The organism is Pedobacter gandavensis (assembly GCF_014172405.1).
GTDB lineage: Bacteria > Bacteroidota > Bacteroidia > Sphingobacteriales > Sphingobacteriaceae > Pedobacter > Pedobacter gandavensis.
This window is the reverse complement of the sequence record NZ_WNXC01000004.1, coordinates 173,015-230,685: the sequence shown is the minus strand read 5'-3', so window position 1 is coordinate 230,685 and position 57,671 is coordinate 173,015. Positions and strand designations below refer to the sequence as shown.

Annotated in this window: 52 protein-coding genes (3 of these 52 only partly in view); 29 read left to right on the top strand and 23 right to left on the bottom strand. The window is 41.2% G+C overall.

Translation table 11 applies throughout. The annotated features are described in order from the left end of the window. Positions 1–2,618 carry the 3' portion of a PAS domain S-box protein gene (locus GM920_RS13245; protein ID WP_182958050.1) on the top strand. The gene continues 145 nt to the left of window position 1, outside the view, so only the last 2,618 of its 2,763 coding nucleotides appear in the window; the start codon falls outside the window, past its left edge; the stop codon is at positions 2,616–2,618. A 364-nt stretch (positions 2,619–2,982) separates the two neighbouring features. On the opposite strand, the gene GM920_RS13240 is transcribed toward GM920_RS13245, so the two are convergent. The 5 genes from GM920_RS13240 to GM920_RS13220 all read right to left on the bottom strand — a co-directional run bounded on the left by GM920_RS13240 (position 2,983) and on the right by GM920_RS13220 (position 7,264). Further along, on the bottom strand, positions 2,983–3,681 hold the full coding sequence (locus GM920_RS13240; RefSeq protein ID WP_182958047.1) for a ComF family protein: 699 nt from the start codon (positions 3,679–3,681) through the stop codon (positions 2,983–2,985). Between the two features lie 46 nt (positions 3,682–3,727). After that, positions 3,728–4,777: a 23S rRNA (adenine(2503)-C(2))-methyltransferase RlmN gene (rlmN, locus tag GM920_RS13235; RefSeq protein WP_182958045.1), complete on the bottom strand. Its 1,050-nt coding sequence runs from the start codon at positions 4,775–4,777 to the stop codon at positions 3,728–3,730. A 100-nt stretch (positions 4,778–4,877) separates the two neighbouring features. Next, positions 4,878–5,942, bottom strand: coding sequence for a 23S rRNA pseudouridine(2604) synthase RluF (gene rluF, locus GM920_RS13230; RefSeq protein WP_182958042.1), 1,065 nt, complete (start codon positions 5,940–5,942; stop codon positions 4,878–4,880). An 83-nt stretch (positions 5,943–6,025) separates the two neighbouring features. After that, positions 6,026–6,523 (bottom strand): DinB family protein, encoded by a 498-nt coding sequence (locus tag GM920_RS13225; RefSeq protein WP_182958040.1) that lies wholly within the window; start codon positions 6,521–6,523, stop codon positions 6,026–6,028. Between the two features lie 66 nt (positions 6,524–6,589). Further along, the gene (locus tag GM920_RS13220) at positions 6,590–7,264 is read right to left on the bottom strand and encodes a DUF6266 family protein (protein ID WP_182958038.1); all 675 of its coding nucleotides are present in this window, start codon (positions 7,262–7,264) and stop codon (positions 6,590–6,592) included. 351 nt (positions 7,265–7,615) lie between these two features. Between GM920_RS13220 and GM920_RS13215 the strand changes: the two genes are divergently transcribed. From GM920_RS13215 to GM920_RS13120, 20 genes are all read left to right on the top strand, one after another. After that, a complete protein-coding gene (locus GM920_RS13215; RefSeq protein ID WP_182958036.1) occupies positions 7,616–8,794 on the top strand; it encodes an amidohydrolase family protein in 1,179 nt (392 codons plus the stop codon). Further along, positions 8,794–9,756: an NAD(P)H-dependent flavin oxidoreductase gene (locus GM920_RS13210; RefSeq protein WP_182958034.1), complete on the top strand. Its 963-nt coding sequence runs from the start codon at positions 8,794–8,796 to the stop codon at positions 9,754–9,756. Before GM920_RS13215 ends, GM920_RS13210 begins: the two co-directional genes overlap by 1 nt. 42 nt (positions 9,757–9,798) lie before the next feature. Further along, entirely contained in the window at positions 9,799–10,071 is a 273-nt protein-coding gene (locus GM920_RS13205; protein WP_182958032.1) for an acylphosphatase, read from the top strand. Positions 10,072–10,074: 3 nt separating this feature from the next. Next, positions 10,075–11,559, top strand: a complete 1,485-nt coding sequence (locus GM920_RS13200) for an oligosaccharide flippase family protein (protein ID WP_182958029.1) — start codon at positions 10,075–10,077, stop codon at positions 11,557–11,559. A gap of 123 nt (positions 11,560–11,682) precedes the next feature. Further along, positions 11,683–12,114, top strand: coding sequence for a dUTP diphosphatase (dut, locus tag GM920_RS13195; protein WP_182958026.1), 432 nt, complete (start codon positions 11,683–11,685; stop codon positions 12,112–12,114). 69 nt (positions 12,115–12,183) lie between these two features. Next, positions 12,184–13,878, top strand: a complete 1,695-nt coding sequence (locus tag GM920_RS13190) for a tetratricopeptide repeat protein (protein WP_182958023.1) — start codon at positions 12,184–12,186, stop codon at positions 13,876–13,878. Further along, positions 13,856–14,644 (top strand): DUF4292 domain-containing protein, encoded by a 789-nt coding sequence (locus GM920_RS13185; RefSeq protein WP_182958020.1) that lies wholly within the window; start codon positions 13,856–13,858, stop codon positions 14,642–14,644. Before GM920_RS13190 ends, GM920_RS13185 begins: the two co-directional genes overlap by 23 nt. Before the next feature lie 22 nt (positions 14,645–14,666). Next, positions 14,667–16,025 carry a murein hydrolase activator EnvC family protein gene (locus tag GM920_RS13180; protein ID WP_182958017.1) on the top strand — a complete coding sequence of 453 codons (1,359 nt, stop codon included), beginning with the start codon at positions 14,667–14,669 and terminating at the stop codon, positions 16,023–16,025. 57 nt (positions 16,026–16,082) lie between these two features. Beyond that, complete coding sequence (gene tatA, locus GM920_RS13175; protein ID WP_182958014.1) at positions 16,083–16,478, top strand: twin-arginine translocase TatA/TatE family subunit; 396 nt, start codon at positions 16,083–16,085, stop codon at positions 16,476–16,478. An 11-nt stretch (positions 16,479–16,489) separates the two neighbouring features. After that, entirely contained in the window at positions 16,490–16,696 is a 207-nt protein-coding gene (locus GM920_RS13170; RefSeq protein ID WP_182958011.1) for a Sec-independent protein translocase subunit TatA/TatB, read from the top strand. 40 nt (positions 16,697–16,736) lie between these two features. Then, complete coding sequence (gatA, locus tag GM920_RS13165; protein WP_182958008.1) at positions 16,737–18,155, top strand: Asp-tRNA(Asn)/Glu-tRNA(Gln) amidotransferase subunit GatA; 1,419 nt, start codon at positions 16,737–16,739, stop codon at positions 18,153–18,155. Between the two features lie 23 nt (positions 18,156–18,178). After that, on the top strand, positions 18,179–19,411 hold the full coding sequence (locus GM920_RS13160) for a lytic transglycosylase domain-containing protein (protein WP_182958005.1): 1,233 nt from the start codon (positions 18,179–18,181) through the stop codon (positions 19,409–19,411). Between the two features lie 84 nt (positions 19,412–19,495). Then, a complete protein-coding gene (locus tag GM920_RS13155; RefSeq protein WP_182958002.1) occupies positions 19,496–21,811 on the top strand; it encodes an NADP-dependent malic enzyme in 2,316 nt (771 codons plus the stop codon). A 3-nt stretch (positions 21,812–21,814) separates the two neighbouring features. After that, the gene (gene ruvA / locus GM920_RS13150; protein WP_182957999.1) at positions 21,815–22,399 is read left to right on the top strand and encodes a Holliday junction branch migration protein RuvA; all 585 of its coding nucleotides are present in this window, start codon (positions 21,815–21,817) and stop codon (positions 22,397–22,399) included. An 8-nt stretch (positions 22,400–22,407) separates the two neighbouring features. Continuing rightward, a complete protein-coding gene (sov, locus tag GM920_RS13145) occupies positions 22,408–29,577 on the top strand; it encodes a T9SS outer membrane translocon Sov/SprA (protein WP_182957996.1) in 7,170 nt (2,389 codons plus the stop codon). A gap of 97 nt (positions 29,578–29,674) precedes the next feature. Further along, positions 29,675–30,055, top strand: a complete 381-nt coding sequence (gcvH, locus tag GM920_RS13140) for a glycine cleavage system protein GcvH (protein ID WP_182957993.1) — start codon at positions 29,675–29,677, stop codon at positions 30,053–30,055. A 3-nt stretch (positions 30,056–30,058) separates the two neighbouring features. Then, the gene (locus GM920_RS13135) at positions 30,059–30,490 is read left to right on the top strand and encodes a VanZ family protein (protein WP_182957990.1); all 432 of its coding nucleotides are present in this window, start codon (positions 30,059–30,061) and stop codon (positions 30,488–30,490) included. A 305-nt stretch (positions 30,491–30,795) separates the two neighbouring features. Then, on the top strand, positions 30,796–31,011 hold the full coding sequence (locus GM920_RS13130; RefSeq protein WP_182957987.1) for a FeoA family protein: 216 nt from the start codon (positions 30,796–30,798) through the stop codon (positions 31,009–31,011). A gap of 17 nt (positions 31,012–31,028) precedes the next feature. Continuing rightward, complete coding sequence (gene feoB / locus GM920_RS13125; protein WP_235964521.1) at positions 31,029–33,134, top strand: ferrous iron transport protein B; 2,106 nt, start codon at positions 31,029–31,031, stop codon at positions 33,132–33,134. An 18-nt stretch (positions 33,135–33,152) separates the two neighbouring features. After that, the gene (locus GM920_RS13120; RefSeq protein WP_317171545.1) at positions 33,153–33,767 is read left to right on the top strand and encodes a SprT-like domain-containing protein; all 615 of its coding nucleotides are present in this window, start codon (positions 33,153–33,155) and stop codon (positions 33,765–33,767) included. Here GM920_RS13120 and GM920_RS13115 read toward each other — a convergent pair. From GM920_RS13115 to GM920_RS23845, 4 genes are all read right to left on the bottom strand, one after another. Further along, entirely contained in the window at positions 33,716–34,540 is an 825-nt protein-coding gene (locus tag GM920_RS13115) for a hypothetical protein (RefSeq protein WP_182957981.1), read from the bottom strand. The two genes, GM920_RS13120 and GM920_RS13115, sit on opposite strands and share 52 nt — an antisense overlap. A gap of 65 nt (positions 34,541–34,605) precedes the next feature. Continuing rightward, positions 34,606–36,588 (bottom strand): alpha-ketoacid dehydrogenase subunit alpha/beta, encoded by a 1,983-nt coding sequence (locus GM920_RS13110; RefSeq protein WP_182957978.1) that lies wholly within the window; start codon positions 36,586–36,588, stop codon positions 34,606–34,608. A 2-nt stretch (positions 36,589–36,590) separates the two neighbouring features. Then, on the bottom strand, positions 36,591–37,985 hold the full coding sequence (locus GM920_RS13105) for a LutB/LldF family L-lactate oxidation iron-sulfur protein (protein ID WP_182957975.1): 1,395 nt from the start codon (positions 37,983–37,985) through the stop codon (positions 36,591–36,593). A 102-nt stretch (positions 37,986–38,087) separates the two neighbouring features. Beyond that, positions 38,088–38,222, bottom strand: coding sequence for a hypothetical protein (locus GM920_RS23845; protein ID WP_262891074.1), 135 nt, complete (start codon positions 38,220–38,222; stop codon positions 38,088–38,090). A 52-nt stretch (positions 38,223–38,274) separates the two neighbouring features. Between GM920_RS23845 and GM920_RS13100 the strand changes: the two genes are divergently transcribed. Next, on the top strand, positions 38,275–38,811 hold the full coding sequence (locus GM920_RS13100; protein ID WP_182957973.1) for a GIN domain-containing protein: 537 nt from the start codon (positions 38,275–38,277) through the stop codon (positions 38,809–38,811). Positions 38,812–38,971: 160 nt separating this feature from the next. On the opposite strand, the gene GM920_RS13095 is transcribed toward GM920_RS13100, so the two are convergent. The 10 genes from GM920_RS13095 to pdxA form a co-directional block, all read right to left on the bottom strand. Continuing rightward, positions 38,972–40,564, bottom strand: a complete 1,593-nt coding sequence (locus tag GM920_RS13095; RefSeq protein WP_182957971.1) for a M28 family peptidase — start codon at positions 40,562–40,564, stop codon at positions 38,972–38,974. A gap of 21 nt (positions 40,565–40,585) precedes the next feature. Further along, positions 40,586–41,008: a ribose 5-phosphate isomerase B gene (rpiB, locus tag GM920_RS13090; protein WP_235964520.1), complete on the bottom strand. Its 423-nt coding sequence runs from the start codon at positions 41,006–41,008 to the stop codon at positions 40,586–40,588. Positions 41,009–41,042: 34 nt separating this feature from the next. After that, positions 41,043–41,933 carry a twin-arginine translocase subunit TatC gene (gene tatC / locus GM920_RS13085; protein ID WP_182957967.1) on the bottom strand — a complete coding sequence of 297 codons (891 nt, stop codon included), beginning with the start codon at positions 41,931–41,933 and terminating at the stop codon, positions 41,043–41,045. Positions 41,934–42,070: 137 nt separating this feature from the next. After that, positions 42,071–43,411: an acetyl-CoA carboxylase biotin carboxylase subunit gene (gene accC / locus GM920_RS13080; protein ID WP_182957965.1), complete on the bottom strand. Its 1,341-nt coding sequence runs from the start codon at positions 43,409–43,411 to the stop codon at positions 42,071–42,073. Positions 43,412–43,472: 61 nt separating this feature from the next. Further along, complete coding sequence (gene accB / locus GM920_RS13075) at positions 43,473–43,949, bottom strand: acetyl-CoA carboxylase biotin carboxyl carrier protein (RefSeq protein WP_182957964.1); 477 nt, start codon at positions 43,947–43,949, stop codon at positions 43,473–43,475. A gap of 72 nt (positions 43,950–44,021) precedes the next feature. After that, on the bottom strand, positions 44,022–45,011 hold the full coding sequence (locus GM920_RS13070) for a beta-ketoacyl-ACP synthase III (protein WP_182957962.1): 990 nt from the start codon (positions 45,009–45,011) through the stop codon (positions 44,022–44,024). 11 nt (positions 45,012–45,022) lie between these two features. Further along, positions 45,023–45,961 (bottom strand): phosphate acyltransferase PlsX, encoded by a 939-nt coding sequence (gene plsX, locus GM920_RS13065; RefSeq protein WP_182957959.1) that lies wholly within the window; start codon positions 45,959–45,961, stop codon positions 45,023–45,025. Positions 45,962–46,062: 101 nt separating this feature from the next. Then, on the bottom strand, positions 46,063–46,254 hold the full coding sequence (rpmF, locus tag GM920_RS13060; protein ID WP_073238280.1) for a 50S ribosomal protein L32: 192 nt from the start codon (positions 46,252–46,254) through the stop codon (positions 46,063–46,065). Positions 46,255–46,272: 18 nt separating this feature from the next. Next, positions 46,273–46,812 carry a YceD family protein gene (locus GM920_RS13055; protein ID WP_182957956.1) on the bottom strand — a complete coding sequence of 180 codons (540 nt, stop codon included), beginning with the start codon at positions 46,810–46,812 and terminating at the stop codon, positions 46,273–46,275. Positions 46,813–46,876: 64 nt separating this feature from the next. Beyond that, positions 46,877–47,956 (bottom strand): 4-hydroxythreonine-4-phosphate dehydrogenase PdxA, encoded by a 1,080-nt coding sequence (pdxA, locus tag GM920_RS13050; protein ID WP_182957953.1) that lies wholly within the window; start codon positions 47,954–47,956, stop codon positions 46,877–46,879. 181 nt (positions 47,957–48,137) lie between these two features. On the opposite strand from pdxA, the gene rsmA reads away from it, so the two are divergent. From rsmA to GM920_RS13030, 4 genes are all read left to right on the top strand, one after another. Then, the gene (gene rsmA / locus GM920_RS13045) at positions 48,138–48,920 is read left to right on the top strand and encodes a 16S rRNA (adenine(1518)-N(6)/adenine(1519)-N(6))-dimethyltransferase RsmA (protein ID WP_182958508.1); all 783 of its coding nucleotides are present in this window, start codon (positions 48,138–48,140) and stop codon (positions 48,918–48,920) included. 34 nt (positions 48,921–48,954) lie between these two features. Beyond that, a complete protein-coding gene (locus tag GM920_RS13040; RefSeq protein ID WP_182957950.1) occupies positions 48,955–49,884 on the top strand; it encodes a 2-hydroxyacid dehydrogenase in 930 nt (309 codons plus the stop codon). Positions 49,885–50,041: 157 nt separating this feature from the next. After that, complete coding sequence (gene greA, locus GM920_RS13035) at positions 50,042–50,515, top strand: transcription elongation factor GreA (RefSeq protein ID WP_182957947.1); 474 nt, start codon at positions 50,042–50,044, stop codon at positions 50,513–50,515. A 20-nt stretch (positions 50,516–50,535) separates the two neighbouring features. Further along, positions 50,536–50,943 (top strand): HIT family protein, encoded by a 408-nt coding sequence (locus GM920_RS13030; protein WP_182957944.1) that lies wholly within the window; start codon positions 50,536–50,538, stop codon positions 50,941–50,943. Between the two features lie 331 nt (positions 50,944–51,274). Here GM920_RS13030 and GM920_RS13025 read toward each other — a convergent pair whose 3' ends face one another. Beyond that, positions 51,275–52,447 carry a histidine decarboxylase gene (locus GM920_RS13025; protein WP_182957941.1) on the bottom strand — a complete coding sequence of 391 codons (1,173 nt, stop codon included), beginning with the start codon at positions 52,445–52,447 and terminating at the stop codon, positions 51,275–51,277. A 157-nt stretch (positions 52,448–52,604) separates the two neighbouring features. Between GM920_RS13025 and GM920_RS13020 the strand changes: the two genes are divergently transcribed. Beyond that, positions 52,605–53,072, top strand: coding sequence for an Lrp/AsnC family transcriptional regulator (locus tag GM920_RS13020; RefSeq protein WP_182957938.1), 468 nt, complete (start codon positions 52,605–52,607; stop codon positions 53,070–53,072). A 3-nt stretch (positions 53,073–53,075) separates the two neighbouring features. Here the strand turns inward: GM920_RS13020 and GM920_RS13015 are convergent, their stop codons facing one another. From GM920_RS13015 to rsgA, 3 genes are read right to left on the bottom strand one after another with little or no spacing between them, the layout of a single operon-like run. Further along, complete coding sequence (locus tag GM920_RS13015; RefSeq protein ID WP_182957934.1) at positions 53,076–53,402, bottom strand: nucleotide pyrophosphohydrolase; 327 nt, start codon at positions 53,400–53,402, stop codon at positions 53,076–53,078. A gap of 1 nt (position 53,403) precedes the next feature. Next, positions 53,404–53,856 (bottom strand): D-aminoacyl-tRNA deacylase, encoded by a 453-nt coding sequence (gene dtd, locus GM920_RS13010; protein ID WP_182957932.1) that lies wholly within the window; start codon positions 53,854–53,856, stop codon positions 53,404–53,406. An 18-nt stretch (positions 53,857–53,874) separates the two neighbouring features. Beyond that, positions 53,875–54,795: a ribosome small subunit-dependent GTPase A gene (gene rsgA / locus GM920_RS13005; protein ID WP_182957929.1), complete on the bottom strand. Its 921-nt coding sequence runs from the start codon at positions 54,793–54,795 to the stop codon at positions 53,875–53,877. A gap of 431 nt (positions 54,796–55,226) precedes the next feature. Between rsgA and thrA the strand changes: the two genes are divergently transcribed. Next, a protein-coding gene (gene thrA / locus GM920_RS13000; RefSeq protein ID WP_182957927.1) for a bifunctional aspartate kinase/homoserine dehydrogenase I crosses the window boundary here: on the top strand, positions 55,227–57,671 show its 5' portion. 3 nt of this gene lie beyond the right edge of the window; only the first 2,445 of its 2,448 coding nucleotides appear in the window; its start codon is at positions 55,227–55,229; its stop codon lies beyond the right edge, outside the window. Continuing rightward, position 57,671 carries a 1-nt sliver of a homoserine kinase gene (locus GM920_RS12995; protein WP_182957924.1) on the top strand. Its footprint extends 935 nt past the window's final position, so just 1 of its 936 coding nucleotides falls inside the window; only part of the start codon is in view: it crosses the right edge, with 1 base visible at position 57,671; the stop codon falls past the right edge of the window. The genes thrA and GM920_RS12995 overlap by 4 nt, the downstream gene beginning before the upstream one ends.

Here is a 57,671-nt window from a genome sequence, read left to right as displayed (position 1 = left end):
CAGTCATTGCATTGGTTGATGAAGATCGGTTATGGTTTAAGTCAGTATTGGGCCTCGATTTTAAGGAGTTGCCCAGAGAGATATCTTTTGCCGAACATGTGATCCAGTCGGACAATGTATTCGAAGTTTGTGATGCTTTGGAGGATGAGCGCTTTAGTAAACATCCCTCCGTTATAGGCCACATCCATTTAAGATACTACGCCGGCGCTCCATTAATTGATGAAAATGGCTATCGCTTAGGCACCATTTGCGTGTTCGATCAGCAGCCTAAGCAAATGAGTGAAGCGCAGAAAGAAGGATTGCAAATCCTTGCCAAAGAAATTATTACCCACATCTCCCTCCGTAAAAAAGCCAAAGAGCTACAAGTTAAAACGCAGCGCTTTGAAGAACTCCTGAACATCTCTACTGTATCCCCTGAAATTCATTGCATCCTGGACGATAAAGGAGAATTGTTGTTTGTCAACAGTGCCGTTACAAGCGTGCTGGAATATGAAGTGGAGGAAGCAGTTGGTTTAACTGCCTGGACATTCTGTTATCGGGATGATATAGACAGGGTAGTCAATACCATAGAAGCAGGTTTAGCTCTGGGTACCAAACAGTTCAATATCGATTTCAGAATTGTCACCAAAAGCGGATTAATCCGTTGGTTGAGCTGGAATATGGTCTGTAAAAATAGACGTTGGTATGCGTATGGAAGGGACATTACGGAGAATAAAAGAGTAGAAAATGAACTGATGAAGCTCTCCTTCGTGGCGAGTAAAGTGAATAATGCAGTCGTGATCAATGATTCCGATAACCATGTGACCTGGGTAAATGCGGCCTTTGAGAAAATTACCGGCTTTACGCTGGAAGATATTAAAGGGCAGCGTCTGGGTGATTTAATTCAGGGACCAGGAACAGATCTGGAACTGATCGAACAGGCTCGTGAACTCACCAACAGACACCAGTCTTTTACGGTAGACCTTTTGGCTTATCGTAAAGACAAGCAGCCCATCTGGCTGTCCATCTATAATACTGTCGTTTTTAACGACGAAGGAAAGGTGGAAATTGAAGTAGAGATCATCCTGGATATTACAGAAAAGAAAAAAGCAGAAGAAGAACTACAACTGCTGTCTTTAGTCGCCAGTAAAACAGATACCGGTGTAAATATTGCCGATGGCGAAGGGTATACCACCTGGATTAACCATTCTATGGAAAAGCTGACGGGTTATACTTTGAATGAGTTACAAGGACTTAGACTGGGCGATATTCTCTCTAAAGATGAAGCCCAAAGAGAACTGATTGTAGCTTCCAGACAGAAGGCCAACAACAGAGAATCTTCTATAATAGAAGTACAGGCGAAAAAGAAATCAGGAGAACCCATCTGGTTTTCCGTTTCTAATACGCCCATCGTAAACGAGAAAGGAAAAGTAGAACGTCAGATAGACCTGATCACGGATATTTCGCAACGGAAGCAGGTAGAAAAGGAAATGGTAGAAGCCAAGGAGCAGGCTTTACAGTTGAGTGCGGCAAAGGAAATGTTCTTGTCGGTGATGAGTCATGAAATCAGAACACCGCTAAATGCAGTGATCGGAATGGCACACCTTTTACTCGATAACGATCCTAAAGAGTCACAGATACCAGATTTAAACTTATTGCGCTTTTCTGCAGAGAACTTGCTGAATATCATTAATGATATTTTGGACCTGACCAAAATGGAAACCGGAAACGTGCAGCTGGAAACCATTCCTTTTAGCATGAAAGCCCTGGCTTCTGATGTGATCAATTCTTTACAAATGAGTGTGGTGGCCAGGAATAATACACTGGAGCTGATCTGCGATGAAAGAATTCCTGAATATGTTAAAGGGGACAAAACACGCCTGTATCAGGTGATGATGAATCTTCTGGGTAATGCGATCAAATTTACTCAGGATGGCACGATTATTTTGGAAATCAACATGCTTTCCGAAGATCAGGACCGTGTATTGCTTCACTTTGCAGTAAAAGATACCGGGATTGGTATTGCGGAAGAAAAGCTGGCCTATATTTTTCAACCTTTTATTCAGGCAAGAACGGATATTTCCAGGAAATATGGAGGTACCGGGCTTGGTTTAACAATCACCAAGAAGATGCTGGAACTTTACGGGGCCGATATTCAGGTGGATAGTGAAGAAGGAGAAGGAACTGTTTTCCATTTCAACATCTCTTTTGAAAAAGCAAACGATTATGTGCCTCAAGTGAAGGTGTTCACTGAACCGAATATGTTTATGGACAAACGCATTCTTCTGGTAGATGATAATGAAATTAATGCGCTCATTGCCAAACGTATTTTTGGTAAATGGGGACTTAGCCTGGACTTTGCCATAAGTGGAGAAGAGGCTTTGGAGAAAGTGCGCGATCATATCTATGACCTGATCTTTATGGACATAAAAATGCCAGGGATAGATGGTTTTGAAGCGACTACGCTAATTAGAGCCATGGATGGCGATTATTATAAGCAAGTGCCTATCCTTGCGTTAACCGCTTCTACCTTACACGATGAACACAATAAGTTTGCGGAGTCTGGAATGAACGGACACATCTTAAAGCCTTTCAAGCCGGAAGACATGAGAAATGTACTCTCCGAATACCTGAGCTAAACCAGCAACTATCTAATTTTTTTAGGAAATAATTAAGGAGTAAAAGCGGAATTATTAGAAATGATAAAGGGCCGATATTCCACAGACGTGAAGGTATCGACCCTTAAATTAACGCTCTCAAGGTCAAAGTAAAGGAATATGTTTTACTTATCAAAATATTTTTTAATTTATTTATGAATTTAGGTGAGTTGAGCTGAAAATAAGCTTTAGTGTGTTATTGCTTGGAGAAAAAACCAGCTTAGATGGTTAAGAAAGTAAGAGGCCGGCAATCCAAAAGAGGATGTCCGGCCTTTACCATCTTAAATTAACGCTCTCATTTATATAAACGAGTGAAAGCGCGGATTTGTTACACCATGTTTTATTTTTATTTTACAAAAGCCAGCGCAGCAATGCTGAGTTTTTCTGGCATCGACTGGAGTAGTGTAATGCCACAGGCTTCCATGGTTGCGCCAGTAGTGAGCACATCGTCTATCAGTAATAAATGCGTATTTTCCAGTTCCTTTAGATGTTGAAGTTCAAAGGCAGTAGACATGTTGTCAAAACGTAAAAGTCTGCCTTTGTTTGTTTGGGTATCTGTAACGGTTTTGCGAAAAAGATGCCGGGTGCTAATGGGGACTTTTAAGACCTGCGCAATGCCGCGTGCAATACATTCACTTTGGTTATAGCCGCGTTCTGCTGATCTTTTTGGATGCAGGGGTACTGGAACCAGGAAATCTATGTTTTGATATAGAGGGGCGGTCAGGAGACGTTCTCCAAGTAAGGTGCCGAGCTTCAATCCTAGTGATGGTTGATTGCTATATTTTAAATGATGGATGAGTTGCCGGGTCACATTTCCTTTTTTAAAGAAAAGCATTGCCATGGCTGCTGAACAGGGGAGTCGTCCCCAAAACTGTCGGGCCACCAGGTTTTCCGGATGAAGGTGATGGTCAGTATAGGGTAAAGCCTGTAGACAAGTATTACAAATGTCCGATTCTTCCGGAATTAGGGGTTGGGCACAACCAAAACATTCTGCTGGAAATAGTAAATGTAAAAGCTGCTTAAAATTATTTTTGAAGAATGGCATGGGCTAATCTATGTGAATTAGCCATTGCCTGGTTGAAATTCGGGATTTAGTTTTGCTCTTTTACGGCAAGCTGTCCGCAGGCAGCATCAATATCCTTACCTCTACTTCTTCTGATGTTCGTGTTTACGCCCTGATTTTTCAAATAAGCAGAGAAAGCATCAATCTTATCGCCTTCTGCATTGATGAAATCGGCAAACTGAATTGGGTTGTATTCAATTAAGTTTACTTTACAAGGAACGTGTTTACAGAATTTAGCCAGCTCCATCGCATCTTCAATCTCATCATTGAAATTGTTAAATACAATGTATTCGTAGGTCACCGGATTCTTTGTCTTAGAGAAATAATATTTTAAAGCTTCTTCTAATGCTTTCAACGAGTTTTGCTCATTGATCGGCATGATTTCATTTCTTTTCTTATCATTTGCCGCATGTAGCGAGATGGCCAGGTTAAATTTAACCCCGTCATCACCCAATTTCTTGATCATCTTGGCAATACCAGCAGTAGATACGGTAATGCGTTTATACGACATATTCAGTCCATCTGGAGCTGTAATACGGTCGATAGATTTCAATACATTGGCATAGTTTAGTAAAGGTTCTCCCATACCCATATAAACGATATTCGTTAATGGGGCATTGTAGTTTTTCTTCGCCTGCTGATCAATCAAAACCACTTGGTCATAGATTTCATCTGCATTCAGGTTACGTTTACGATCCATATATCCTGTTGCACAGAATTTACAGGTTAAACTGCAACCCACTTGTGAACTCACACAGGCAGTCATACGTTCTTCCATAGGAATCAGTACGCCTTCTACAATATTACCATCATACAGTCGGAATGAACTTTTGATGGTTTGGTCATTACTAAATTGTGAGTTGTTTACTTCGACTACATTGATCGCATAGTTTTCATCCAGTTTCTTTCTAAGGTCTTTAGAAAGGTTACTCATTTCCTCAAAGGAACGTGCAGATTTCTCCCATAGCCATTGGTATACCTGTTTGGCACGGTAAGAAGGTTCCTGCATGTTTATAAAATGTTGTTGCAGCTGAGGAAGGTCCAGTGAACGTATGTCTGTTTTTTTTGTAGTAAGCATTGCTGCAAAGTTACCTAAAAAAAGAATAAGCCAGCAAAAATTGATTTTGCTGGCTTAAAATGTATGGGATTACTGTCGGATTATGACAGTTAAATTATGTTTAACGCTTTGGTCCTCTGCTTTTTCCAGGAGCGCCAGAGTTTCCTCTTGAAGGTCTAACTGGTCTTTTGCTTGGTCCATTGGTCTTGTTCCAATCTGTAGTACTGGAAGCTCCACGGTATGGAGTGCCAGATTTTTTATCCGCTCTTGGTTTGCCAGAAGCCGATCTTGGTCCCTCAGATTCTGATCTTGGTCCAGCCGATCTTGCGCCGCCAGCTCTAGGTGAACCCGGTCTTGGTGGGCCACCAGGTCTGCCAGAAGAATTTTTTCTCGGAGCAACTAATTCTTCGAAATCTGGATTTACTGGTTTTTTACTTGCTTTCTTCGCTGCTGATGCCGCTTCTAAAGAACTTGATTTCGCAACAAGATTGAAGATCTCCGTTTGCTCTGCTGGAGTAAGTTCTCTCCATTCGCCAACAGGAATACCTTTTAAAGTAATATTCATGATTCTGGTACGCTCCAGTTTGGTAACTTCAAACCCGAAATGCTCACACATTCTTCTGATCTGACGGTTTAAACCTTGAACAAGTACAATCTTGAAGGTAAAAGTACTTTCTTTAATTACCTTACATTTTTTGGTCATCATGCCCAATACAGGAACACCTTTGCCCATACCAGCGATGAATTGCTCTGTAATCGGTTTGTTAACGGTTACTACATATTCTTTTTCATGGTTATTTCCAGCACGAAGAATCTTGTTGACGATGTCTCCGTTATTGGTTAGGAAAATTAGTCCTTGAGAATCTTTGTCCAGACGACCAATTGGGAAAACCCGCTCGCTGTGGTTTACATGATCCACCATATTACTTTTTACGCCCGCTTCAGTCGTACTGGTAATGCCGACAGGTTTATTATAAGCGATTAAGATGGAGTTTTCAACTTCTTTTGGCTCTATGGTCTGGCCATTCACCGTAACGATATCCCCGAAAAATACTTGATCGCCTACCTTGGCTTTCCGGCCATTGATAAATACATTTCCTTGTTCTATGTATCTGTCTGCAGCTCTTCTGGAGCACAGACCGCTCTCACTAATGTATTTATTTAATCGGGTGGTAGAATCAGACATGGGTATGGGTATAAATTGTTTCAGTTTACAAAGAAATCAAAATATACCCATATATCTATCAAAATATTGTAAAGCTGTGTATTCTAAAAACTAGTATCATCAGCACTAGGCCCATAACTCCCCGGAATTGGGATGTCTAATAAGCGCAGAAATACGCCTAGCTGTGCCCTGTGGTGGATAATTTGAGATAAGACATGTCGGATTAGACTCGCCTTTGTGAAGGTAGAATAAATTTGTTCCCCATTTCGTAAAATCCAGGGTTCCGACAAGATTTCTTCTTTTGCTGCGGATAAGTGTGAAGTACCATCTTGTAAGGACTCTTCAAATAGTTTCATCAAATCAGCATTGGTTTTAAGTTCTTTTGGGCTATAGGGAGCCGAAGCAAAGTCAAGTTCATCGGTAGTTACAGCGAGGGTGATCCAGGTAGGTAACTCAGCAATATGACTGGCGAGTACTTTTACAGTCATGCTTTTTGGATGTGGCTGCCAATCGAATTTTTCAGAAGGCACGATCGCTAACATTTTACGTGTAGTTTGAGCTTCTTGTGCGAGCTCTTCTAAGAACATTTTAATCATTTCCATTTCGTTGTATTTTAAATTGTAAGACAAAGAAAAGTAGGAGGGATGACAACCCTATGTCAGTTGCTTTTATTCTTCTAAACTTATTTCATGAAGGGGCTGAGCCACTTTTGCGAAAGAACCAGCATACACACTGTCTGATATTTGCTGGCCATTGTAGGAAACGAAAATAAGGTAAGCCTCCAGGTGTTTTTCGGATAGATCTGGACTGATCTGGAAAAATTCTTTCCCCTCTTCCCTTCTGGAACCACTATAAATACAGCTGATTATTTTTTCTTCGGGGAATAAAAGCACAGTCATGGCCCGATCATGGTGGTAATTGGAGGGCATGTCGGCAGGTACTTCCCACTGAAATTGAATGCCACCATCAACCTTCAAAATACTTGGATTCAGCGCAAAAGGAAGCGGACCTTTACTCAGCATGGCTTTAGGATAATCCAGACTGATTTCTGGATATTCGCCTTTTAAAGCATGTTTTTTATGGTAAGAAAGCGCCTCATTATAAGTGTTTCTATCCGTTCCGATCACTTCATTTCGGTAGCCGACTTTGATGACCTCCTGTAGTGGTCGCAGGAAATTATTGACGACTGTCATCCTTTGGAAATTGGCTAGCTTTGGTAAAGTCGGGGGCTTATTGCTTTTTCCTATAGTTCTGATCACGTTTTTTCCATTGAGGGTGTATCCTACCAGGTTGCCTACACGGCCATGAAAACTTCCAAATAAACCATTGTTCAAATTTCCCATATCATTTTGAATAAACAATTAACAATCAGCCTTTTGATCAAGGTAGTCAATGCCTTCGATAAGTCCCCGACTTGCGCTTATATTCACATAAACGTTACAGAGTCTTCAGATAGCCTTTGGAAGGTCTTAGGGATAATGAAAGGATCATCCAACCATTATGTAACCATTTTGCAAGGGTTATGTAAATTAGACAATAAGCAGGCTGCAAGTCTAACGCAGGTCGAGCGGAAGGGCGATGTGTTTTGGAGGATAGCTAAGATTTCTTCTAATCGTAGATTGCACAATTGCGCTGAAGCATAGAGAATGATAAAACGCTGTATATTTTAGGGGAAATACCTTTCCTTTGTAGCTATGATTTCCTACATCTCTGCTTCCTACGTTTATCCGGTAAGTTCGGCTCCTTTAGAAGAAGGGGTAATTGCCTTGGATGCCAATGGTTTAATTTTGGAAATCCTGACTGCGGCAGAAGCTGTATCGAAAGGAATTACTGATATTAAATTCTATGAAGGCATCTTGGTTCCGGGATTTGTAAATACCCATTGTCACCTTGAACTCTCTCACCTGAAAGGGAAAATTGACAAACATACCGGGCTTCCGGGATTTGTAGAACAAGTGATCCGACAAAGACAGGCAAAGGATGAGGAGGTGGTTGATGCGATGGAAATCGCAGACAGGAATATGTATGCGCAGGGAATTGTAGCCGTTGCTGATATTTCTAATCAATTGATTTCTAAAGAGGTTAAAGAGATTAGCGGAATCTATTACCATACTTTTATTGAAGCAATGGGCTTTAATCCGGGAAAGGCTGCCGACATTATCGAGGCGGCGAAAATCATGAAAAAGGCTTTTCAACCTTTAAATGCATCCATCGTTCCGCATGCTCCTTATTCGGTGTCGGATAATTTGTTTAATGAAATTAGGAAAGAAGGGGAAGTTCATCAGGACCTGATCAGTATTCACAATCAGGAAACTCCGGAAGAAAATGAGTTTTTTGAATATAAATCCGGGAGCTTTTTGAAATTATATGAATTCCTGGGTTTAAATATTGACTTTTTTAAAGCAACAGGTCGAAGCTCATTGCAGTCTTATTTACCTAAACTTTCTCCTTCACTAAAAACACTATTGGTACACAATACCTTCAGTAGCTCTGCTGATCTGGACTTTGCAAAAGCCAATCATCCGGCTTTGTATTGGTGTTTATGTCCGAATGCAAATTTATATATAGAAAATAAGCTGCCAGCTCTTCCGCTCTTTTTAGAAGCAGGGGTAAAAATTACACTTGGAACAGATAGTCTGGCCAGTAACGACCAGCTGAGTATTGTAGCAGAAATGAGAACTTTACAACAACATTTCCAGCTTCCATTAGCACAATTGCTAAGTTGGGCTACGATTAACGGCGCTGAATTTTTAGGAATTGAAGATCGTTTTGGTAGTTTAGTCCCAGGAAAAACTCCAGGCATCAATCTACTGGAATATGTGGAAAAGGATGGGGAAATGTGGATTACAGGACAGATAAAAAGATTAGCATAATGAAAAATAGGATCAGCACCTTATTTCAAATTAAATATCCCATTATTCAAGCCGGCATGGTCTGGTGTAGTGGCTGGCGATTGGCTTCGGCTGTCTCAAATGCCGGGGGGTTGGGAATTATCGGTGCCGGATCAATGTATCCTGAAGTATTAAAAGAACACATTCAAAAATGTAAACAAGCAACTGACCTGCCTTTCGGAGTCAATGTGCCATTACTGTATCCCAATGTAGCAGAGGTGATGCGGATCATTGTGGAAGAGGGGGTGAAAATTGTGTTTACTTCTGCGGGAAATCCTGCTACCTGGACAAGCTTTCTGAAAGAAAATGGAATTACGGTTGTTCATGTGATTGCCAATACTAAATTCGCTTTAAAAGCGGAGGCTTGTGGTGTTGACGCTATTGTAGCAGAGGGTTTTGAGGCCGGTGGTCACAACGGAAGAGAGGAAACGACTACCTTGTGTTTGATTCCAATGGTCATTAAATCGCTGAAAATTCCAGTTATTGCTGCTGGTGGGATTGCCAGTGGTGCTGCAATGCTTGCTGCATTTGCGCTTGGTGCAGAAGGCGTCCAGATTGGATCAGCTTTTGCTGTGGCGGAAGAGTCTTCTGCCCACCCGAATTTTAAATCAAGTATTCTTGCTGCGGCAGAAGGAGATACAAAAGTGAGGATGAAGAAATTAGTGCCAGTCCGACTCCTGAAAAATGCTTTTGCGGAAGCAGTGGCGCAAGCAGAGGCAGAAGGTGCCAATGCAGAAAAGCTTCAACAGCTTTTAGGTCGTGCAAGAGCGAAATTAGGTATGTTTGAAGGAAATTTAGAAGAAGGAGAGCTGGAAATCGGACAGGTGTCTGCGATGTTAGGTGAAATTAAACCTGCGGCAGAGATACTAGAGGTCATCTGGCAGGAGTTTTTAAGCACAAGAAATCGGATTTGTAGCCTGGATTTAATAGGTAGCGTTGAATAAAAGAATAGCATTGAATTTCAAGTCAAGAAGCATAAATTAAGAATGAAACACATCAATATAAGAGTAACCGGAAAGGTGCAAGGGGTATCCTTTAGGGCGACCACAAAAGCAATCGCAGATCAAATGGGTGTCCGCGGAATCGTTAAAAATGAAAAGGATGGTACGCTGTACCTGGAAGCAGAAGGCGATGATGCTTCTTTAGAAGTCTTTGAGGAATGGTGTAACGAAGGACCAGATAGAGCGAAAATTGAAACTGTAGAAGTGACTCCGGGAGAATTCAAGGGGTACCGTAATTTCGAAATCATCAAAAAATAACGCGTGTCTGTCATCAAAAAATTCCTCGGTCAGACTGCAATCTATGGTTTAAGTACTGTTTTTTCCAGGCTGTTTAACTTTATCCTGACTCCAATTTATACCAGCAAGTTTGCTGCAGGGACGTATGGTATTTTCACTACAATGTATGCCTATGCCTCGCTAATTAATGCTGTATTGGCTTTTGGGATGGAGAGTACCTATTTCAGGTACCTCAATAAACACGAGGATAGAAAACAGGAGGTATATAACAACTCTTTCCTGGTAATCGCTTTCATCTCTACACTGTTTTTAATTACAGGTTTGGTGTTGTCAAATCAGATTGCCGCTTATTTAACGGATGATCCGAAACAACTCACCGATTATAAGCATTATGTGCAATTTTTTATCGGGATTCTGTTTATTGACGCGATCTGTGTGATCCCCTTTGCTAAATTGAGGGCGGATGAAAAAGCATTTAAATACAGTCTGATTAAATTTCTGAACATTGGCTGCTTTGTAGGCTTTAACCTATTGTTCATTTATATAATTCCATGGATCATCAAACATGATTTGCCAATGGCAGCATGGTTCTCGTCCTGGTACCGCGGTGTTTGGGTGGGCTATGTATTTGTAGCCAATTTAATTGCCAGTGTTATGACGCTTATCATGCTTTTACCAGAGTTTTTAAAACTTCAGCTGAAATTTGATAAGGAGCTTTTTGGTAAAATGTTTTCTTATTCCTGGCCGGTATTGATAGCCAATCTTTCTTTTATTGTGAATGAAAATCTGGATAAAATTGTATTGAGTCGGCTACTGCCAGATGCGATCGCGGATTATGAAGTCGGTGTGTATGGTGCGGTTTGTAAAATTGCCATTTTCATCAGTATTTTCGTTACCGCCTTTCGTTTAGGAGCTGAACCTTTCTTTTTTAGTCATGCTAAAAAGGAAAATGCAAAGCAGACTTATGCGGTTATCCTCCATTATTTCGTCATTGCGTTGGTGGTGCTGTTTGTAGGTTTAATTGCCAATATTGAAGTCCTGAAGTTTTTTATCCGCAAGCCTGAATATTGGGTAGGACTACCAGCAGTCCCTTATTTGCTGTTCGGTTATGTCTGTCTTGGGGTGTATTCTAACCTTTCTATCTGGTATCGTTTATCCGATCAAACGCGCTTTGGATTATATATTTCTATCATTGGGGCGTTGATCACCATTGTGTTTAACTTCGTGTTGATTCCAAAGTACAGCTATATGGGCTCAGCCTGGGTTTCTATGTTGGCGTATTTTGTGATGATGGTGATCTCTTATATATTAGGTCAGAAATATTACCCTATACCATACGATTTGAAAAGAATCCTCAGCTATTTAATCATTTCTGTAGTGTTGGTGATTTTATCTTTCTGGGTATTCAACAGGAATATTTATATTGGAAATGTGTTACTTCTGGCTTTTATTGGCGGGATCATATATTTCGAAAAAGACCAGTTGAAATCTATCTTGTTTAAAAAATAGCAAGGTTTGCACGCAACGAAATTAAAATAGCATAAAAAAGAAGCTTGATCCATCGAACATCATGGTTCTTAATCAGAATCCAGATTGATCAGTTTCAAACCATAAATAAAAACAAATATTACAATGAAGATCAATATCATTAACAATTCCGGACACGCTTTACCTCAATATGAAACTGCTCATGCGGCAGGAATGGACATGCGTGCTTTTGTGGAAACTGAAATCACGATTAAACCTTTGCAGCGCGTATTGATCCCAACGGGGTTACACATTGAGTTGCCAGTAGGATTTGAAGCCCAAATTCGTCCTCGTAGCGGATTGGCTTATAAACATGGCATCAGTATTGTGAATTCGCCGGGTACAATTGATGCGGATTACCGTGGTGAGATTAAAGTATTGTTGGTAAACCTTTCTGATACTGATTTTGTAGTAAACAATGGCGATCGCATCGCACAAATGGTGATTGCAAAGCATGAGACTATTTCGTGGGAAGCAGTAGAAGAATTGTCAGATACAGCGCGTGGTGCTGGTGGTTACGGCCATACTGGTAAGTAAAAACTCCCGGTGAGCTATCCCAGTTTATAAAACGTAGGGAAATAAAGCCGGAAAATAAATAAAACAACGATGAAGCAAAGGTCTCTTTTACTGTCATTACTTCTTGCGGGCTTGTCGGCTGCGGCGCAACAACCTGGAAATCCAAAATTGGATAGTACTGAAGTGAAGACCCTTTTCTTCGCCGGATTGCGGGAAAAGCTAAATGAAAATTACAGCAAGGCAGGAGAAAGTTTTCAAAAGATCCTGACTATTGACCCAAAAAATGCAGCGGTTTATTATGAAATCGCGAGCCTCAATTACCGTCAGAATAAACTGGCGGAAGCAGAAGCAGCCATCAAGAAGTCTGTTGCACTAGATGCCAATAACCTTTGGTACTGGAAGATGATGGCCGAATTGTACAAACGCAAAGGGGATATGGAGGGCTTAGTTGGTGTTTTTAACGAGCTCATCCGTTTATCACCCGAAGATGATGCTTTTTATTTTGATAGAGGCAATGCTTACCTGCTATTAGGTAAAACCACGGAAGCACTCCAGGCTTACGATGAGTTAGAGAAGAAATTTGGTGTTTCAAAAGCACTGATCCAGGCAAGACAAAGGATTGACCTGGGTAATAAAAAATCGGCAACCAAGGCAGATATGGCAGAAATGCTGACCGCAGGTCCGGATGATGTTCCCGGAATGCTGGACCTCAGCCAGTCGATGGTTGAAAAGGGGCAAATGGAAAATGCATTGGTTTTGCTCAAAAAAGCCAAAAACATCAGTCCGGAGAATTATGAAATCGATCTGGCACTCGCCGATTACTATCAGAATTTAAAAATGAATAATGAATCCGGACTGGCATTAAGAGCGGCTTTTAACAATCCCGAAATGCCGACGCAAAGGAAGGGCAAGATTATTCTGATGATCGCCGGAACGGCCAAGAATTCGTTGCGCTTAGAAGAGGCAATTGCACTTTGTAAGCTTGCAATGGAAAGCTCAGCAAAGGAGCCTAATATGCTCGCTTTAAATGGCGATTTATTATATCAAAAAGGTGATTTAAAGGGTGCTTTACAACAATATCAGGAGGTATTGATATTGAGTGATCAGCTCTACCCGGTTTGGGAGCGTGTATTAACCATTCAAAATAACTTAGGGAAGTATAAAGAAGCAGCAAAAACAGGAGAAGAAGCTTTGGCTATTTTTCCGAATCAGGCAATTCTATATTATTACCAGGCTTTTGCCCTGCACCGCGATCAGCAAAATGTAGCCGCAATGATTAATGTTAAGTCGGCTATGCAGCTGGATGGAGACAATCCGGAACTTCAGGCGCTTATTTTTGCATTACAAGGAGAGATTTTTCTGGACGAACGGAAATTTAAAGAGGCCAATACAGCTTTTGATAAGGCTGTGACGCTGGCGCCAAAAAATTACTTGCTCTTAAACAATTATGCTTTTTATCTGGCCTTGAGTAATCAGGACCTGGAAAAAGCAGCAGGCTTAGCGGCAAAAGCGGCAGCAGCATTGCCAGGAAATACTTCTGTGGCAGATACCTATGCACTCATATTATTTAAACTTGGAAAGTACGACAAGGCCAAAACCTGGGCAGAACTAGCCATACAGCATGATGGCGCAGGGAATGGTCTTTATCTGGAACATTATGGCGACATCCTGTTTTTTAACGGGGAGCAGGAAGCGGCAGTACTCCATTGGCAAAAAGCAAAGGATGCAGGAAATGAGGCTGCCAATTTAAAACGAAAGATTAATGAGAAGAAATATATTAAATAGCTTGCTTTTTCTAGCCTTGGTTTCTTTAACTATGGCCTGTAAAGTAAAAAAGAAAATCGTTGTGGTACCGCCGGTAACGGGTGTTGCTCCTGTAGACACGGAAAAGGTGGAAACACTGAAGATGTTGGCCGAAAAGGACATTTCTTACACGACGCTCTCTTTGCGTGGAAAGGCAAAACTGGACATCAATGGCAATGCTAACAATGTCAGTATGAACATCCGCATTCGTAAGGATGAAGGAATTTGGGTTTCTATTGGTGGACCCATGGGGATTGAAGTAGGCAGAGCATTAATTACCCCAGATAGTATTAAAGTGTTGAATAAATGGCAAGGGGTATATTTAGGAAAGCCCTTCAGCTATGTCCATCGTTTTACAAATCCGCAGGTCACCTATAAATTATTGCAAGCGATCTTGTCTGGAAATACCATTCCTGAATTTATGGATACGGATGCCAATGTCACTTCAAAAAATGGTGTTTGGGAAATCAGTGGGGAGCAGGCAGACCTTGCTTACCTGGCTTTATTCAATACCTTGTTTAAGGTTTCGGAGTATCAGTTGAACGACCTGAAATCTGCGAAAGCATTGAAGGTAGTTTATGGTGATTACCAAAATATGAATGGTACATTGTTTCCGACAACGATCCAGATCAACTCTATGGCGGGAACGCAAAAAATAGCGTTGAATATCGATTTTTCAAAGGTAGAAAGTAATCTTCCGGTGGATTTCCCGTTTAATGTTCCAGGGAAGTATGAAGTAATAAACTGATTTTTTTTATACTTTTGACGCAATGAAGCTAAATAAAATATTATTCCTCTTCTTATTTTTACTATCCGCAACAGTCGCCGTTGCGCAAAGCAGTTTGGAGCTTAAAAGAAAAAAAGAAGCGATACAACGGGACATAGAACTGCTTCAGCGAAATCTGACTAAGACCGCGAAAAACAAAAAACTTACCCAAAGCCAGATCGATGCATTAAACGCCAAAATTGGTTTAATGCAGGACAAGATTACGGTGATCAACTCTGAAATTAAGAATCTGGACAATCAGATTCATGAAAATACAAATACGGTGATCAACTTAAAAGGACAATTGTCGCAGCTTAAAAAAGAGTATGCGGGAATGATTCGTTTTGCACAGCGCAACCAGAATGCGTACGACAAGATGATGTTTGTCTTTGCTGCCAGTGATTTTAACCAGGCTTATAAAAGGATAAAATACCTGCAGCAGTTCGGTCAATACCGAAAGAAACAAGCAGGATATATTCAAGGGACACAGAAAGACCTGAATTATAAGATTGTAGTGCTGGATAAAAACTTAAAGCAAAAAAGTAGCTTGCTGCATGAGCAGGAAAGCGAAAAAGATAAACTGGGCAAGAATAAGAATGAACAGGCTCAGGTATTGAATAAATTCAGTAAACAAGAAAAACAATATAAGCAAGACATTGTAGCCCGTAAAAAACAACAGGCGCAAATCGATAGGAATATTCGTTCGGCAATTGCCCGGGAGATTGCCATCGCCAAGAAGAAGGCAGAAGAGGAGGCGAGAGCTGCTGCAGAGCGTGCCAGACTTGCTGAAGAACGCGCAAGAGCTGCTGCTGAACGTGCCAGAGCGTTGGCTGTTGCTAAAGCGAAGGCGGAGAATAAGCCGATTCCTGCTGCCGTAGCTGCGACACCTGTAGCTAAGGCTAAAGTGGCGACGGCAAACAGTAGTAACAATTACCTGACGGCAACGCCGGAAGCAGCAAAACTATCTGCGGCTTTTGAAAGCAATAGGGGTTCTCTACCCTGGCCAGTGGCTACCGGGACGACTACAGAGAGCTTCGGGAAACATAAAGAAGGACAAGCCAGCTATGACAATGCTGGTATTACCATACAAACCAATGAAGGTGCTGCGGTAAGAGCCGTGTTTAACGGAAAAGTTACCCAAATAGGAAATGCACTCGGCAGGTATTATGTGCTAATCAAACACGGGCAGTATTTTACCGTGTATCAGAACCTTAAATCCGTTAGTGTAGGCAAGGGAGAGGATGTGAGCACCAAACAAACCATCGGAATAGTCGCTTCCTCAGGGGATATTCCGGAACTTCAATTTCAGATCTATAGAGGTCAGGCTGCACAAAATCCTGCGGGATGGCTATCAGCAAAATAGAGGATTGCGCGAGAAATGTTTATATTTGTATATTGATTTAATAAAATAGAGCTTAAAATGTATTCAGGAACAGTATTGGAATTCTTAAATATGGGCGGTGGTGAGATTATCATCATCCTTGCTGTGGTTCTTTTGTTATTTGGAGGTAAAAAACTTCCAGAATTGGCAAGAGGATTAGGAAAAGGAATCCGTGATTTTAAAGACGCCTCAGAAGGGGTGAAAAGAGAAATCCATCGCAATATTAATTCCGTAGGTATCGTAGATGACATCAATGACGTGATCAACGACAATAGCCGTCACCATCCAAAGGAAACTAGTTTGGAGGAGCAAATGTATCCAGGTAGTACCACAACTACTCCTGCTGCGGAAGGAATTGATTTAGAGAAAAAGGAAACTCTTGCTGCAACAAGCCATGAGAATCCGAAAATTGAAACAGATAAAACACAACTTTAACTAATAATATCATGTTAAACACACCAATATTAGCCGCTTTAGGAGGCATGGAAATTGCCGTTATCCTTGTAATTGTTTTATTACTTTTTGGTGGTAAAAAAATTCCAGAACTAATGCGTGGCTTAGGTAAAGGCATTAAAGAATTTAAAGACGGAAAAGACGGGATGGATGATGCTGCTGACAAAGTAGAACAAAACCGCACCAACAAACCATTATAGGTTTTAATCCGATTTTTTAAATTTAACCTATTCTTGAAATTTGAAGAAGTATAACTCCTTATCAGAGATACAAACCCTTATTGCTCAAAAAAAACTTAGTTTAACTGAGCTATTGGATCACTATTTTAAGCAAATAGAAACTCATGAACACCTCAATGCTTTTAATGAGGTGTTTTTTTATTCTGCGGCCGCTCAGGCTAAAGTAGTACAAGAGAAAATTGACAATGGTACTGCCGGCAAGCTGGCAGGAATGGTGATTGGTATTAAAGACAATATCTGTTATAAAGACCACATCGTTACCGCATCTTCCAAAATGCTGGAAGGTTTTGTCTCTCCATATTCTGCAACCGTAGTAGAGCGTCTATTGGCCGAAGATGCCATCATCATCGGAAGACTCAATTGTGACGAGTTTGCGATGGGTGGTTCCAATGAAACTTCTTATTATGGCGTAGTGAAAAACGCAGCTGATGCAGCACGTGTTGCCGGAGGCTCTTCAGGAGGTTCGGCAGTGGCGGTACAGGCAGATCTATGCCTGTCGGCATTGGGTACAGATACCGGTGGTTCTGTAAGACAACCAGCTGCTTTTTGCGGATGTATCGGAATGAAGCCTACTTATGGCCGCATTTCCAGATATGGTGTGATCGCTTATGCTTCTTCTTTTGATCAGGTAGGTACCATTACTTCTTCTATCTCTGATGCTGCCCTATTGCTAGAAGTTCTGGCAGGTGCGGATGATTATGATAGTACGGTTTCTAAACAAGAAGTACCGGATTATACTGCTGGTTTAGCATCAGCTGCTCAGAAAAAGATCGCAGTATTAAAAGAAACACTGGAAAGTGAAGCTTTAGATCCTGAGATTAAAGCATCCATCCTTAGCGCAATCGAGCGTTTTAAAAGTCAGGGGCATACTGTAGAATATGTGTCTTTTGATTTGCTGGATTACCTGGTTCCTGCTTATTATGTCTTAACCACAGCCGAAGCTTCTTCGAATTTATCCCGTTATGATGGAGTTCATTATGGACACCGCAACATGGACGCAGTTACTTTGAACGACTTGTACAAGACTTCCAGAGCGGAAGGTTTTGGAGAAGAAGTGAAAAAACGCATCCTGATCGGGACCTTCGTTTTGAGTGCTGGTTATTATGATGCTTATTATCAAAAAGCACAACAGGTGAGAAGACTGATCCGCGAAAAGATGGAAGAAATGCTGGTTGATTTTGATGTGATCTTAAGCCCGGTGGCGCCAACTCCGGCATTTAAGATCGGAGACAACATGGACGATCCATTGGTGATGTACATGGCGGATATCTTTACGGTATTGGCATCATTGACAGGAATTCCAGCAATTGCAATCCCTTTGGGCAATAATAAAGAAGGATTACCGTTAAGCTTACAGCTTATGGCAAAGCACTTTAAGGAACAGGAACTGTTATCCCTGTCCCATACATTTTTAACCTAGACCCATGTCACCAAACATTGCCTATGAAAATAAATGTACTATTTGCATCCTGTATTTTAGCATTAACCAGCTTTTCAGCAGCAGCTCAGCAACAACGGCAACAAATACTATCTCTACAAATTATTGATACTGTTGCCGTACCGGTCTTACCGGAAACCCCTACCTTTTACAACCATAATTACGTGTTTAAGGCCAGACTGGATTCGATCCAGAAAATGGTTCCACTCAGCTATAATGAACATGTGCAGAAGTACATTGACATTTATAGCGGTCGCAAAGACATGATGGGAAAAATGCTCGGCTTGTCCGAATATTACTTCCCGGTTTTTGAAAAAGCACTGAAATATTACAATATCCCCGAAGAAATTAAATACCTGCCCGTTATAGAGTCTTCTATGAATGCCCATGCGGTCTCCAGGGTAGGTGCCACAGGTTTATGGCAGTTCATGTTTGCTACGGCAAAAGATTATGGACTGAATATGGACAATTTTGTGGATGAAAGAAAAGATCCAATCCAAGCCAGTTACGCAGCAGCAGCTTATTTTAAAGATGCTTATCAGGAACTTGGCGACTGGCTTCTGGCCATTGCCGCCTATAACTGCGGAATGGGTAATGTGAAAAGAGCCATCATTAAAGCCGATTCCCATGATTTCTGGGAAATCAGACCCTATCTCCCTCAGGAAACACGCAATTATGTACCTGCTTTTATTGCAGCACTCTATGTGATGAAATGCTCCGGCCAACATCAGATTAAATCACAACCAACTACATTCGTTAAAAACACCGATACTATACAGGTCAGCCGTTTTGTTTCCTTACCACAATTGGCCACGGCATTGAGCATCGAAGCAGATGCCTTATGTAGCCTTAATCCCGCTTATAAAAAGAAGATTGTGAATGGGACAGAAGAGGAACCCAAGCGAATCATCATTCCTAAAGTGAATATGGCTCAGTTTGCACAGATCTATGAAGTGTTGAACAATACCGAGCTCGATGTGAATCCAAAAGTGTTTCTGGCTTCAAATGATGACCGTCGCTTGAAGAAGAAGATCGTCGCAAAACCTGTTGCTGCCATCAGTTATCATAAGGTGACTCCCGGACAGACACTCAGTGCCATTGCCGATAAATATCAGGTAGAAGTGCAGGATTTAAAAGTGTGGAACGGACTCAAAAGTTCTTCGATTGTTCCTGGACAAAAGTTGAAAATCCATAATCCTGAATCGAGTAAACGAAAACAATACGCTATTAAAGGCTAATCTCTGCTTCCCAATTCTGATTCCTTTTTTATTTCAGGGCTAATTAAAAGATCGTAACTTTGGCCCTTTATAAATGACTGATTTATGAGTAAAATTAACAGGAAGCAAGATGCTTTGGATTACCACTCGCAAGGGCGACCGGGAAAAATACAAGTTATACCCACGAAACCAACGAACTCTCAAAGAGATCTGGCACTGGCGTATTCTCCAGGGGTAGCTGAGCCTTGTTTAAAAATAGCAGAAAACACTGAAGATGTATATAAATATACCGCAAAGGGTAACCTTGTTGCTGTAATTAGTAATGGTACAGCAGTTTTAGGTCTTGGCGATATAGGTCCGGAAGCGGGTAAACCGGTGATGGAAGGTAAAGGTCTTCTTTTTAAGATTTTTGCCGATATTGACGTTTTTGATCTGGAACTGGATACTAAAAACGTTGATGACTTTGTAAAAATCGTTAAAGCCCTTGAGCCTACTTTCGGCGGGGTAAACCTGGAAGATATTAAAGCACCAGAATGCTTTGAAATTGAGCGTCGTTTGAAAGAGGAGATGAATATCCCTGTGATGCATGACGATCAGCATGGTACTGCCATCATCTCAGCTGCAGCATTAATCAATGCTTGTGAGTTGCAGAAAAAGAAAATGGATAAGATAAAGATTGTGGTAAACGGAGCCGGCGCTGCCGCCATTTCTTGTACTCGTCTTTATGTATCGTTGGGTGCTAAAAAAGAAAACATCGTGATGTGCGACCGTACTGGCGTCATCAGAGCTGACAGAGATAAATTAGATGCTATCAAAGCGGAATTTGCAACCACCAGAGATTTGAATACTTTGGAAGAAGCAATGAAAGATTCTGATGTGTTCATCGGTCTATCTTCTGCAGATTGCGTAACCGTGGATATGTTGAAATCTATGACTAAGAATCCTATTGTGTTTGCAATGGCGAATCCTAATCCAGAGATTGCTTATGAACTGGCCATCAGTTCTCGTAAAGATTTAATTATGGCTACAGGACGTTCTGATTATCCTAATCAGGTGAATAACGTGTTGGGCTTCCCATATATTTTTAGAGGTGCATTAGATGTTAGGGCAACCAGCATCAATGAGGAAATGAAAATTGCTGCTGTGAAAGCAATCGCTGAGCTGGCTAAAAAACCTGTTCCTGAGGCTGTAAACATGGCCTACAATGAGAAAAATATCAAATTCGGTAAAGACTATATCATTCCTAAGCCAGTAGATTTACGCTTGATGACCAATGTTTCTTCGGCAGTAGCCAAAGCAGCAATTGACTCTGGTGTAGCGCGTAAAATCATCACTGATTGGGATGCTTATACTGAAGAATTGAAAACCAGATTGGGTATGGATGATGCGATTATGCGTGCCATCACCAATAAAGCTAAATCTGATCCAAAACGTGTGGTTTTCACCGAAGCGGATAACTATAAAATTCTTAAAGCAGCACAGATTGTTAAGGATGATAACATTGCGATTCCAATTTTATTAGGTAATAGAGCAATTATTGAACAAATCATTGAAGAGAATGCTCTGGAATTAGAAGGTGTAGAAATCATTGATCCAATGTTGGAGCCGGAACGCATGAAAAAATATGCGGAATCTTTATATCAAAAGAGACAAAGAAGAGGGGTAACCTTGTTCGAAGCCAATAAGTTCTTACGCGATAGAAATTACTTCGGTGCTTCTATGGTGGAATTCGGTGAAGCAGATGCCATGATTTCTGGTCTGACTAAAAATTATGTATCTACCATTAAGCCTGCATTGCAAGTGATTGGTACTGCGCCAGGTGTAAACCGTGTGGCCGGAATGTACATGATGATGACCAAAAAAGGTCCGGTATTCTTTGGCGATACTACTGTGAATGTTGATCCTACTGTAGAAGAACTGGTAGATATCACCTTGTTATTAGATGATGCTGTGCGTAAATTCAACATTCAGCCGCGTATTGCCCTACTTTCGTACTCTAATTTTGGGTCAAATGAAGGCGTAGTTCCTGAAAAAGTAAGAAAAGCAGTGAAAATTCTTCACGAAAATCATCCTGAAATTATCGTAGACGGCGAAATGCAGGGAAATTTTGCAATTAACAACGCTTTATTGAAAGATAACTTTCCTTTTAGTAGCTTAGTAGATGCCCCTGCCAATACATTGGTATTCCCTAATTTGGAGTCAGGTAACATCGCCTACAAGTTATTGCAGGAACTGGGTGGTGCAGAAGCGGTTGGTCCGATCTTATTAGGATTGAACAAACCAGTTCACATTGTACAGTTGGGTAGTTCGGTTCGTGAGATTGTAAACATGGTGACTTTAGCCGTGTTGGATGTACAGTCGAAAGAGCAAGAAGCACTAGCTAAAAAAGGTAGTCTTTTAAAAAGAATAATTAAGAAGTAAGATATGTTTGAATATATTGATGGTAAGCTGACCTTTAAATGCCCCGCTTATATTGTTGTGGAGGCCGGAGGGATTGGTTACCATATCAATATTTCACTAAATACTTATAGCAGCCTGGCAGATGCGGAAAGATGTAAAGTTTACCTCTGGACACATGTGAAAGAAGATGCACATACTTTATATGGATTTGCAGAGGAGGGAGAGCGAAGGCTCTTCCTTCATCTGATTTCCGTTTCTGGAATCGGCCCTAATACGGGTAGAATGATGCTCTCTTCAATCACCCCTGTGGAAATCCAAGCCGCTATTGTAAATGGTGATTTACCCTTAATTCAACGAATTAAAGGAATTGGTACGAAAACCGCGCAACGCCTGGTATTGGAATTGCAAGACAAGTTGAAAAAAGAAGGTACAGGATCATTGATCGCTGCACCGCTAAATAATACTGCTAGAGAAGAAGCCCTATCTGCGTTGATGATGCTCGGGTTTGCAAAACAACCAGCAGAAAAATCAATTGACAGTGCAGTGAAAAATGGAGGTACGGATTTAACAGTAGAACAAATGATAAAAATAGCTTTGAAGAACTTATAAATTTTCCCTTGAAAACCCTATTAACGCTCCTCTTTACCTTCCTTCTCTGCCTTGGCGGGCAATCTGCTTTTTCGCAAACAGTGAAACAGCAGGTAAGAAACGCGGATACGACAAGAAATTCCTTCAGTCTGAGGGAAAAACAACGCCTAGGTCTTAGAAATCTCAACAATTCCTTTAAACCGCTTCCTGACAATGTAAAACGGGAAGTTGAGTACGATGCGAAGCATAAAAGATACATCATCCGCCAAATGATTGGCAACCAGTTGTTTTCAGCTCCACAATACCTGACGATTGAAGAATATCAGCGTCTGGTAAACTCCGAGATGAAACGCGACAATTGGCGCATGTATTCCAACGAAGAAATTAATGAAGTCAGAAAGAATGGGGTGATACCTAGTCTGAAGGTCAATAGCAAAGCTTTTGAACGGATTTTTGGCGGAACAAGCATAGATATACAGCCTCGTGGAGAGGCCGAACTAACCTTCCTCGGTAGGATCAATAAGAATGAAAATCCACTGTTCAATGAGCGTCAGCGCGTACAGGGGAATTTTGATTTTAACCAACGCATTCAGATGGATGTGATTGGTAATATTGGTACCCGGATGAAGGTCAACATGAACTACAATACCGAAGCCCAGTTTGATTTTGAAAATCAGGTGAAACTGGATTATGTTGGGGGTAAGGATGACATCATCCAAAAGATTGAAGCCGGTAACGTGAGTCTGCCTTTAAGCACCTCTCTAATTAACGGTACACAGGCTCTTTTCGGGGTAAAAACACAGTTGCAATTCGGTAAGCTGAATGTAAGCACCGTGTTTTCTCAGCAGAAATCGCAATCGCGGGAAATCCGCATCAATAATGGGGCGCAACAAAATGAATTTAGACTGAGTGCCGATAATTATGAGGCGAATAAACACTATTTCTTAGCACAGTATTTTAGAGAAACTTACAATAAAACATTATCAACGCCACCAACAATTACTTCAGGTGTATTGATTACGAGGGTTGAAGTTTGGATTACCAATAAAACAGGAAATACTCAGGGATCCCGAGATGTGATGGCCCTAATGGATTTGGCGGAGAATACCCCATATAATTCAACACTTACTGGTGGATTATCAGCGCTTCCTTCCGGTTTTGATAACCCTCAGTTTCCAAGACAATCCAATAACCTATTGTCGCAATTACCAGCAGACGCCAGGTTCACCAATTCTAATGCGATTATTCCTTTCTTCGCCGCAACTGGTGGTACAGATAACTATGCCAAGCTAACCTATGCCAGGAAATTGGCTGATCGGGAGTTTACTTTTCACCCACAACTGGGTTATATTTCCCTGAATAATGCTCTGAATACCGATGAGGTTTTGTCAGTAGCTTACCGATATACTTACCGTGGAGTAGAATATCAGGTAGGGGAGTTCTCCACAGATATTTCTTTTGATGCGGGTACACCAAAGGTGTTGTTCACGAAGATGTTGAAAAATGAAACGCTGAAAAATAAGCTGCCGATGTGGAAGTTGATGATGAAAAACATCTATTCAATCGGTGGTTACCAAATCAGTCCAATGAACTTTAAACTGGATATCTTCCGGATTGACGATAAGACAGGGGTAGAAAAACCGTATATAGAAGTGGGTGAAAAGTTGGATCCTGATCGGAGGCCATTGAAGAATAAACAATGGATTCAGGTGACGGGATTAGACCGTTTAAATCAACAACAGGAACGCCGACCAGACGGGGTCTTCGATTTTGAAGCGGAGAATAAACCTTTCGGAACCAATGAAAATATTGCCTTTAATACGCCGGTAAATAGCAATCCAGGAAACACCAATGGCTCGAATACCAACCTGACTAATTTCTCTACCAATACCATTAACGGCTATATCACCATCGATCCACTGAATGGTCGGGTGATCTTTCCTTTGATAGAGCCTTTCGGTAAGGATTTAGCGGACCAGTTTGATCCTTCGGAAGTATCACTGATTGATCAATATACTTTTCCAGCTTTATACGATTCTACAAAAGTGGTGGCGCAGCAGTTGTTTAGTAACCAAAATCGCTATTTCATTAAAGGGGCGTATCAAAGTCAGGTGGCTTCAGAATTCAGCTTAAATTCCATCAATGTTCCGGAAGGATCAGTAAAGGTTTTTGCCGGTACGATTCCTTTGCAGGAAGGGGTAGATTATACGGTGGATTATCAGGGTGGAAGGGTAAGAATCCTGAACACGGCAGTCTTAATTTCTGGTCAGCCGATCAGAATTTCGACGGAAAACAATGAGCTTTTTGGTTTGCAGCAACGCTCGTTGTTTGGAACCAGGTTTGATTATAAGGTAAACAATAAACTGAATTTAGGGGCTACCCTAATGAACCTCACCGAGAAGCCGCTAACGCCAAAGGTGAATGTAGGCGAGGAGCCAATTTCGAATACCATGTGGGGAATGGATTTGAACTACAGCACACCTTCCAGGTTCTTAACTAAATTGGTGGATAAATTACCGTTTATCTCTACAAAAGTGCCTTCCAGCTTAACTTTCTCTGGAGAGTTTGCGCAATTGATTCCAGGGCATCCAAAAGCCTTGAATTTTGCCGGGCAGAAAAGTGGAGTGAGTTACCTGGATGATTTTGAAGCCTCACGTTCGGTCATAGATTTGAAAAGTGCGATGGCCTGGCAGTTGTCGGGAACGCCTCAGTTGTTTTCTGAGGCCAGTAGAATCGACGATCTGAGTTATGGTTTCAACAGGGCTTTAATTGCTTTCTATAACATTGATCCAATTTTTTACAATAGAAATGATGCAACGCTTCCTTCCGGTTTAAGAAACAATAAACAGGAACTTTCGAATCATTTTGTTCGTCAGGTAATCGAACAGGAAGTATTCCCTTTTAAAGAAACAGGATCAGGACAGCCTTTCGCATTGCCAACTTTAGATGTGGCTTTTTATCCGACAGTGCGCGGTCCTTATAATTACACGCCAACAGGGTTCAACGCTCAAGGTTTGCTAAACAATCCAAGAAGTCGTTGGGGTGGTTTGTTCAGAAGGATCGAAACCAATGATTTTGAAGCCTTGAATATTGAGTTCATTGAGCTTTGGGTAATGGATCCGAATATCTATAAACCGAATGGTTTAGGAGGTGATTTGTATTTTAATATCGGTAACATCTCTGAAGACATTTTGAAAGACGGAAGAAAGTCATTGGAGAATGGGCTTCCGGCAGATGGCGATCCTTCGAAGTTTGATGAAACGAACTGGGGTAGGGTACCGAAATTACAACCGGTAGTACAGGCTTTCGACAATGATCCGAATGCCAGAAAAGCCCAGGATGTTGGATTAGACGGTATGGCAAATAAAGATGAGCAGCAGAAGTTCGCCGCGCTGGTTAACCAGATCAAAGGGCAATTGAATCCTGATGCCGCCAGATCCCTGGAAAATGACCCTTCTTCTGATGATTATGTCTATTTCAGAGGTCCGGAATTAGACCGTGAAAATGCGGGTATTTTAAAACGCTACCAACACTTTAATGGTACAGAAGGAAACTCTAAAACCGCAGAACAATCCCGTGCTGAACTGGGTGTAGAAAACTCAGCTTCTACTTCTTTACCAGATGGAGAAGACATCAACAGAGATAATAATATGACACAATCTGATGAGTACTTCCAGTACAAAGTTTCTATGCGTCCGGGCGACCTGATGGTGGGGCAAAACTTTGTAACGGATAAGGTGACTTCTCAGGTGAAATTGGCAAACGGCAGTACACAGCCAGTTACCTGGTATCAGATTCGTATTCCTTTGGCACAATATCAAGACCGTATCGGTGGGATCCAGGATTTTAAATCGATCCGTTTCATCCGTATGTTCATGACGAATTTTGCCGATACTACCGTTTTGAGGTTTGGAAAAATCCAGCTGGTAAGAGGGGAATGGAGACAATATAATGCCAATAATGATCCTTCACAAACGATTGTCGATCCGGCTTTAGGAACGATCGCTCCAGATGGTTCTACGATTGAGGTGGCAACTGTAAATATCGAAGAAAATGGTAAACGTACCCCAATTCCTTATGTGATTCCTCCAGGAATTGAAAGAGAGCGTGATTTCAGCAATTACCGTGGGGATACCCGCCAGAATGAGCAGTCGCTTTCAGTAACCATCAAAAACCTGAAAGATGGCTATGGCAGAGCCGCATTCAAAACAGGGTTTAACGATTTTAGGTCTTATAAACACCTGGAAATGTATATCCATGCCGAGGCTTTAGGTTCAAATGTCTTGAAAGATAACGACCTGAGTGCATTTCTTAGAATTGGTACTGACAACCAGGACAACTATTACGAGTATTCACAGCCATTAAAGGTGACGCTTCCTGGAACCAATGATCCTTATGCGATCTGGCCGGAACAGAATAAAATGGACATTACATTGGAGTTTTTCCAGAAAGCGAAACTCGCCAGGAATAATGCAAAAACCAGTACAGGAGCACCATGGCCAATCAATATTCCTTATAACTACAATATTGATGGGAAGACGATTACCATCAAAGGGCAACCGGATATGAGTAAGGTAAGGGTATATATGCTGGGTATTAAAAATCCTTACCGTACAAACGGTGATGATTTGATGGATAAAAGTGGTATTTTCTGGTTCAATGAGCTTCGTTTAACGGAGTTTGACGAGCGTGGTGGATGGGCTGCAACAGCTAGAATGAATGCGAAACTGGCAGATTTTGCGGATGTAAATGTTTCGGGTAGCAAGTCAACGATTGGTTTCGGTTCCTTAGAAACCAGGGTGAGCGAAAGAAACAGAGCAGATAATGTGTTTTTTGACATCTCTTCGAGCATGGAGCTGGGCAAATTCTTCCCTAAGAAAACAGGGATCAAGGTGCCGATGTTTGTGAGTTACTCAAGCCAGGTAGCAACGCCTCAGTACAACCCGAGCATGCCGGATATTGAGTTGAAAAATGCCTTGGATGTCGCTTCAAAATCGCAGCGCGATTCTATCCTGAATTTTGCACAGGATTACACCACCAGAAGCAGTATCAACTTCACCAATGTGAGAAAGGAAAGAACAGATCCGGAGGCTAAACCTCGGGTTTGGGACATTGAAAACTTCAATGTCAGCTATGCATATACCAAGTATTCGCACCGCGATTTTATCATAGAAAGTAATTACCAGAAAACCTACAGGGCTTCTCTGGGTTATAGCTATGCAGCCCTTGCGAGGAATTACGAGCCTTTAAAAAAGATCATCAAGAACAATACACTGGCTTTGCTGAGAGACTTCAATTTTAGCCTGATGCCTTCTTCGATCAATTTCAGAATTGATGTGGATCGTTTCTATTCTGAAAACAGTTTGAGAAACAATGACCCGATGAATTACATTCCGGTGAACACGACCTTCAATAAAAACTTCCTCGTGTCTAGGGTATATGGAATTTCCTGGAACCTAAGTAAATCGCTAACCATGGATATTGATGCGACTAATTATTCGATCATCGATGAACCTTACGGTAGAATAGAAGGGTTAAAAAGAGATACCTTATGGCAGAATATGATGAGATTGGGCCGTACTACAGATTACAGTCATAACCTGAATTTTACCTATAATCTTCCGATCAATAAAATTCCTGGATTGGATTGGGTAAGCGTGGCCACACGTTATGGGACTAACTTTAACTGGCAAACAGAGCCACTTTCTACTTTGAGAGATCCAAATATCAACCTTGGTAATACGGTTCAAAACTCGAGAACGATTCAAGTAAATCCTAATTTAAACCTGGCTTCACTGTATAATAAGTTTGGCTTTATCCGTAAAGGAAATGGTCAGGGTGGCCAGAATGTTTGGATCGGCTTGCTAACCAGTGTGAAGAATGTGGTGGGTGCTTACACGCAATCGAAAGGTATATTCTTACCGGGTTATTTACCGAGGACAAATTACTTCGGAATTGACCAGGCAACCGGAGCTCCGGGCTTAGGTTTCGTATTGGGAAGTCAGCGCGACATCAGAAATGAGGCCTTGTTGAAAGGTTGGATCACCACGGATACCTTACAATCTCAGTTGTACATCAACACCATGCGGGAGGATTTAAGCTTAACCAGTTTAGTGGAACCGATCAAAGACTTGTCGATTACGTTAACTGCGAACAGAAATAAAACGATGAACTATTCTACCAATTTCAGGTATGATGAAGGCTTGCGTGGTTTCGAGAATTTTAGCCCTTTCACTTCGGGTGATTACAGCATCTCTTATATCAGTTTGAGGACTTCCTTCTCCGAGAAAAGCGGTAATACCATGTCTAAATTGTTCAATGAATTTATGGCAAACAGGGTGGTGATTTCGCAACGTTTAGGGGCTATGAATCCGAATTCTGCAGGAGTAAGAAATGGTTTGTATGCGGATGGTTATGGTGGAGAGTCGCAGGATGTATTAACGGCCGCTTTCCTTGCCGCTTATTCTGGTAAGGATGCAAAGACTTCAAGCCTGAACTCCATGCCTAAAATTCCATTGCCAAACTGGCGTTTAAACTACAGAGGTTTGATTGGTATTCCTTTCCTTGCAGATCGTTTCAGCTCTATCGACCTTAGACATTCTTATCGTTCCGTATATAGTATCAGCAGCTTTAACTCGCTACTAAAATATCAGGAGAATAATGGCGCAGTGGTCAGCAGGGATTTGAATGACAACTTCCTTCCAGCTTTCCAATATGCACAGGTGACCATCGCCGAGCAGTTCTCTCCATTGATCGGTATTGATACGCGTTTAAAAAATAATCTGACTGCTAATTTTGAAATGGGAAGGTCTCGTTTATTAGGACTGAACATGGCGAATAGTCAACTGGCACAGTTAACGGAAAACAATATGGTGTTCGGTTTAGGTTACCGTACCACGAAGTTCAGATTCCCGTTCGGCTTGTTCAAAGGCCTGAAAATGGATAACAATATGGACTTTAAACTGGACGTAGCGGTGCGGGATAACAAAACGGTCATTTATCGTGCAGATATCCTGGAAGCAGAAGTATCTTCGGGAGCCAAGAACATTACGCTAAGACCTAGTGTGGATTATATCCTGAACCAACGTTTCAATGTACGCTTGTTCTACGATTCTAATGTCACGAAACCTTATACTTCGCAAACGTTTAATACATCATTTAGTAATTTCGGATTTAGTTTGAGAGTTACCCTGAATTAGGCATTGTGATAAATGCTTATATTAATTACCTTTGAATCGGCAGAAGCGTAAAGCGGATGCCGAAAGTTTAAGCAACGACAATAAAAAAATTATACACATGAATTTTCCATCAGAATTAAAGTACACTAAAGACCACGAATGGGTTAAAATTGAAGGTAACGAAGCCTATATCGGTATTACTGATTTTGCACAACGTGAGTTAGGTGATATTGTATACATCGATATTAATACCGTGGGTGATGAAGTAAGCAAAGACGAGGTATTCGGTACAGTAGAAGCTGTTAAAACTGTTTCTGATTTGTTTATGCCGGTTACTGGTACCGTAACTGAAACTAATCCGGAATTGAACGACAACCCTGAATTGGTGAATTCTGACCCTTATGGAAAAGGATGGATGGTTAAAGTAACGCTTTCTGATGCTGCTGAAGTTGCAGGTTTATTAGATGCGGATGCTTATAAAGCTCTTGTAGGAGCTTAATCAATGAATTCTAAAGCATTAAAATATCAGATCTGGTCCATCCTATGGACAGTTGTGATTTTAGTCCTTTGTAATATGAAAATGCCTGACACTTCTGGGTCAGGCATTTTTTTTGAAGGATTTGATAAATTGGTACACCTGGGTTTTTTCTTTGTGTTGACAATTTTATTATTCTATGGCAGAATCAATTACCAACACAGCTATAGTTTCCGCTCCTTAACGATCTTTAAGGTGATTCTAATGACCGCTGCTCTGGGCGGAGGAATAGAGTTGCTACAATGGAAGATCTTTACCTACAGATCGGCAGAATGGTGGGATTTCGGATGTGATATGATCGGTGTGTTTATGGGGGTATTCAGTTTTGTATTGTTACATCAATTGGATCATAAATCTCTTCAACGTGAGCCTAAATCTCTTCCCCATGAAAAAAAATAGGGTCAAACTATTGCTTTTATTTGTCGCAATTGTGCTCAGTAGCTGCAGTATTTTCAAGCCGGGATGTCAATGTCCCAAGGTGAGTTATAACAGCTATCCTAAGCACTTAAATACTGGGGTATCCAAATAGTTACCCTACTGTGACTTTCGGATGAGCCAACCGCAGTTATAATGCGGTTAAACCTGATTCTTAGAGCGTAGAGATCAGCTTCGGTATTTGGAATTATTATAAATTAAGGCTAAATTGCGCCTGGTTCAGGAGCGGAAAATCATATCCGATCCGAACATAAATAACCTATAGAAAGATGAAGCTATCACAATTGAATCCAGGGGAAAGAGGTACTATAGTTGCATTTACAGATCTTGAAATGTCTGTAAAACTAATGGAGATGGGCTGTTTGCCTGGGGAGGTTGTAGAGGTAGAAAGATTTGCACCACTTGGCGATCCGATCGCGATCCGTGTGGCGGGCTATCAACTTTGTTTGCGTAAGAACGAAGCATCTGTTATCATAATTCAGTAATCATATTGGCTAAGGATTTGAAAATAGCGCTGGTTGGGAATCCCAATACAGGCAAGTCTACTCTTTTTAACCTGCTGACAGGTTTAAATCAAAAGATCGGTAATTTTCCGGGTATCACCGTCGACAAGAAAGTTGGTTATTGTAAACTTGCTGATGGCAAGGTTGCAGAAATTATTGACCTTCCAGGTACATATAGCTTATATCCTAAAAGTAAGGATGAAAGTATTGTTTTCCAGGTTTTGGCGGATAAAACGAATTCCAGTTATCCAGATGTGATCGTTTTGGTGGCTGATGCAACCAATCTAAGAAGAAATCTATTACTTTATTCGCAGGTAGCGGACTTGGATGTGCCCATGGTTTTGGCGCTCAACATGACCGATATGGCCAAGAAAGAAGGGATAGACATTAATGTGAATATGCTTGCCGAAAGGCTGGGCATTCAGGTAGTGGCCATCTCAGCAAGAAGCAAAACCGGATTAAAGGAACTAAAACAAGCCATAGAAAATACCACCAAAATTGCTACTCAAGCAAAAGGTGCTGATATATTGGCTTTAGCTCCTGAAGCAATTCAGGAAGTAAAAGCAAGATTAAAAACGGATAACGATTATTATGCCATGCAGGTTTTACACCAGCACCAGCATTTGGATATCTTTGATCAAGAAGCGCATGCCGCATTTGAAAAGATCAAGAAAGCGCATGATTTCGAAACTTCAAAACTACAAGCAGCAGAAACAATTGCACGTTACCGCCATTTAGGAACGGTTCTTAGCGGAGTAATTGAGGATACCGGTGCGGCGAAAAAATTTGCGTTCTCTGATAAAATTGATGCGATACTGACCAATAAATTCTGGGGTTTCCTAATTTTTATTGGAATCCTGTTCTTCATATTTAACTCTATTTTCTCTTGGTCAACATATCCAATGGAGATGATTGAGGCAGGCTTTATGAAGCTGACAGAACTAGGGCATAGCTATTTACCTGAAGGGATATTGACTAATTTGTTCCTCGATGGGGTACTGGCAGGTCTAGGCGGTGTAATCGTCTTCATTCCACAAATCGCCATTCTCTTTGCTTTTATTTCCATATTGGAGGATACCGGTTATATGGCCAGGGTAACCTTTATGATGGATAAAATCATGAGGAAATTCGGCTTAAGCGGTAAGTCTGTGGTACCAATGATCGGTAGTTTGGCTTGTGCCGTTCCTTCCATCATGAGTGCCAGAAACATCGAAAGCTGGAAAGATAGAATCATTACCATCATGGTAGCTCCACTAGTGAGCTGCTCGGCAAGATTACCAGTTTATACTTTGTTGATTGGTCTTGTAGTCCCTGAAAAGATGGTATGGGGATTCATTAACCTGCAAGGTCTAACCTTAATGGGAATGTATCTGATTAGTATTGTTGCGGCAGTACTGGTTGCTTTTGTCATGAAATTTATCATCAAAGCGAAAGAGAAATCTTACTTCATCATGGAATTACCAGTGTATAGAATGCCGCGTTGGGGTAATGTGTTGTACACGATGTATGAGAAATCTAAGACTTTTGTTTTTGAGGCGGGTAAGGTGATTATCGCTATTTCTATTATTCTATGGGTACTGGCCTCTTATGGCCCATCGGATCGCTTTGCTAGGATTGACAAGAAATACGACCTCATCGAGGCTAAAAAAGATAGTGTACAGATTTCTACATTGGAAAGAGATAAGGCTGCCGAAAAGCTGGAACACTCTTATGCAGGGCTTTTAGGTCAGACGATAGAACCGGTAATTAAGCCTTTAGGTTTCGATTGGAAAATCGGGATTGCATTGATCACTTCATTTGCCGCGAGGGAAGCCTTTGTTGGTACCATGGCCACAATTTATAGTGTGGATGGTGGTGATGAGGCCGTAGGTACAATCCGTGATAAGATGAGGGCAGCGGTTAATCCGGATACGGGTTTACCAGTGTTCACTTTTGCCACCGCATTTTCATTGATGCTTTTTTATGCCTTTGCGATGCAATGTATGAGTACAGTTGCAGTGGTATTCAGGGAGACAAAATCTTGGAAATGGCCTTTAATACAGCTCAGTTACATGACCGCAATGGCTTATGTAGCCAGTCTGATCGCCTACCAGCTTTTAAAGTAAATTACTTATCTTGGGGAGGTGGAAAAGAAGGATATCTTAGCGCAATATATGCCCCCGGCGGCAGCGCCAATCATCGCGAAGTGGATAGACTATTTTCAATGTGAATTTAAAATATCTAAAAACAGGGTGACTAAATTGGGAGATTACCGCCATCCCTACCAAGGATCCGGGCATAAAATATCCGTTAACAACGACCTGAATCCTTATGCGTTTCTCGTCACCACAGTGCATGAGTTTGCGCATTTGCTGACCTGGAATGACCATAAGAATAAGGTGAAGCCACATGGTGTAGAATGGAAGCACAATTTTAAGCGCATGATGGCGCCATTTATTGAGCAAAGCATTTTCCCTGGGGATGTGGAGTTGGCCATTGTCACTTACCTTGATAATCCCTCTGCTGCCAGTTGCACAGATTTAAGGCTCTCCCGTGCGCTAAAGAAACACGATCCAGTTAAAGATGCTTCCCGTTTGGAAGAACTGCCCATAGATGCGGTGTTTACCATCAAAGATGGCCGACATTTTAAAAAGGGGGAGAAGCTCAGAAAAAGATACCGTTGCCTTTGTTTGGATAACGGAAATATCTATTTGTTTAACCCCTTGGCCGAGGTGATGTTAGCCCCAACAGGTACATAAACAGCCTCTTTATCGGAAATTTCCCATTTAAAATTTAACTTTTCATTCTTGAATTTTGAAGGTTGACGCTGCAAGCTATCAATCAGGGCATCTGTTGTTCTGACGATTACATTTGCGGTATATCCGTTCCGATCGCTGCCTTTAAGCTGTATAATGCTTTCCTCAGGGATGTCAATAAATCCCTCAAAAAATAGGGCAAAAGGACCTTTTTGGCCAATGGCATCTTCCATTATTTTTAATTGTTTCTCTTCGTTCCCAGTGGTCTGAGCAGGCGTTGTTGCGGGTGTTGTACTACTGGCCGTTACAGCTAAAAAAGGTTGTTTTTTTAGTGCGGCATAACTTGGCGCCGTACGTTGTTCCTTTTTAAAAGCAATGTTATTCCTGAAATAGTGACGTGTTTCGGTTGCCCCATTATTAGTCTTGATCGTCTCTTGTAAGAAAAGTAGACTGTCGTTTTTTAGGTAATATTTTGTGCTGCGGTTGCTGATCAGCTTGTTGTCCAGATTTTGTTCGTATAAAACGGGTTTCCCATTTGCATTGTACTTTTCTACATACATGGATTGCTCCCCCTGCAGGAAGATGAGGCTGCTTTGTTTTTCCAGGGCAGCGAGGTGCGCATTGATGGAATCTACATATTGTAAAATGGATTCATCAGTCATTGCGGTAGCAGAAGACTGCTTTATCAGGTTTGCCTGGGGATGCTTGGGTTGCTGGTTACAACTCAACAAGATCAATAATAATGGAATCGAGAATAATAACTGAGCGTGCTTCATAGGTCTCCTTAAATCATACCAGGACCTAAAAAGCGATTATCGTGCCATGAAGAAGGGGGATGCGACTAATAAGCCAGTAACTTTTCAATTGTGGCTGCCAGGCGGCTTTTCGCGAGAAAGTCTTCTTCCAGCACTTTGTTCATCGGAATTGCCGTATCAGAACTTGCACAGCGCATCACCGGGGCATCCAGATCACTGAAACAATGTTCGCCAATCCAAGCAGCCAGTTCTGCGCCAAATCCGGTGCTTAGGGTATCTTCATGAAGGATTAATACCCTTCCTGTTTGCTTTACTGCGTTGCTTACCGCGTTCTTATCCCAAGGTTGAAGGCTGCGGAGGTCTACCAGGTTGATGCTCAATTCCGGATGTTCGTCCATATAGGCGAGTGCCCAATGAACGCCAAGTCCATAAGTAATGATACACAACTGCCTGCCTTCTTTTAAGACATTGGCTTTACCTATTTCCAACTGATATTCCCCTTGTGGAACCTGGCCGGTTAAACTCCTGTACAGGTACTTATGTTCAAAAAACAGCACTGGATTTGGGTCATCGATGGCAGCAAGTAACAATCCTTTCGCATCCTGTGGAAATGCCGGATAGACGATTTTTAATCCAGGTGTTTTCGTAAACCAGGCCTCATTACTTTGAGAATGAAAGGGACCCGCACCCGTTCCTGCGCCTGTAGGCATTCTAATGACAACATCCGCTTTTTCTCCCCATCGGTAATGCGTTTTAGCGAGATTGTTGACAATCTGATTGAAGCCACAAGTCACGAAATCAGCAAATTGCATCTCCACCACTGATTTATAGCCATTGATAGAAAGGCCCAATGCGGCACCTACAATTGCAGATTCACAAATGGGTGTATTTCTTACCCTTGCTTTACCAAAAAGAGTGGTAAAACCTTCCGTAATCTTAAAAGCACCACCATACTCTGCAATATCCTGACCCATTAATACCAGGTTATCATGTTTATACATTCCGATTTTCAGTGCATCTGTGATCGCATCAAGGTAGCGGACTTCCGTAGATGGTGCATCCGGAGAAAGGGCATTGGGTTTAAAATTAAAAGGAGCATACATATCTTCCAGTTCCGCAATCGTATTGGCTATTGGTTCTTCTTCCTGGAAAGCCGCTTCTATCTCATACTCGATCCCCGCTTTAAAATCTGCCTTAATCTCTGCAATAAGTTCCTGATTTAATACGTTTTCCGTAAGCAGGAAGTGTTCAAAGTTTGCTACAGGGTCTTTCTCTGCCCAGGCATCCATCAGCTCCTGAGGAACGTATTTTGTGCCTGAAGCTTCCTCATGCCCCCTCATTCTAAAAGTTAAACATTCTACCAATACCGGTTTGGGGTCTTTTCGAATTTTCGCAGCAATAGCAGCTATGGTATCATAAACTTCCAGGACATTATTCCCATCGATTTGAACCCCTTCAATGCCATAACCAACAGCACGATCTACCAGATTTTGGCATTTATACTGTTCAGCGGTAGGCGTGGAGAGGCCGTAGCCATTGTTTTCTATCAGGAAAATCACCGGAAGGTTCCATACTGCGGCTACATTTATGGCCTCATGAAAATCACCTTCGCTCGTGGCACCATCACCAGTATATACTAAAGTTGCTTTTTCCTGACCGGAGATGAGGTCGGCGAGAGCGATCCCATCAGCAACGGCCATTTGAGGGCCCAGATGGGAGATCATGCCAATGATTTTATAATCCTGAGTACCGAAATGGAAGGAACGATCCCGGCCTTTGGTAAAGCCATTTAATTTCCCTTGCCATTGAGCCATCAGTCTTTTTAAAGGGATATTACGCGCGGTAAATACCCCTAGGTTTCTGTGCATCGGGAGGATATATTCATTTTCCTCCATAGCCAAAGTACTTCCAATGGCTATGGCTTCCTGACCAATGCCGGAAAACCATTTGCCAATTCTGCCTTGACGTAATAGGATAAGCATTTTTTCCTCTACCATTCTGGGGTAAAGTAATTGCGTGTATAAATCTAATAATACCGCATTGTTCTTATCTTTTCTGTCAAACTGCATATTTAAGGGGTTTTGTTTGCTTTCTTTTTCTCCTCATAAAGCTTCGCGAAAGACTTCGGTGCAACTTCCGGCATATTCCGGTATTTGCCCCAGGTCTTCTTGAAGAAGAATTTGAGAAAGAAGTTTTTCATCTTTCCACCTAACATATCCATTCTCGATCTTTTCTGCATGGTGGTCGTGAAGGCATTCCATCCGATCTCTTCCACTTTGGTATTTTGATTATCCGCCACTGCATCTCTTCTGTTTAGCAGTAACATCTTATGGACATCAATCTTCACCGGACAAACTTCCGTGCATTTGCCACATAGGCTGGAAGCATTGCTGAGGTGTTTGAATTCCTTCATCCCTTGTAAATGCGGGGTGATGATGGAACCAATAGGACCGCTATAAGTTGTATTATAGGTATGTCCACCTATATTTTTATACACTGGACATGCATTTAAACAAGCGCCGCAACGGATGCAATATAAGGCTTGACGCTGTTCTTTTTGTGCCAGCAAATTGGTACGGCCATTGTCCAGCAACACCACATACATTTCTTCTGGCCCATCGGTTTCGCCTGCTTGTCTGGGACCACTCAATATCGTATTGTAAACAGTCAGGTTTTGTCCGGTTCCATGACTGGAAAGTAATGGCCAAAACAAGTCCAGATCAGCCATCGAAGGAATCACTTTTTCAATACCTACAATTGCAATATGGATTTTAGGAAAAGTGGTACATAACCTTGCATTTCCCTCATTTTCTGTCAATGCGATACTACCAGTATCGGCAATTAGGAAGTTTCCTCCAGAGATGCCAATGTCGGCTCTCAGGTATTTTTCTCTAAGCAATTCTCTGGCTTTTTGCGTCAGTTGCTGTGGTGTGGCATCTATTGGCGTTCCAAATTTATCATGGAAAAGCTTGGCAATTTCCTCTTTACTGAGGTGCATTGCAGGGGTAACAATATGGTATGGAGCCTGGCCTAATAGCTGAACAATATATTCGCCAAGGTCACTCTCTAAGGATTCAATGTTATTTTTCTCCAGGAAATCATTGAGGTGGATTTCTTCGGTGGTCATCGACTTAGACTTGATAACCGTCTTGCCACCACTTTTCCGGATGATGTTTAAGATTTCTCTCTGCGCCTCTTCTACATCATTTGCCCAGATTACTTTTCCTCCTCTACGTTGAAAATTGGATTCAAATTCAGGAAGAAACTTATCCAGGTTCTCCATCACCCTCCATTTAATCACATGCGCTTTCTTCTTCGAGTTTTCTAAATTCTCAAACCTCGATACACCCCGCTCTACCGCAACATTATACTTGCCAATATTATGATTAATTGTCTTGCGATGCCCTAAATCAAAGGCTTTTTCATCGGCCTTAACCAAAAATTCATCAGATATCTTCATCGTCATCAAATATAAAAATAATTAAGCTTCGGTTGTGACCTCCATCAATATTAAAGATCAAACACAATCAGCAAAGATTAAACGCTTTTTGAAATGAAATCCATACGCTTAGCTTACAATATAAGGAAAGGAAGGGGAGTATCGACGAAAATATTTCGTCGATTGGTCGAGAAGTTCTGGCCTTTCGTCGAGTGGCATGCTGTCATGGTCTAATGCCGCAAAAACCGCTGAAACGTTTCCCATTTGAGCACGTCTTATCTACAAAACAACCTTAAAAACTTAAAAATTAAAAGATATGAAAACTGCCATCAAAACCCTAATCGCTTCTACATTAACAGCTATCGTTTTAACTTCTTCAGCATTTACTACATTCGCCAAAGAGAAATCACCAAGCAACACTGTGCCGGTAAAATTCAATAAAATAGTAGTTACCGGAAATGCCAATGTAGTGCTGGTACAAGGAAACAATGAAACTGTGAGCAGCGATGATATGATCGAACAAAGCAACACCAGTGTGAAGCAAAAAGGATATACATTGTATATCAACTCTACCGATAAAAGCACCATCTATGTACATGTAAAAGACTTACAGAGAATTGATGCTGCGAATTCAGCAACGGTTAAGACTCGTGGTAACTTTGACCTGGCTTTACTTCAGATCTTCCTGAAAGACGATGCTAAAGCGAAGGTAAATGCAACAGTAGGGAGCCTTTATACGAATTTAAGCGACCAGTCTGACTTAAAATTAAGTGGATCATCTTCGGAGCACAAAGAGGTTAGTGAAGGCGTTTCTAAACTAAACCAACAAGATTTTGTGATCGCTAAACTTTAATAAAAAATTACCAGCCTAATACTGGCTGTCAATATATACAGATACACAGAGGAATCAATTTTACGAAGAACCGCTCTAGAACAGGGCGGTTTTTTTGCATAAAAAAGCCCCCGGAATTAATTCCGAGGGCTTTGCCTGAATCAGGCTATTATTTTAAGGATTAGTCTTTTTTTGTACCGTCAGCGTTCTTGTCTACTTTTGGACGATTCGCGCGATTTGCCAATTCCCAAGCTGTAAAATAAACAAGTCTTGCTCTTTTAGCCAACATCGGGAAATCGATCTTACTGATTTCATCTCCTGGCTGGTGGTAATCATCATGTACACCGTTGAAATAGAAAATTACCGGAATACCATGTTTAGCAAAGTTGTAATGATCTGAGCGGTAATAGAAGCGATTAGGGTCTGTTCTATTGTTGTAACGCTCATCAAGCTCAATATTTACATATTCTTTGTTCGCTTTTTTACCAATTTGATCTAATTCAGTACTCAACATATCCGAACCAATGATGTAAACAAAGTTGTTGTCTGCCGCATGGTCTTTATCTCCTCTTCCGATCATATCGATGTTCAAGTTGGTGATGGTGTTTTCTAAAGGAAATATTGGGTGTTCAGAATACCATTCAGAACCTAAAAGACCTTTTTCTTCACCGGTAACGGTCATGAATAAGACGCTTCTTTTCGGACCTTTACCCGCTTTTTTCGCATTGGCGAAAGCTTCGGCCAGCATTAATACTCCAGTAGTACCAGAGCCATCATCATCTGCACCATTGTTGATTTTATCAGTGCCTTTTGCTTCTGGTGTGATACCGATATGGTCATAATGCGCAGTAACCACTAAAACTTCTTGCTTTAGTTTCGGATCAGAACCTTCCAGGAAGCCCAAAACATTTTCTGCTCTCACTTTTTCCTCTACTCGTTTTGCAGAGGCAGAGATGGAAACATTGATTTCCTGAGATGCAGGTTTAGTGCTTTCTGCGATTTTCTTTTTAACGTCAGCAAGGTTTGTTTTTGCAGCAGCAAAGATTTGGTCTGCTACAACTGTTCCGATATTGATGACCGGAGTTTGTTGCGGACCATTCAATTTTTCGATTTCCTCCTTCGTCTTCATGACTAATGATGGAGTAGTCAGGTAATTTTTAAGGTTTTCCGGCATGGCATCGATCGTTGGGTCGATCACCAATACAGCAGCAGCTTTTTGCTCTGTTAAGTATTTTATTTTTGCCATCGCTGCAGATCTGCTATTTCCAGCACTGGCAGTCCCGTTTGGCTCACCAGATTTGAAGATCATCACCACTTTTCCGGCAACATTTATCCCTTCAAAATCATTGTACCCTTCTTTTTTCAATCCATAACCTGCGAATAAAACACTGCTGGTATTGAAACCGAAACCTGCTCCTGATACGGTTTGTGGAACGATATAAAAATCTTTTATCGCTTCCGCAGGTTGCCCATTGACGGTTAATACCTGTGAAAGAGAAACGGTCATCATGTCAATCGGCTGGAAATAATCTCCGTTTACCGGACCTTTTAATCCAATCTTTTTAAAGAAGTTTTTGATGTAGTCAGCGGTCATCCAGCCTCCTTTTTTTCCTGTTTCTCTGCCTTCATAGGCGTCCGAAGCAATTACGGAAAGGTGCTTATAAGCGTTGTCTTTGTTGATGGTTTTGCTAAACTTAACTGCGTCTTTATTTTGCGCAGTAGCAGAGCAGGCCATTGTCAGTACGAGACCGGCATACAGTAAATGTTTTTTCATCTGGTTATTTTAGGTTAGTTATTAACAAGAAATTTTGTTGACCCTATTTTCATGTCTTCCGCCTTCAAATTCGGTATTTAAGAAGGTGGTGGTCATTTCTTTCGCCAGTTCTTCAGAAACAAATCTTGCCGGAATACATAAAATATTGGCATTGTTGTGTACCCTTGCCAGCATTGCAATTTCATTCAACCAGCAAATGGCTGCACGGATATGCTGGTGTTTATTCGCGGTAATGGCTACGCCATTTGCGCTGCCACAAACCAGGATACCAAAAGTGTATTCCTGGCTTTCTACTGCCAATGCTACCGGGTGAGCAAAGTCAGGATAGTCAACAGACTGCGTAGAATGAGTTCCGAAATCCTTCACCTCATAGTCGGCAAGAAAAGACTTTAATAATTCTTTGTATTCAAAACCGGCATGGTCGGCGCCGATTGCAATTTTCATTTTTGGGGCTGTTGACATCTTCAAAAATATGGGGTTAGTTTTTTCTAATTCTAGCTACACCGTAAAGCTCTTTGTTTTTCTTACGCTCGATATTTGCAGAGATGTAAATACTCAATTCATAAAGTAAGAATAGTGGAGCTGCAACGATTAGCATGGTGTAAGGATCTGCAGTAGGGGTAACGACTGCAGCAACAATCAGAATCAATACTGTAGAGTATCTTCTGCTGGCACGCATGAACGCTGGTGTCATGACGCCTAGTTTCGATAAGATGTAAATGATCACCGGCAACTGGAAGATCACCCCGGAACCAATGGTTAGGGTCATCACAGAAGACAGGTAAGAATCAATGGTAAATGTATTTTCAATATCCGGACTCACCGTGAAGTTGGTTAGGAAATTGATGGATAAAGGGCAAATCATGTAATAACCAAACATAATGCCCAGGAAGAATAGGAAAGAGGCAAAGGCAACAAATCCACTTGCTGATTTTCTTTCATTTTCATGAAGAGCAGGTTTCACAAACAACCAGATTTCGAACAGGAGGTAAGGGATACCTAAAATAATTCCCACCATCACACAGGAGTTCAGTTGTAAGGTAAATTGACCTGCCATTTCTGTATTGATAATCTTGGCATCAATCTTTGTAATGCAGAGATCGGAGCCTAAAGAGGGGAATTTTTCTACAAGTTTACACATCATTCTGTAAGTCCAGAAATTAGGGTTTTTTGGCCCCATGATGATGGTATTAAAAATGAAATCAGTAAAATAAAAAGCTCCGGCTGTTAATAATAAGACTACTGCTAATGCGCGCAAGAGGTGCTTGCGGAGGACATCGATATGGTCAAAGAATGACATTTCTGCCTCTAAAGTTTTTCCTTTTTCTTTTATAGCACCAATAAGGTCCCTTTTCTTAGTATCACTCATGTACGTTATTTGTAAAACAAAAATACCATTCTATTTTGTTTAGAATGGTATTTACGTTTTAAATCTACTAAATAGTTTTTATTAGTGGGAATTTGCTTTGTAACAAGTATAATTCCCATTTATGCTATGACTAATGGTTACTCCGAAAACTCGAAAGTCTCCATGAATTTAGTGGTAAAATTACCAGCTCTAAAGTTCGGATCTTTCATTAGTTTTAAGTGGAATGGAATCGTCGTTTTAATACCTTCGATCACAAATTCACTTAAAGCGCGCTCCATGGTACTAATTGCTTCTTCGCGGGTTTGAGCCACACAAATCAGTTTAGCAATCATAGAATCGTAGTTTGAAGGAATCTGGTAACCAGCATATACGTGCGTATCTACCCTTACCCCATGACCACCTGGAGAGTGGAAATTGGTGATTTTTCCAGGACAAGGTCTGAAGTTGTTAAATGGATCTTCAGCATTGATCCTGCACTCGATCGCGTGCATATTTGGTAAATAGTTTTTTCCTGAGATTGGTACACCTGAAGCTACTTTGATTTGTTCTTTGATCAAGTCATAGTTAATTACTTCTTCGGTTACCGGATGTTCTACCTGGATACGGGTATTCATCTCCATGAAGTAGAAATTACGGTGTTTGTCTACCAGGAACTCAATGGTTCCGGCACCTTCATATTGTACCGCAATGGCACCTTTGATGGCTGCTTCACCCATTTTCTCACGAAGTTCAGGTGTCATGAATGGTGATGGTGCCTCTTCAACCAGCTTTTGATGGCGACGTTGAATAGAACAATCACGTTCCGACAAGTGACAAGCCTTACCATATTGATCACCGATAATCTGGATTTCAATGTGACGAGGATCTTCGATATATTTCTCTAAATAAAGACCATCATTTCCAAAGGCTGCTCCCGACTCTTGTCTTGCGCTATCCCATGCATTTTCAAAATCTTCATCTTTCCAGACTACACGCATTCCACGGCCACCACCACCGGCAGTTGCTTTAAGGATTACAGGGTAGCCCATTTCATTGGCCATCTCAATACCATCTTTGAAATTTTCAAGCAATCCTTTCGAACCTGGAATGGTTGGAACGCCAGCTTTTTTCATCGTTTCTTTTGCGGAAGCTTTATCACCCATTGAGTTGATTTGCTCCGGTGTAGCACCGATAAATTTAATTCCATAATCACGGCAAACTGAAGAAAATTTAGCATTCTCAGAAAGGAAACCGTAACCTGGGTGAATGGCATCAGCATTTGTTAATTCTGCAGCTGAAATAATATTAGGGATGCTCAGGTAAGAATCCTTACTTGGTGGCGGCCCAATACAAACGGCTTCATCAGCAAAACGTACATGTAAACTTTCTCTGTCTGCAGTAGAGTAAACAGCTACGGTTTTGATGCCCATTTCTTTACAGGTACGAATGATACGCAAAGCGATCTCGCCCCTGTTGGCAATTAGTATCTTTTTAAACATATATTTTTTCTTTTCCCCCCAGAACTAAGCCCTGGGCATATTAAGTAATCCCCAAAAGGAATTACATAGGTTCAACTAAAAATAACGGTTGGTCATATTCTACCGGAGAAGCATTTTCTACTAAAACCTTAACGATTCTACCAGATACTTCACTTTCGATTTCATTGAACAATTTCATCGCTTCGATAATACAGATCACTTTACCTACCGGGAATTCGTCACCTACATTTACAAAAGAAGGTTTATCCGGACTAGATGAACGGTAGAAAGTACCAATCATTGGTGATTTAATGGTGATATATTTTGAATCATCTTCCGCAGCAACAGTTGCTTTAGTTTCTGTTGGGGTAGTTGGTTGCGGAGCTGCTGCTGCCGGAGCCACTGCTGGAGCAATCTGTGCTGGTACCGTTGCCTGAACGTAGGTAGGAGCTTGATTGGTCTTAATCGTTATTTTGAAATCTTCCTGCTCAATAGCGACTTCATTTACGCCCGAACGAGAAACAAATTTAATAAGTTCCTGAATTTGTTTGATATCCATTTTTTGGTGTTTTTTAGAGAAAACAGTATGTCTTAACAATTATCTAAGTTAAGATTAATTATTTTATAAAATTTAATAAGCCCATTTTAAGTACACAGAACCCCAGGTGAAACCACCTCCAAATGCTGCCAGGATGATGTTATCGCCTTTTTTCAATTGGCTTTCCCATTCCCATAAACACAGTGGAATCGTTCCATTAGTGGTATTTCCGTAACGTTGAATGTTGATCATTACCTTTTCTGTACCAAGGCCCATTCTTGATGCGGTAGCATCGATGATCCTTTTATTGGCTTGATGTGGAACCAACCAGGTCACATCATCAGAAGTCAGGTTATTGCGTTCCATGATTTCGGCCGCAACATCTGCCATATTAGTAACCGCAAATTTGAATACTGCCTGACCTTCCTGATGCACAACGTGCTCATTATTGTCCACAGTCTCATGGCTTGCCGGTCTGGCAGAACCGCCAGCTTTTTGGTGTAGGAATTGACGGCCCGAACCATCACTTTTCAGGATAGAGTCCTGGATGCCCATTCCTTCCTCATTTGGCTCTAAAAGAACAGCGCCACAACCATCACCAAAGATGATGCAGGTGGTACGGTCCTGGTAATTGATGATAGACGACATTTTATCGCCACCAACAACCAATACTTTTTTATGTTTACCGGATTCGATGAACTGAGCTCCCGTAGATAATCCGAAGATGAATCCTGAACAGGCAGCCTGCAGGTCATATCCCCAAGCATTCTTCGCGCCAATCTTGTCGGCAAGAATATTTGCTGAAGCAGGGAAAGGCATGTCCGGAGTCGTGGTACAAAAGATGATCAACTCGATCTCTTCAGCGGAAATCCCACGTTTTTTAAGTAATCCATTCACCGCATGAACTGCCATGTCTGAAGTACCCAATCCTTCACCTTTCAATATTCTCCGCTCTTTGATCCCGGTTCTGGATAAAATCCATTCGTCCGTAGTTTCTACAATGGATTCTAGCTCTTTATTAGTCAGTACGTAATCTGGTACGTAACCATTAACAGCCGTAATCGCAGCGTGAATTTTATTCATTTTCAATGTTCTTATTTAAATGCAGCTTGAATTTTACCTACCAAGCCAGTAGTAATCATGTCTCTTGACTGAAGAATCATGTTTTTGATCGCTGTCGGACTTGAAATGCCATGACCTATGACCACAGGGGCATTGACACCTAGAACCGGGCTTCCGCCGTAGTTTTCGTAGTTAAAGCGGTCAAAGAACTCATCCTTTAATCCTCTTTTTAGTGTCAATACATAAAATGACTCTGCCAGTTTCAGCATCACATTTCCTGTAAATCCATCGCATACAATGACGTCAGCTTTATCGTTGAATAAGTCCCTTCCTTCTACATTACCCACAAAGTTGAATAGATTGGTGTCTTTCATTAAAGGGAAAGTCGCCAAACTAAGCATATTGCCTTTTTCATCTTCTTCACCAATGTTTAATAAGGCAACCTTAGGTTTTTCTATACCAAACATACACTCGGCATACAAACTACCTACAGCACCAAATTGAAGCAAGGTATCAGGCTTACAGTCGGCATTTGCGCCAACATCAAGCATTAAACCTAAGCCTCCACTGAGTTTTGGAAGAATTGTTGTGATACATGGCCTGATGATTCCCGGAATAGTTTTAACACTAAATACGGCACCAACAAGCATTGCACCAGAATTACCGGCGCTAGCAAAAGCATCGAGTTTACCTTCTTTAAGTAAGGAAAAGCCGACAGCAATGCTGGAATTAGGCTTTTGAACAATAGCCTTAGTGGGATGTTCGCCCATACCAATCACTTCTTCGGTATGAACATATTCAAAGTGATCCGGATTGAATCCGTTTTCAGTGAGAAGGGGCTTAATCTGCTGCGTATCTCCAATCAACACTATGTGTTCCCCGGGAGATAACAATTGATGGGCAGCTATTGCTCCTAAAACGTTAGCTTTAGGAGCATAGTCTCCGCCCATTATATCGAGACCTATTTTCATAGTAAAAAATCAGTTTGTGTTAGAAGGCACAATTGCCTTTGTTTCCAGTCGCTAAAGGTAAACTTTCAGAGACTTAAAACACAAACTATTTTTCAAGAAAATTAACCTATTGAAGTGTTTTCAATAACCAATTTACCGTTGTAGTATAGGTTACCATCAACGTTGTATGCATGGTGAGGTACGTGAATTGCACCAGTGGTTTGACAAGTAGCCAAAGAAGGAGCTACTGCTTTATAGTGAGTTCTTCTTTTATCTCTTCTACTCTTAGAAATCTTGCGTTTTGGATGTGCCATTGCTGATTTGTTTAATTATTATTTTAATTTTTTTAATGCTGCCCAACGCGGGTCATCATCGTTGTTTTCTTCTTGTTGTTGTTCTTGTGTATCAATTGAAAAACTTTCCAGTCTTGCAATCATTTCCTGGTCGCATTTCTGGCCATTGCCATCCTGCTCACAGACTTTAATATACGGTACTGATACATTGATGAGTTCATAAATTGGAAGTGCAACATCTAGTTCACTTTCTTTTCTACTCAGGACAATGATTTCTAAATCATCACTTTCCAGTTCATCTTCAGCAAATTTTACAATCTGCCTTTCTTGTATGTCTATTGGTGCATTAAACTCCGACAAACATTTGTCACAATCCAATACGATCGTTCCTTTGATGTCGAAATGCAAAAGTAGCATTGTTTCCTGTTTATCCAGTTCAATGCCAACTTTTAAATCCCCCTTTTTTACTAAAGAGTATTCAAAGGCGTCAAAAAAGCTGTTATCAACCTCAAAATCAAACTGATGCTTGCCGATTTTTAAGCCGGTAAAGGGGATCGAAAATTGTTTTAATGGTTTCAATTGTAACAAAATTTTAGCCCGCAAATGTAGGAATTATTTTATAGAATTAAAATGTTTTTTCATTCTAATTTGCATCGTCTTTTATATCCGCTGCAGTTTCTATAATTTTTCCACCACTTCTCAGCTGGTTTTTCAATAATTCTTCCTGTTCTCTTCTGTTTCTTACGATGTGAGTTGCTGCAAATAAGGCTTCTATAAATGAAGTCGGATCTGCGAGGTTCTTCCCTGCAATGTCGTATCCTGTGCCATGATCTGGCGAGGTACGGACGATTTTAAGGCCAGCAGAATAGTTCACTCCGGTACCAAAAGCAATGGTTTTAAAAGGGATCAATCCCTGGTCATGGTACATGGCCAACACCGCGTCGAATTGCTTGTAACTTCCCTTGCCAAAAAAGCCATCAGCAGGGTAAGGACCAAAACAAATTATACCTTTATCGAAAGCTTGCTGAATCGCCGGGATAATAATATCCGCTTCTTCGCTGCCCAATAATCCATTGTCACCAGCATGAGGATTTAATCCCATTACGGCGATTTTTGGTTTTTCAATCCAGAAATCTTTCTTTAGACTCTCATTCATCAACACGAGTTTCTTCACAATTTTTTCAATGGTGATGCTTTTGGAAACTTCAGTGATTGGAATATGTCCGGTTACGACACCTACCTTAATGTCTTCGCTGATTAAAAGCATCAATACGTCATTGCTGCCACTGCGTTCCATTAGGTATTCGGTATGCCCCGGGAATTTAAAAGTATCTGATTGTATGTTGTGTTTGTTGATTGGGGCAGTAACCAAGGCATCAATTTCTCCTTTGATCAGGTCTTCTGTTGCTTTCTCTAAAGAAAGTAAGGCATATTTTCCACCAATTTCATTGGCTACGCCAAGGTCGATTTTCACATCTTCCTCCCAGCAATTAATCATATTCGCCTTCTTTGGATTGGCCAATGCAGCCTCTGTAATCACATTGAAGTTGAAATCACTCAGCCCTAAAGCTTTGCGATGATAGGAAGCAACCTTGGTATGTCCATAAACGATAGGGGTACAGTAATCGAGGATCTTGCTTTCCGATAAAGACTTAAGGATGACCTCTAAACCTATACCGTTCACATCTCCTATGCTGATTCCAATTTTAATCTTATTGCTCATACTTCAAAAAAATTTAGCGCAAATTACAGAATTCATTTTAAAATGGTTGGTTTTTCATGCGCTAGTATTTAAATCTCAAAATGATATCCTTATTTTTAAGGTCGTAGAGGCTGTTTTAGCGGATTGTTGGTCTGATACTCGCAAAACTTTGCTTATTTTGCAGCTTTTAGAAGGAGAATATATGAGTTTGGTAAGGGCAAAAAAACATTTAGGACAACATTTTTTAACGGATAAAAAGATTGCCGCGAAAATCGTAAACGGTCTGGTACATACGGATCAGTACAAACAAGTACTGGAAGTTGGACCAGGGATGGGTATTCTTTCTGACCTTCTGTTGGAAAGAGCAGATTTGGAAACTTTCATGATCGATATCGACGTGGAATCTTATCATTTCCTAAAAGAGAAATATCCTCAGTTAGGAGATCGGTTAATCAATGGTGACTTTTTAGCATTGGACCTTTCCTCAATCTTCAAAGAAAAATATGCCATTATCGGCAATTTCCCTTACAACATTTCTTCTCAAATTCTCTTCAAAATATTGGAGAATAGGGGCCAGGTTGTTGAAATGGTAGGGATGTTCCAGAAAGAAGTTGCAGAGCGTTGCGCTTCTAAAGAAGGAACTAAAGATTACGGAATTTTAAGCGTCCTGATTCAGGCGTATTATAATATTGAGTATTTATTTACCGTGAAACCGGGAACGTTTAACCCACCACCAAAGGTGAATTCTGGGGTAATCAGGTTGAGTCGTAACGAGGTGGAAACACTTCCTTGTGATGAAAAACTGTTTTGGCGTACCGTGAAAGCAGGTTTTAACCAACGCAGAAAGACCTTGAGGAATGCACTTTCCGGCGTAGTTCCAAAAGAGAAAATGGATGACCATATTTTCTTCGACAAACGTGCTGAGCAATTGTCTGTAGCCCAGTTTATTGAACTGACACAGCATTTAACCCAGCTTTCACAGTAATATCAGGTAATCACAATCATTGATCAGCAGCAATATGAGTAAAGGAAGAATTTTAATCGTGGATGAATTGCATCCTGTTTTTAAGGAACGCGCCATCGCTTTAGGATATGAAGTGGATGATCAGCCATTATATACACGTGAGCAAACACTGGCAGCAATTGCCGCCTATCAGGGGATCGCAGTGAGAACGAAATTCAGAATAGATCAAGAGTTGATGGCTGCAGCACCCAATCTAAAATTCATCGCCAGAGCAGGTGCAGGATTAGACAATATTGATGTGGATTTCGCAAGGAGCCGTAACATCGAACTGTTAAATGCGCCGGAAGGGAATATGGATGCAGTAGGAGAGCACGCAACGGGCTTGCTGTTGTCATTGATGAACAACTTCCGTAACGCAGACCAGCAGGTCCGCAACGGCACCTGGGACAGAGAAGGTAATCGTGGTTTTGAGCTGAAAGGTAAAACCGTGGGGATCATCGGTTACGGATTTATGGGTAAAAGCTTTGCAAAGAAGCTGGCCGGATTTGAAGTAAACGTAATCGCTTATGATAAGTATAAGACGGGTTTTAGCGATGCTTATGCGAAAGAAGTGAGTATGGAAGAGATCGTGAAGCAAAGTGATGTATTGAGCTTGCACATTCCCCTGACCAGCGAAACACGTCAGATGGTAGATGAGGAGTACTTCTTCCATTTCCGCAAACCAATCTTCTTTATCAATACAGCCAGAGGGGAGATTGTCTATACAGAAGCCGTATTAAAAGCAATCCATTCGGGGAAAATCCTGGGTGCTGGCTTAGACGTACTCGAAGTGGAGAAATTTCCAGCCTTGCAAAATGCAACCTGGTTTAATGACCTTAAATCCCAGGGGAAAGTGATCCTGACCCCGCATGTTGGTGGCTGGACCTTTGAATCTTACCGCAAAATATCTGAAGTTTTAGCGGATAAGCTAGCTGCTGTCATTTAAACAGACATTTTAGATAAACTGCCCAAAATCAAATTAAATAATTTGTTTTTGTGGATATACCCCATTATCTTCGTTTTTATTGAAGCAAGACTATGTAGGCTTAACAGCCTATATAGTCTTGTTTGTTTTTATAGTAATACATAAAATAAATTGAGCTATGACAGAGGTTACCTATTATACCCAAGATGGTTTAGACAGACTAAAGGAAGAATTACATCATATGAAAACTACCGGAAGACAACAAATCTCTAAGGCAATTGCCGAAGCTAGAGATAAGGGTGATCTTTCCGAGAACGCGGAATATGATGCAGCGAAGGAAGCACAAGGTTTGCATGAAGCTAAAATAGCAAAATTGGCAACTACACTTTCTACCGCCAGATTAATTGATGAATCGAAGCTGGATACTTCTAAAGTATTGGCATTATCTATAGTAAAGATCAAAAATGTAAAGAATGGTTCCACCATGTCTTACCAGTTGGTAGCAGAAAGTGAAGCCGATCTTAAAACCGGAAAAATCTCCGTTAAATCGCCGATCGCCAAAGGTTTACTTGGTAAATCTGTAGGTGATAAAATTGAAATTCAGGTTCCTGCGGGAATGATCGAATTTGAAATCTTAGAGATTACCCGATAATTTTTAATCCCCCCAATTCTATGGCAAGTATATTTTCAAAAATAGTAGCGGGTGAAATCCCTGCACATATCGTAGCGGAAACTGCCGATTTCCTGGCTTTCTTAGATGTTAATCCCCTAACCATGGGCCATGTCCTGGTCATTCCTAAAGCGGAAATCGATTATATCTTTGATATGGAGGAAGAAAGTTATTTCGGACTGACTTTATTCGCTAAGATTGTAGCTACAGGGTTAAAGAAAGCGTTCCCTTGCAAAAAAGTAGGCGTAGCCGTTATCGGCTTGGAAGTACCGCATGTACACATCCACCTGATCCCTATGAATGCAGTGAACGACATGAACTTTAGCAAAGAAAAACTGAAGCCTTCACAAGAAGAATTGGCGGAAGCCGCATTAAAGATCAAAGCAGCATTGAATGAAACTACTGCTTAATAGATAAAAAGAAAAGGGTGTATACCCAAAATGAAAAGGGCGTCTTTGATAAGGCGTCCTTTTTTTTTGCGCTTAGTAAATGGGGCTGGAATTCTTCTGGTTTTATTCAGGATGAGTGTATACTTCCTTAAGGGTTGCTCAGGAGTTTAGCAGGAGTCCAGAATGTATTGTTTTGGCCTTTCCTAGCTGGACTCTTTCTGGACCCTTTCGGTACCCCTTTGAAAGGCAAACCACTTCCCGACTACAACCCGGTTACTTCCTGATCAGGGAATGTTATGAAATTGCGGAGAAAAAAATGAAAGGCTGCCCAAAAATTTTGGGCAGCCGATTTCTATAGGGGGGTAAATGTAGGGGCAGGTTGTTGTTGGAAACTGTAATTGATGCCTTCGGGATTTGAAACTAAATCCGCGATCAAATCATCAATTTGACTTCGATCCACATTAGGCATACAGATGACGTGCGAAAGGCCGTTCTCTGAGGCCAGTTGCCACTTCTGACAGATCCATTTGGAAGGGGCAGGGAAAACCACGGTTATGGCATTTGGATTGCTCCAGGCCTCAATTCCTACGCTTTTCAATTGTGCTTCCGCATAGGCGGCCACACTAAGGCTGTGTAATGCTCTTTCTTTTAGGCCTTGCAGACCTAATTTTTTTAGGGTATACCAGAGGAACAATGGGGTATGGCCATTTCTGGAACCTGTAATCGTGGTATCAACGCTTCCAATATAATCGATGGAACGCGCAATCCTATCGCGGTTGGTTTTCTTGACAATCACTAAACCACAAGGAATAGGGGAGCCGAGGAATTTATGTCCGCTAATGGCCATACTATCTGCGCCATCAGCAAAGTCGAATGCTGGTCTTGGCTCAATAAAAGCACTATAGCTTCCAGATAAAGCACCGTCAGCATGAATGTAATGGTTTTTTATGGCCAGGTTCCTTAAGATGCCCTTGATTTTTTTAACATCATCCTTCGCTTCGGTCATCGTGGTGCCGATATTGGCAAAAATCACTACCGGAAGGTGTCTGTTCATCAATAAACTATTGTGTAAATCTTCATAGTCCATTTCGCCATTTTCCTGTGAACGGATGGCAATGTTTGGCATGTTTAGCAATAAGAGGTTCTTCTGTACGCTGTAATGTGTTGCATCAGAATAGTAAACCATTGCTTTTGGGTAAAGCTCTCTGGCCAGATAAAGGCCATATAAGTTTCCTTCAGAACCACCATTAGTCACATATCCCCACCAGTTGTCGGTAGGAGCACGGAAAAGATTTGCAAAAAATTCAATGACTTCCCGCTCCATTTCTCTGGTGTCAACGGCATAGGTAGATGCTGTGAAAGGATCTCCAAGGTTATTGATCGGATATTGAAGGAAAGGAAGCAGGTCGGTATAGTCAAAATCTTTAGAAACCGGATAGCCCAAAAATAAGCGGGTTCTATCCTGTATTTTTTCGTAGAGATCGGATAATCGTTTGTTATCCCCGGATGAAAGGTTGCTGGTCATTTTCTGTAGGTGGTTCAGACTGCAAATCTATAGATCTCCATTCAATTGATCTTTAATGTTCGTTATATTAGAAAATAAACATTTAATTTTGATGTTATGTAGTTTTATTCGTCTTTATTGGGCTGGATTGCTGCAAAAATTAGAAAAACTAAACTAGATGGAACAGTTCGATAAGATGGATCAGCGCATATTAAATGCGTTACAGCAGAATGCAAGGCTAAATACGAAGGAGATTGCGCATAAAGTAGGCCTAACTGTGACGCCAACTTATGAGCGTTTGAAAAAAATTGAAAAGACGGGAGTGATTAAGAATTATGTCACCTTACTGGATCGTGAAAAGATTGGAAAAACTCTGGCTGCTTTTTGTAACGTTACGCTACAGGTACATTCTTTACCCTTGTTAAAGAAGTTTGAAGCTGCAATGACCAAGCTAGATGAAGTGATGGAGTGTTACCACGTTGCAGGAACCTACGATTACCTGTTGAAAGTAGTAGTCAATGATATGAATAAATACCAGGACTTTTTAACGAATAAGCTCGCTGCAATTGAGAACATTGCCAACGTAAACAGTTTGTTTGTGATGACAGAAATTAAGCACAATACAGCTTACACGATTGATAAGTAAGCTTTATTTCAGTTTTTCGTTGTTTTTATGTCGGTCGGTATCTCTAATGGTTTTTTTAACGAGATTCTTTTCCAAAGCGCTGGTCAGGTCAATTCCGGTCTGATTGGCCAGGCAGATCAGCACGAATAAAACATCAGCCATCTCATCGGCAAGGTCCACCGCTTCATCGCTTTTCTTGAACGATTGCTCACCATATTTTCTGGACATGATTCTGGCTACTTCACCAACTTCCTCCATTAGGATGGCAGTATTGGTGAGCTCATTGAAATAACGGATTCCTGTTTTGTTGATCCATTGGTCTACGGTTTCCTGTGCTTCTGCTATGGTCATGTTATTCTTTGTTTTTGGTATCCATCATAATGGTTACAGGGCCATCATTCACTAAATTAATCTTCATATCTGCACCAAAAATGCCGGTTTTGATCTCTTTTTGAAGTAGGCTGGAAAGCTTTGCAATCATTTGTTCATACAAAGGAATGGCTTTGTCAGGTCTTGCTGCTCTGGTAAAACCTGGTCTGTTGCCTTTTTTTGTTGCTGCAAAGAGGGTGAACTGACTGATCAGGAGGATATCTCCGCCTACATCTGCCAGGGATTTATTCATCAGGTCATTTTCATCACCAAAAATCCGCATGTTTACGATTTTCTGACTGAGCCAGTCCAGGTCGTCTGGGGTATCACTATCTTCAATTCCCAATAACACCAGAAAACCAGTGTCAATACTGCCGGTAGTTTTTCCTTCTACCACACAACTTGCTTCTGTAACTCTTTGTATAATTGCTCTCATAGGGGTTTAAAAGCGGTATTAGGCGCGGGTTTCATTGCCATGGTAAATGCTCAGGTAACTTTCATACCTGCTGATTTCAATTTCTCCATCTTCTACGGCTTTGATGACCGCACAACCAGGTTCATTGACATGTCTGCAGTTGTTGAATTTACATTTGTTCATCAAGGCCCGCATTTCTCGGAAATAATGACCCAGTTCTTCCGGTCTGATGTCGAAAATGCCCAATTCCCGGATGCCGGGAGTATCAATCAGGTATCCGCCAAAAGGTAGGGTATGCATTTCTGCAAAGGTTGTGGTATGTTGCCCCTTATCACTCGCTTCAGAGATTTCTCCGGTTTTGATGTGTCTGTCCGGAAGTAAAGCATTGATCAGACTTGATTTTCCTACTCCGGAATGCCCGGAAAATAGGGTGGTCTTGTCTTTCAACAGGCTTTCTATTTGTGGAATATTTGTTCCTTCTAATGCAGATACCGTATAACATGGGTAGCCGATATGCTCATAAATATGCTTGTATTCCTCTAGAACTGCCAATCCATCTTCATTAAACAAATCCAATTTATTGAAAATCAGGACTGCTGGAATGCGATAGGCTTCTGCAGTAGCTAGAAAACGATCAATAAAACCTAAGGAGGTTCTTGGGGAAACTAAAGTGACCACCAAAAATGCCTGATCCATATTGGCTGCAATGATTTGCGCCTGCTTGGATAGGTTGATGGATTTACGGATGATGTAATTGTTCCGTTCATGTAATTTATGAATCACCCCATTTTCTGAATTTGGCTCCAGCTCAAAGTCTACCTGATCGCCTACGGCAATAGGGTTGGTGGTTTGAATGCCCTTGATTCGGAACTTACCTTTAATTCGGCAGTCGTATCTGTTGCCGTCTTCCGCCTGTACCTGATACCAGCTTCCTGTTGATTTTATGACTAATCCTTGCATATGATGGTGTAAAGGTAAGAAAATGTTTGGCGGGAATCAGGGTTTGCAAGCGCTTAGCTTCCGCTTTCTGAAAAACCGGGGGAAATTCTAAGCTTGAAGATGGTTTTTTGATTTTTGCTATTGAAAATGAGTAGTTTACCGATGTCTTTGCTAAAAACTAGCCTGTACTGGCTTTAAGCGCAATTTTTTTAAAATTCAAGCAAATATTTCTGTAATCATTTGTTAATTAGAAAAATATAACTTTACTTTACGCCATACGACACTAAGTGTAAAAAGTACAATGTTTAATAATTCAACCATTATTTCCATTATTATTACCACCGGGATATCTCGGAGGGAGGATAGCTAATGGGTATAAAATACTAAAAATAAAAACCACAGAAAGCGCCTTCCTCTAACCGGGGAAGGCGCTTTTTTTTTAACCTAAAACTATGAACATTTTAAAATTTGGAGGTACATCTGTTGGTTCCCTGGAAAGCATCACTGCTTTATTGGGCATCTTAAAGGAGCAGCAAGGCGCTGAAAATCCTATAGTCGTCTTATCTGCCATGAGCGGGGTAACGAATGCCTTGGTCGAGATGGCAGAAAACGCAGGAAAAGGAAAGATTTATAGCGAGGAGATGGCCGCAATTGAAAAGAAACATTTTGAGGTGATCCGTGCGTTACTGCCGGCCATTGCTCAGAACCCGGTGCTTACCAAGCTTAAAATCTATTTTAATGAACTGGAAGATATACTGCAGTCGGTCTATAACCTAAGAGAACTTAGCCTTCAAACCAAAGACCTGATTTTAAGTTATGGAGAGCGTTGTTCTACAGTTATGGTGAGCCATATTGCAAAACAAACTTTTCCGAATGCACTATATGTTGATGGATCGGAATTGATCAAAACGGACCATAACTTCGGACAGGCGAAAGTAAATACCTACCTCACAGAAAGCTTAATCAAAGATTTTCAGGAATCTAATCCAGATAAATTATTATTTGTTACCGGTTTTATTGCCAGTAATGACGAAGGCAGAATTACGACTTTAGGAAGGGGAGGAAGTGATTATACCGCTGCCATTTGGGGTTCGGCCCTTAATGCACAAGAAATCCAAGTCTGGACAGATGTGGATGGGATGCTGACTGCTGATCCAAGAATGGTTAAAAAAGCATTTTCTCTTTCAGAATTGAGCTATACTGAAGCAATGGAGCTTTCTTATTTTGGTGCCAAGGTGATTTATCCGCCAACGATGATCCCAGCTTTTCTAAAACGAATTCCAATTGTCATCAAAAATACTTTTAATGTGGATTTCCCAGGAACCTATATTAAACATGGTGCAGGAAGTTCAAAATTACCGATCAAAGGGATTTCTTCTATTGATGAAATCAGCGTCCTGAACCTGTCCGGTAGTGGAATGGTAGGAAAAGCAGGTTTTAGCGGAAGGTTGTTCTCTATGCTTTCTCGTGAACAGATCAATGTGATTCTCATTACACAATCTTCTTCTGAGCATAGCATCACTTTCGCGGTAAAACCAAGCGATGCTTTGAAAGCATTGGCATTGATCAATAAGGAATTCGAATTGGAATTACAGGCACGTAAATTGGAATATCCGGAAGTGGAAAATGGGCTTGCTGCATTGGCCATTGTTGGAGAAAACATGAAGCGTACCCCTGGAATGTCAGGAAAGTTGTTCCATGCTTTAGGTAGAAACGGGGTCAATGTAAGGGCAATCGCGCAGGGTTCTTCGGAGTATAACATCTCTGTGATCATCTCTAAACCGGATTTGTCGAAAGCCGTAAATGCAGTTCACGATGCATTCTATGCCAACCTGAAAAGAACACTTCATGTTTTTTGTCTGGGAACAGGGAATATCGGAAAGACTTTATTTGCACAGCTGGAAGCACAAACGACTTTCCTGGCTACCAATAATGACCTTCAGGTGAAGGTAATGGGCGTGTGTAATACCCGTAAAATGCACCTGAATGAAGATGGTATTGCCTTGAACAACTGGGAAGAAAGCTTGGAAAATGATGGTGAACCTGCAGATTTGCCGCTTTTTATCAAAAAGATGAAAGCATTGAACTTACCGAATTGTGTGTTTGTAGACAATACGGCAAGCTATAATCCGATTCAGTTTTATAAGGATGTGTTGCAATCGAGCATTTCTGTGGTGACTTGTAATAAGATTGGTAATTCTGCGGATTATGAACAATATGCCGCCTTTAAACAAGCGGCAAGAACTTATGGGGTAGATTTTCATTACGAAACGAATGTGGGTGCAGGTCTGCCAATCATCCGTACTTTGAAGGATTTGATGATGAGTGGAGATCGGATTCACCGCATTGAAGCCATTTTATCAGGAACCATCTCTTATATTTTTAACAATTATAAAGGCGATAAATTGTTCCATGAAGTGGTTAAAGAAGCGCAGGACAAAGGCTATACCGAGCCAGATCCTAGAGATGACCTGAACGGAAAAGATTTTATGCGTAAAATGTTAATCCTGGCGCGTGATGCCGGTTATCCATTAGAAGAAGACGATATCAAAATCGAAAGTATGCTTCCTCCTGCTTGTCTGGCTGCAGCTACGGTAGCCGATTTTTACCAGGAACTGGAAAACAATACCGAATATTTTGAAAAGTTAAAGAAACGGGCTGCTGACGATAATAAAGTGTTGCGTTATATCGGGAAATTGGAAGCAGGAAAAGTAGAAATTACCCTGCAGATGGTAGATGATGGCCATCCTTTTTATATGCTTTCTGGAAGTGACAATATTATTTCATTTACCACAGACCGTTATAAAGACCGTCCATTGGTAGTTAAAGGTCCTGGTGCTGGTGCCGAGGTGACTGCCGCAGGTGTTTTCGCTGATATTATAAACGTTGGTAAACGA

Bases quoted from the DNA above. Each gene is read 5' to 3' on its own strand.
- rsgA (WP_182957929.1), bottom strand. From the start codon at position 54,795: ATGCAAGGATTAGTCATAAAATCAACAGGAAGCTGGTATCAGGTACAG.
- GM920_RS13205 (WP_182958032.1), top strand. From the start codon at position 9,799: ATGAAACACATCAATATAAGAGTAACCGGAAAGGTGCAAGGGGTATCC.
- tatA (WP_182958014.1), top strand. From the start codon at position 16,083: ATGTATTCAGGAACAGTATTGGAATTCTTAAATATGGGCGGTGGTGAG.
- plsX (WP_182957959.1), bottom strand. From the start codon at position 45,961: ATGAAAATAGGTCTCGATATAATGGGCGGAGACTATGCTCCTAAAGCT.
- GM920_RS13130 (WP_182957987.1), top strand. From the start codon at position 30,796: ATGAAGCTATCACAATTGAATCCAGGGGAAAGAGGTACTATAGTTGCA.
- GM920_RS13070 (WP_182957962.1), bottom strand. From the start codon at position 45,011: ATGAATAAAATTCACGCTGCGATTACGGCTGTTAATGGTTACGTACCA.
- rsmA (WP_182958508.1), top strand. From the start codon at position 48,138: ATGAGTTTGGTAAGGGCAAAAAAACATTTAGGACAACATTTTTTAACG.
- GM920_RS13115 (WP_182957981.1), bottom strand. From the start codon at position 34,540: ATGAAGCACGCTCAGTTATTATTCTCGATTCCATTATTATTGATCTTG.
- accC (WP_182957965.1), bottom strand. From the start codon at position 43,411: ATGTTTAAAAAGATACTAATTGCCAACAGGGGCGAGATCGCTTTGCGT.
- ruvA (WP_182957999.1), top strand. From the start codon at position 21,815: ATGTTTGAATATATTGATGGTAAGCTGACCTTTAAATGCCCCGCTTAT.
- gcvH (WP_182957993.1), top strand. From the start codon at position 29,675: ATGAATTTTCCATCAGAATTAAAGTACACTAAAGACCACGAATGGGTT.
- GM920_RS13110 (WP_182957978.1), bottom strand. From the start codon at position 36,588: ATGCAGTTTGACAGAAAAGATAAGAACAATGCGGTATTATTAGATTTA.
- GM920_RS13135 (WP_182957990.1), top strand. From the start codon at position 30,059: ATGAATTCTAAAGCATTAAAATATCAGATCTGGTCCATCCTATGGACA.
- accB (WP_182957964.1), bottom strand. From the start codon at position 43,949: ATGGATATCAAACAAATTCAGGAACTTATTAAATTTGTTTCTCGTTCG.
- GM920_RS13215 (WP_182958036.1), top strand. From the start codon at position 7,616: ATGATTTCCTACATCTCTGCTTCCTACGTTTATCCGGTAAGTTCGGCT.
- rpmF (WP_073238280.1), bottom strand. From the start codon at position 46,254: ATGGCACATCCAAAACGCAAGATTTCTAAGAGTAGAAGAGATAAAAGA.
- GM920_RS13190 (WP_182958023.1), top strand. From the start codon at position 12,184: ATGAAGCAAAGGTCTCTTTTACTGTCATTACTTCTTGCGGGCTTGTCG.
- GM920_RS13225 (WP_182958040.1), bottom strand. From the start codon at position 6,523: ATGGAAATGATTAAAATGTTCTTAGAAGAGCTCGCACAAGAAGCTCAA.
- GM920_RS13240 (WP_182958047.1), bottom strand. From the start codon at position 3,681: ATGCCATTCTTCAAAAATAATTTTAAGCAGCTTTTACATTTACTATTT.
- GM920_RS13180 (WP_182958017.1), top strand. From the start codon at position 14,667: ATGAAGCTAAATAAAATATTATTCCTCTTCTTATTTTTACTATCCGCA.
- GM920_RS13025 (WP_182957941.1), bottom strand. From the start codon at position 52,447: ATGACCAGCAACCTTTCATCCGGGGATAACAAACGATTATCCGATCTC.
- rlmN (WP_182958045.1), bottom strand. From the start codon at position 4,777: ATGCTTACTACAAAAAAAACAGACATACGTTCACTGGACCTTCCTCAG.
- GM920_RS13095 (WP_182957971.1), bottom strand. From the start codon at position 40,564: ATGAAAAAACATTTACTGTATGCCGGTCTCGTACTGACAATGGCCTGC.
- GM920_RS13105 (WP_182957975.1), bottom strand. From the start codon at position 37,985: ATGACGATGAAGATATCTGATGAATTTTTGGTTAAGGCCGATGAAAAA.
- GM920_RS13210 (WP_182958034.1), top strand. From the start codon at position 8,794: ATGAAAAATAGGATCAGCACCTTATTTCAAATTAAATATCCCATTATT.
- GM920_RS23845 (WP_262891074.1), bottom strand. From the start codon at position 38,222: ATGGGAAACGTTTCAGCGGTTTTTGCGGCATTAGACCATGACAGCATG.
- GM920_RS13160 (WP_182958005.1), top strand. From the start codon at position 18,179: ATGAAAATAAATGTACTATTTGCATCCTGTATTTTAGCATTAACCAGC.
- greA (WP_182957947.1), top strand. From the start codon at position 50,042: ATGACAGAGGTTACCTATTATACCCAAGATGGTTTAGACAGACTAAAG.
- GM920_RS13170 (WP_182958011.1), top strand. From the start codon at position 16,490: ATGTTAAACACACCAATATTAGCCGCTTTAGGAGGCATGGAAATTGCC.
- tatC (WP_182957967.1), bottom strand. From the start codon at position 41,933: ATGAGTGATACTAAGAAAAGGGACCTTATTGGTGCTATAAAAGAAAAA.
- GM920_RS13020 (WP_182957938.1), top strand. From the start codon at position 52,605: ATGGAACAGTTCGATAAGATGGATCAGCGCATATTAAATGCGTTACAG.
- GM920_RS13015 (WP_182957934.1), bottom strand. From the start codon at position 53,402: ATGACCATAGCAGAAGCACAGGAAACCGTAGACCAATGGATCAACAAA.
- rluF (WP_182958042.1), bottom strand. From the start codon at position 5,942: ATGTCTGATTCTACCACCCGATTAAATAAATACATTAGTGAGAGCGGT.
- GM920_RS13155 (WP_182958002.1), top strand. From the start codon at position 19,496: ATGAGTAAAATTAACAGGAAGCAAGATGCTTTGGATTACCACTCGCAA.
- GM920_RS13100 (WP_182957973.1), top strand. From the start codon at position 38,275: ATGAAAACTGCCATCAAAACCCTAATCGCTTCTACATTAACAGCTATC.
- dtd (WP_182957932.1), bottom strand. From the start codon at position 53,856: ATGAGAGCAATTATACAAAGAGTTACAGAAGCAAGTTGTGTGGTAGAA.
- GM920_RS13030 (WP_182957944.1), top strand. From the start codon at position 50,536: ATGGCAAGTATATTTTCAAAAATAGTAGCGGGTGAAATCCCTGCACAT.
- rpiB (WP_235964520.1), bottom strand. From the start codon at position 41,008: ATGAAAATTGCAATCGGCGCCGACCATGCCGGTTTTGAATACAAAGAA.
- GM920_RS13185 (WP_182958020.1), top strand. From the start codon at position 13,856: ATGAGAAGAAATATATTAAATAGCTTGCTTTTTCTAGCCTTGGTTTCT.
- pdxA (WP_182957953.1), bottom strand. From the start codon at position 47,956: ATGAGCAATAAGATTAAAATTGGAATCAGCATAGGAGATGTGAACGGT.
- GM920_RS13220 (WP_182958038.1), bottom strand. From the start codon at position 7,264: ATGGGAAATTTGAACAATGGTTTATTTGGAAGTTTTCATGGCCGTGTA.
- GM920_RS13040 (WP_182957950.1), top strand. From the start codon at position 48,955: ATGAGTAAAGGAAGAATTTTAATCGTGGATGAATTGCATCCTGTTTTT.
- dut (WP_182958026.1), top strand. From the start codon at position 11,683: ATGAAGATCAATATCATTAACAATTCCGGACACGCTTTACCTCAATAT.